Annotated in this window: 53 protein-coding genes (1 of these 53 cut by a window edge); 36 read left to right on the top strand and 17 right to left on the bottom strand. The window is 72.5% G+C overall.

All coding sequences use genetic code 11. The features are described from left to right. Nucleotides 1-198: 198 nt before the first annotated feature. Nucleotides 199-1,188, top strand: a complete 990-nt coding sequence (locus ABZ738_RS24445; RefSeq protein ID WP_131055956.1) for a winged helix-turn-helix domain-containing protein — start codon at nucleotides 199-201, stop codon at nucleotides 1,186-1,188. Between the two features lie 52 nt (nucleotides 1,189-1,240). On the opposite strand, the gene ABZ738_RS24440 is transcribed toward ABZ738_RS24445, so the two are convergent. Further along, nucleotides 1,241-2,329, bottom strand: a complete 1,089-nt coding sequence (locus ABZ738_RS24440; protein WP_176092707.1) for a coenzyme F420-0:L-glutamate ligase — start codon at nucleotides 2,327-2,329, stop codon at nucleotides 1,241-1,243. Further along, the gene (cofD, locus tag ABZ738_RS24435) at nucleotides 2,326-3,294 is read right to left on the bottom strand and encodes a 2-phospho-L-lactate transferase (RefSeq protein WP_131057637.1); all 969 of its coding nucleotides are present in this window, start codon (nucleotides 3,292-3,294) and stop codon (nucleotides 2,326-2,328) included. The genes ABZ738_RS24440 and cofD overlap by 4 nt, the downstream gene beginning before the upstream one ends. A 98-nt stretch (nucleotides 3,295-3,392) precedes the next feature. Between cofD and ABZ738_RS24430 the strand changes: the two genes are divergently transcribed. The 6 genes from ABZ738_RS24430 (at nucleotide 3,393) to ABZ738_RS24405 (ending at nucleotide 10,229) form a co-directional block, all read left to right on the top strand. Beyond that, a complete protein-coding gene (locus ABZ738_RS24430) occupies nucleotides 3,393-4,412 on the top strand; it encodes a hypothetical protein (RefSeq protein WP_176092709.1) in 1,020 nt (339 codons plus the stop codon). 83 nt (nucleotides 4,413-4,495) lie between these two features. Continuing rightward, complete coding sequence (locus ABZ738_RS24425) at nucleotides 4,496-7,030, top strand: bifunctional FO biosynthesis protein CofGH (protein WP_176092710.1); 2,535 nt, start codon at nucleotides 4,496-4,498, stop codon at nucleotides 7,028-7,030. A 157-nt stretch (nucleotides 7,031-7,187) separates the two neighbouring features. Continuing rightward, entirely contained in the window at nucleotides 7,188-7,475 is a 288-nt protein-coding gene (locus ABZ738_RS24420; RefSeq protein WP_131055616.1) for a hypothetical protein, read from the top strand. 179 nt (nucleotides 7,476-7,654) lie between these two features. Then, complete coding sequence (locus ABZ738_RS24415; RefSeq protein ID WP_131055614.1) at nucleotides 7,655-9,049, top strand: DUF4331 domain-containing protein; 1,395 nt, start codon at nucleotides 7,655-7,657, stop codon at nucleotides 9,047-9,049. A gap of 177 nt (nucleotides 9,050-9,226) precedes the next feature. After that, nucleotides 9,227-9,523: a phospholipase gene (locus tag ABZ738_RS24410; protein WP_357216703.1), complete on the top strand. Its 297-nt coding sequence runs from the start codon at nucleotides 9,227-9,229 to the stop codon at nucleotides 9,521-9,523. A gap of 448 nt (nucleotides 9,524-9,971) precedes the next feature. Next, nucleotides 9,972-10,229, top strand: a complete 258-nt coding sequence (locus tag ABZ738_RS24405; protein ID WP_013731688.1) for a WhiB family transcriptional regulator — start codon at nucleotides 9,972-9,974, stop codon at nucleotides 10,227-10,229. 76 nt (nucleotides 10,230-10,305) lie between these two features. Here ABZ738_RS24405 and ABZ738_RS24400 read toward each other — a convergent pair whose 3' ends face one another. Next, the gene (locus ABZ738_RS24400; RefSeq protein WP_117229420.1) at nucleotides 10,306-10,755 is read right to left on the bottom strand and encodes a metallopeptidase family protein; all 450 of its coding nucleotides are present in this window, start codon (nucleotides 10,753-10,755) and stop codon (nucleotides 10,306-10,308) included. 149 nt (nucleotides 10,756-10,904) lie between these two features. Between ABZ738_RS24400 and ABZ738_RS24395 the strand changes: the two genes are divergently transcribed. After that, entirely contained in the window at nucleotides 10,905-11,276 is a 372-nt protein-coding gene (locus tag ABZ738_RS24395) for a DUF3499 domain-containing protein (protein ID WP_176092711.1), read from the top strand. A gap of 221 nt (nucleotides 11,277-11,497) precedes the next feature. On the opposite strand, the gene ABZ738_RS24390 is transcribed toward ABZ738_RS24395, so the two are convergent. Continuing rightward, nucleotides 11,498-12,877 (bottom strand): FAD-dependent oxidoreductase, encoded by a 1,380-nt coding sequence (locus ABZ738_RS24390; RefSeq protein ID WP_131056639.1) that lies wholly within the window; start codon nucleotides 12,875-12,877, stop codon nucleotides 11,498-11,500. Between the two features lie 6 nt (nucleotides 12,878-12,883). Then, nucleotides 12,884-14,230: an aspartate aminotransferase family protein gene (locus ABZ738_RS24385; protein ID WP_131056637.1), complete on the bottom strand. Its 1,347-nt coding sequence runs from the start codon at nucleotides 14,228-14,230 to the stop codon at nucleotides 12,884-12,886. Nucleotides 14,231-14,956: 726 nt separating this feature from the next. Here ABZ738_RS24385 and ABZ738_RS24380 point away from each other — a divergent pair. Together ABZ738_RS24380 and ABZ738_RS24375 are read left to right on the top strand one after the other, a co-directional pair. Next, entirely contained in the window at nucleotides 14,957-15,727 is a 771-nt protein-coding gene (locus ABZ738_RS24380; RefSeq protein WP_357216696.1) for a helix-turn-helix transcriptional regulator, read from the top strand. Beyond that, a complete protein-coding gene (locus ABZ738_RS24375; protein ID WP_131056633.1) occupies nucleotides 15,718-15,903 on the top strand; it encodes a DUF397 domain-containing protein in 186 nt (61 codons plus the stop codon). The genes ABZ738_RS24380 and ABZ738_RS24375 overlap by 10 nt, the downstream gene beginning before the upstream one ends. 325 nt (nucleotides 15,904-16,228) lie before the next feature. On the opposite strand, the gene ABZ738_RS24370 is transcribed toward ABZ738_RS24375, so the two are convergent. Further along, on the bottom strand, nucleotides 16,229-16,741 hold the full coding sequence (locus ABZ738_RS24370; RefSeq protein WP_131055490.1) for an Lrp/AsnC family transcriptional regulator: 513 nt from the start codon (nucleotides 16,739-16,741) through the stop codon (nucleotides 16,229-16,231). Nucleotides 16,742-16,946: 205 nt separating this feature from the next. Here ABZ738_RS24370 and ABZ738_RS24365 point away from each other — a divergent pair, with 205 nt between their 5' ends. The 7 genes from ABZ738_RS24365 to speB are packed head-to-tail and all read left to right on the top strand — an operon-like array spanning nucleotide 16,947 to nucleotide 24,682. After that, nucleotides 16,947-18,131, top strand: coding sequence for a spermidine/putrescine ABC transporter substrate-binding protein (locus ABZ738_RS24365; RefSeq protein WP_131055488.1), 1,185 nt, complete (start codon nucleotides 16,947-16,949; stop codon nucleotides 18,129-18,131). 2 nt (nucleotides 18,132-18,133) lie between these two features. Continuing rightward, nucleotides 18,134-19,285, top strand: a complete 1,152-nt coding sequence (locus tag ABZ738_RS24360) for an ABC transporter ATP-binding protein (RefSeq protein WP_131055492.1) — start codon at nucleotides 18,134-18,136, stop codon at nucleotides 19,283-19,285. A gap of 22 nt (nucleotides 19,286-19,307) precedes the next feature. After that, on the top strand, nucleotides 19,308-20,222 hold the full coding sequence (locus ABZ738_RS24355; protein ID WP_131055486.1) for an ABC transporter permease: 915 nt from the start codon (nucleotides 19,308-19,310) through the stop codon (nucleotides 20,220-20,222). Next, complete coding sequence (locus ABZ738_RS24350; protein WP_131055484.1) at nucleotides 20,219-21,055, top strand: ABC transporter permease; 837 nt, start codon at nucleotides 20,219-20,221, stop codon at nucleotides 21,053-21,055. Before ABZ738_RS24355 ends, ABZ738_RS24350 begins: the two co-directional genes overlap by 4 nt. After that, nucleotides 21,052-22,470: an FAD-dependent oxidoreductase gene (locus ABZ738_RS24345; protein ID WP_131055482.1), complete on the top strand. Its 1,419-nt coding sequence runs from the start codon at nucleotides 21,052-21,054 to the stop codon at nucleotides 22,468-22,470. The genes ABZ738_RS24350 and ABZ738_RS24345 overlap by 4 nt, the downstream gene beginning before the upstream one ends. Continuing rightward, nucleotides 22,470-23,672, top strand: coding sequence for a saccharopine dehydrogenase C-terminal domain-containing protein (locus ABZ738_RS24340; RefSeq protein WP_357216723.1), 1,203 nt, complete (start codon nucleotides 22,470-22,472; stop codon nucleotides 23,670-23,672). The genes ABZ738_RS24345 and ABZ738_RS24340 overlap by 1 nt, the downstream gene beginning before the upstream one ends. Beyond that, nucleotides 23,669-24,682, top strand: a complete 1,014-nt coding sequence (gene speB / locus ABZ738_RS24335; RefSeq protein ID WP_131057183.1) for an agmatinase — start codon at nucleotides 23,669-23,671, stop codon at nucleotides 24,680-24,682. Before ABZ738_RS24340 ends, speB begins: the two co-directional genes overlap by 4 nt. Before the next feature lie 207 nt (nucleotides 24,683-24,889). Here the strand turns inward: speB and ABZ738_RS24330 are convergent, their stop codons facing one another. Further along, nucleotides 24,890-25,180: a DUF559 domain-containing protein gene (locus ABZ738_RS24330; RefSeq protein WP_236146019.1), complete on the bottom strand. Its 291-nt coding sequence runs from the start codon at nucleotides 25,178-25,180 to the stop codon at nucleotides 24,890-24,892. Between the two features lie 971 nt (nucleotides 25,181-26,151). Between ABZ738_RS24330 and ABZ738_RS24325 the strand changes: the two genes are divergently transcribed. The 7 genes from ABZ738_RS24325 (at nucleotide 26,152) to ABZ738_RS24295 (ending at nucleotide 32,692) form a co-directional block, all read left to right on the top strand. Then, entirely contained in the window at nucleotides 26,152-26,817 is a 666-nt protein-coding gene (locus tag ABZ738_RS24325; RefSeq protein WP_176092717.1) for a response regulator transcription factor, read from the top strand. After that, the gene (locus ABZ738_RS24320) at nucleotides 26,814-27,872 is read left to right on the top strand and encodes a HAMP domain-containing sensor histidine kinase (protein WP_131056883.1); all 1,059 of its coding nucleotides are present in this window, start codon (nucleotides 26,814-26,816) and stop codon (nucleotides 27,870-27,872) included. The genes ABZ738_RS24325 and ABZ738_RS24320 overlap by 4 nt, the downstream gene beginning before the upstream one ends. A gap of 106 nt (nucleotides 27,873-27,978) precedes the next feature. Beyond that, complete coding sequence (locus ABZ738_RS24315) at nucleotides 27,979-29,073, top strand: acyltransferase (RefSeq protein WP_357216684.1); 1,095 nt, start codon at nucleotides 27,979-27,981, stop codon at nucleotides 29,071-29,073. Continuing rightward, complete coding sequence (locus ABZ738_RS24310) at nucleotides 29,070-30,134, top strand: pyridoxal-phosphate dependent enzyme (RefSeq protein ID WP_357216681.1); 1,065 nt, start codon at nucleotides 29,070-29,072, stop codon at nucleotides 30,132-30,134. The genes ABZ738_RS24315 and ABZ738_RS24310 overlap by 4 nt, the downstream gene beginning before the upstream one ends. Next, nucleotides 30,131-31,258: a D-alanine--D-alanine ligase family protein gene (locus ABZ738_RS24305; protein WP_357216679.1), complete on the top strand. Its 1,128-nt coding sequence runs from the start codon at nucleotides 30,131-30,133 to the stop codon at nucleotides 31,256-31,258. The genes ABZ738_RS24310 and ABZ738_RS24305 overlap by 4 nt, the downstream gene beginning before the upstream one ends. Then, nucleotides 31,255-31,890 carry a M15 family metallopeptidase gene (locus tag ABZ738_RS24300; RefSeq protein WP_357216676.1) on the top strand — a complete coding sequence of 212 codons (636 nt, stop codon included), beginning with the start codon at nucleotides 31,255-31,257 and terminating at the stop codon, nucleotides 31,888-31,890. Before ABZ738_RS24305 ends, ABZ738_RS24300 begins: the two co-directional genes overlap by 4 nt. A gap of 121 nt (nucleotides 31,891-32,011) precedes the next feature. After that, nucleotides 32,012-32,692, top strand: a complete 681-nt coding sequence (locus ABZ738_RS24295) for a hypothetical protein (RefSeq protein WP_357216673.1) — start codon at nucleotides 32,012-32,014, stop codon at nucleotides 32,690-32,692. Between the two features lie 58 nt (nucleotides 32,693-32,750). Here ABZ738_RS24295 and gabT read toward each other — a convergent pair whose 3' ends face one another. After that, nucleotides 32,751-34,052, bottom strand: coding sequence for a 4-aminobutyrate--2-oxoglutarate transaminase (gabT, locus tag ABZ738_RS24290; RefSeq protein WP_357216670.1), 1,302 nt, complete (start codon nucleotides 34,050-34,052; stop codon nucleotides 32,751-32,753). A 4-nt stretch (nucleotides 34,053-34,056) separates the two neighbouring features. After that, nucleotides 34,057-35,493: a gamma-aminobutyraldehyde dehydrogenase gene (locus ABZ738_RS24285; RefSeq protein WP_131055769.1), complete on the bottom strand. Its 1,437-nt coding sequence runs from the start codon at nucleotides 35,491-35,493 to the stop codon at nucleotides 34,057-34,059. A 140-nt stretch (nucleotides 35,494-35,633) separates the two neighbouring features. On the opposite strand from ABZ738_RS24285, the gene ABZ738_RS24280 reads away from it, so the two are divergent. Beyond that, nucleotides 35,634-37,073, top strand: coding sequence for an aldehyde dehydrogenase family protein (locus ABZ738_RS24280; protein WP_357216667.1), 1,440 nt, complete (start codon nucleotides 35,634-35,636; stop codon nucleotides 37,071-37,073). 6 nt (nucleotides 37,074-37,079) lie between these two features. Here the strand turns inward: ABZ738_RS24280 and ABZ738_RS24275 are convergent, their stop codons facing one another. After that, on the bottom strand, nucleotides 37,080-38,189 hold the full coding sequence (locus ABZ738_RS24275; RefSeq protein WP_236146032.1) for a YwqJ-related putative deaminase: 1,110 nt from the start codon (nucleotides 38,187-38,189) through the stop codon (nucleotides 37,080-37,082). A 211-nt stretch (nucleotides 38,190-38,400) separates the two neighbouring features. On the opposite strand from ABZ738_RS24275, the gene ABZ738_RS24270 reads away from it, so the two are divergent. The 7 genes from ABZ738_RS24270 to ahcY all read left to right on the top strand — a co-directional run bounded on the left by ABZ738_RS24270 (nucleotide 38,401) and on the right by ahcY (nucleotide 46,230). After that, nucleotides 38,401-39,351, top strand: a complete 951-nt coding sequence (locus tag ABZ738_RS24270) for a hypothetical protein (RefSeq protein WP_357216664.1) — start codon at nucleotides 38,401-38,403, stop codon at nucleotides 39,349-39,351. 70 nt (nucleotides 39,352-39,421) lie between these two features. Next, entirely contained in the window at nucleotides 39,422-40,801 is a 1,380-nt protein-coding gene (locus tag ABZ738_RS24265) for a phosphomannomutase/phosphoglucomutase (RefSeq protein WP_357216661.1), read from the top strand. 62 nt (nucleotides 40,802-40,863) lie between these two features. Then, nucleotides 40,864-41,046 (top strand): Trm112 family protein, encoded by a 183-nt coding sequence (locus ABZ738_RS24260; protein WP_013731721.1) that lies wholly within the window; start codon nucleotides 40,864-40,866, stop codon nucleotides 41,044-41,046. Then, a complete protein-coding gene (locus ABZ738_RS24255) occupies nucleotides 41,043-42,239 on the top strand; it encodes an SIS domain-containing protein (protein WP_131053897.1) in 1,197 nt (398 codons plus the stop codon). The genes ABZ738_RS24260 and ABZ738_RS24255 overlap by 4 nt, the downstream gene beginning before the upstream one ends. A gap of 79 nt (nucleotides 42,240-42,318) precedes the next feature. Beyond that, complete coding sequence (locus ABZ738_RS24250) at nucleotides 42,319-43,272, top strand: cation diffusion facilitator family transporter (protein WP_131053896.1); 954 nt, start codon at nucleotides 42,319-42,321, stop codon at nucleotides 43,270-43,272. 3 nt (nucleotides 43,273-43,275) lie between these two features. Continuing rightward, the gene (gene manA / locus ABZ738_RS24245; protein ID WP_131053895.1) at nucleotides 43,276-44,439 is read left to right on the top strand and encodes a mannose-6-phosphate isomerase, class I; all 1,164 of its coding nucleotides are present in this window, start codon (nucleotides 43,276-43,278) and stop codon (nucleotides 44,437-44,439) included. Between the two features lie 291 nt (nucleotides 44,440-44,730). Then, the gene (gene ahcY / locus ABZ738_RS24240; RefSeq protein ID WP_176092724.1) at nucleotides 44,731-46,230 is read left to right on the top strand and encodes an adenosylhomocysteinase; all 1,500 of its coding nucleotides are present in this window, start codon (nucleotides 44,731-44,733) and stop codon (nucleotides 46,228-46,230) included. A 115-nt stretch (nucleotides 46,231-46,345) separates the two neighbouring features. Here the strand turns inward: ahcY and ABZ738_RS24235 are convergent, their stop codons facing one another. Beyond that, complete coding sequence (locus tag ABZ738_RS24235) at nucleotides 46,346-46,504, bottom strand: hypothetical protein (protein ID WP_162854366.1); 159 nt, start codon at nucleotides 46,502-46,504, stop codon at nucleotides 46,346-46,348. Beyond that, nucleotides 46,504-47,580 (bottom strand): RDD family protein, encoded by a 1,077-nt coding sequence (locus ABZ738_RS24230; RefSeq protein ID WP_357216654.1) that lies wholly within the window; start codon nucleotides 47,578-47,580, stop codon nucleotides 46,504-46,506. The genes ABZ738_RS24235 and ABZ738_RS24230 overlap by 1 nt, the downstream gene beginning before the upstream one ends. A gap of 41 nt (nucleotides 47,581-47,621) precedes the next feature. Here ABZ738_RS24230 and ABZ738_RS24225 point away from each other — a divergent pair, with 41 nt between their 5' ends. After that, entirely contained in the window at nucleotides 47,622-48,590 is a 969-nt protein-coding gene (locus tag ABZ738_RS24225; RefSeq protein ID WP_176092725.1) for a stage II sporulation protein M, read from the top strand. Between the two features lie 27 nt (nucleotides 48,591-48,617). Here ABZ738_RS24225 and ABZ738_RS24220 read toward each other — a convergent pair whose 3' ends face one another. Genes ABZ738_RS24220 through ABZ738_RS24200 form a run of 5 tightly spaced genes read right to left on the bottom strand, consistent with a single transcriptional unit; the run spans nucleotide 48,618 to nucleotide 53,704 of the window. Continuing rightward, nucleotides 48,618-49,928: a DUF58 domain-containing protein gene (locus ABZ738_RS24220; RefSeq protein ID WP_357216651.1), complete on the bottom strand. Its 1,311-nt coding sequence runs from the start codon at nucleotides 49,926-49,928 to the stop codon at nucleotides 48,618-48,620. After that, entirely contained in the window at nucleotides 49,925-50,911 is a 987-nt protein-coding gene (locus ABZ738_RS24215) for a MoxR family ATPase (RefSeq protein ID WP_176092727.1), read from the bottom strand. The genes ABZ738_RS24220 and ABZ738_RS24215 overlap by 4 nt, the downstream gene beginning before the upstream one ends. Beyond that, a complete protein-coding gene (locus ABZ738_RS24210) occupies nucleotides 50,908-52,287 on the bottom strand; it encodes a DUF4350 domain-containing protein (protein ID WP_357216647.1) in 1,380 nt (459 codons plus the stop codon). Before ABZ738_RS24210 ends, ABZ738_RS24215 begins: the two co-directional genes overlap by 4 nt. Further along, nucleotides 52,281-52,862: a DUF4129 domain-containing protein gene (locus ABZ738_RS24205; RefSeq protein WP_357216644.1), complete on the bottom strand. Its 582-nt coding sequence runs from the start codon at nucleotides 52,860-52,862 to the stop codon at nucleotides 52,281-52,283. Before ABZ738_RS24205 ends, ABZ738_RS24210 begins: the two co-directional genes overlap by 7 nt. Beyond that, the gene (locus tag ABZ738_RS24200; protein WP_357216641.1) at nucleotides 52,859-53,704 is read right to left on the bottom strand and encodes a hypothetical protein; all 846 of its coding nucleotides are present in this window, start codon (nucleotides 53,702-53,704) and stop codon (nucleotides 52,859-52,861) included. The genes ABZ738_RS24205 and ABZ738_RS24200 overlap by 4 nt, the downstream gene beginning before the upstream one ends. Nucleotides 53,705-53,912: 208 nt before the next feature. On the opposite strand from ABZ738_RS24200, the gene mtrA reads away from it, so the two are divergent. The 3 genes in view from mtrA to ABZ738_RS24185 are tightly spaced (at most 12 nt apart) and all read left to right on the top strand, a layout consistent with a single transcriptional unit that may run on beyond the window. Next, on the top strand, nucleotides 53,913-54,602 hold the full coding sequence (gene mtrA / locus ABZ738_RS24195; protein ID WP_131055354.1) for an MtrAB system response regulator MtrA: 690 nt from the start codon (nucleotides 53,913-53,915) through the stop codon (nucleotides 54,600-54,602). 12 nt (nucleotides 54,603-54,614) lie between these two features. Beyond that, the gene (gene mtrB / locus ABZ738_RS24190; protein ID WP_131055352.1) at nucleotides 54,615-56,390 is read left to right on the top strand and encodes an MtrAB system histidine kinase MtrB; all 1,776 of its coding nucleotides are present in this window, start codon (nucleotides 54,615-54,617) and stop codon (nucleotides 56,388-56,390) included. Then, on the top strand, nucleotides 56,387-56,507 hold the 5' end (the start) of the coding sequence (locus ABZ738_RS24185) for an LpqB family beta-propeller domain-containing protein (protein ID WP_357216637.1). It continues 1,676 nt past the right edge of the window; 121 of the gene's 1,797 nt are visible here — the first part of the coding sequence; the start codon lies at nucleotides 56,387-56,389; its stop codon lies off the right edge, out of view. Before mtrB ends, ABZ738_RS24185 begins: the two co-directional genes overlap by 4 nt.

The following is a 56,507-nucleotide window of genomic DNA, read 5'->3' as shown; positions in this document are numbered from 1 at the left end:
CGAGCCGTCCTGCGGCCCCCGGACTCCGCAGTGGCGGCACGCGATGCGTGCTATCCCTGCGGCACGCAGAGCATGGCGGACCCGGGCGGCGCGAGTCGAGGTCTTTTAGCCCACGCTTAACAGACCAAGGCGATGTGTCCCAGGTAAAGTGCCTAGCGTCGCCGGGCGTCCCTCGGTCGGGTGACGGGGAGCCGTTCCATGCTGAAGATCCACTTCTCCGGCGAGGACATCCTCCGGACCAGAGTCGCTCCGGCTGCGGACCCGATCTGGGAAGTGGTGCTGAGCCTGCACCTGCTGCCCGGACGCAGCCGGGACCCACTGCTCGCCGGTTGGCGACGTGAGGTCATGCGCGGCCTGCGCCGGCAGGATGACGCCGACGGGCTGCGGCTGCTGCTGGCGTTGAACCCGCCGCGTGGCTACTTCCCGGACTTCCTCACCCCGCACGAGAGCGTGGGCGGGTTCGAGGCCGGGATGGAGGCGCTGCGGCGTACCCCTGCCACCCTGCTGCACCGCGACCTGAGCCGGCTGGCCAGCGGTCGGAGCCTGCCCACCGGGGCCGACGCCGTGGCCCGGGGCGAGCCGCGGGCGCTGGACGACCTGACCGATGCCATGAGCCGGTACCGCGACCTGGCGCTCGGTCCCTACTGGGAGCGGGTGCAGGCGGCGGTGGACGCCGACCGGAACCGGCGGGCGCGGGCCATGCTCGACGGCGGGATCGAGGGTCTGCTGACCTCCCTGCGGCCCGGCGTGCGCTGGGAGTCCGGCGTGCTGCACATCCCCGACTATCCGAACAGCCGTGAACTGCACCTGCTGGGGCGGGGGCTGCTGCTGGTGCCGTCGTTCTTCTGCGCGAAGACACCGGTGGCGCTGGTCGACCCGGAGCTGCCGCCGGTGCTGGTCTATCCGGTGGACCGGCTGGGTGGACTCGTCGTCGACGGGGCCGACGGCGCCGGCACCGGCCGTACGGCGCTGGCGGCGCTGCTCGGCCGGACCCGGGCGGCGGTCCTGGCCGCCACCGACGGCGGGTGCAGCACGGGCGAGCTGGCCCGCCGGTTGCGGATCTCGGCGGCGGCGGCCAGCCAGCACACCACCGTGCTGCGCAACGCCGGCCTGCTGGTGAGCCACCGCGACCGCAACACCGTCCTGCACACCCCCACCCCGCTGGGCCGCGCCCTGCTCAACCCCTGACCGACCGGCACCGGCGGTCGGCTCTCGACCGGGCGGGCCCGGTGGCGGGTCCTCAGAGGGCCAGGGAGGCGGCGGCGGTGGTGGCCGGCGGTGGGGGGAGGAGTTGGGAGGGGACGTGGTGGGCCGCGAGGGCGGTCCGCAGCTTCTGCACGTCGGTGCCGAACCGGACCAGCTGCACCGGGCCGACCGGGGTGGGCGGGGAGCACAGCACCAGTCCGGTGGCGCGGCCCGGCCAGCCGGGCACGGTGTTGACCAGTCCGGCGCGTACGTCGTCGTCGACGACCTGGGTGAACACGGTGCCGGGGGCGACGACGTCGATGACCGAGGCGATCGCCGCGGCGACCACCGCCGGATCGGGGCGGGACTCGCCGGGGCGGTCCGGCAGGTGTGCGGCGTCGGCCAGCCCGGCCGCCCGGGCCTCGGCGGTGCCGAGCGAGAAGAGGTCCATCGAGGCGTCCCGCACCAGCACCCGGGCGCCGTCGCCGTCGTCGTCCTGCCCCGCGGTGAGGTAGCCCCGGACCACCGCGACCGGCATCTGGTCGCACTTGCCCTTGATCAGTTCGCCCGCGCCGGCCAACTCGTCGACCACGGCCATCTGGGTCAGCACCAGCTCGTTGCCGTACGGGTCGACCTCGCCCCGGTGGTCCCGGATCGCGTCCATCCCGGCCACGCCGAGGGCCACGTCGGTGAGCCCGTTGCGCCACGGCCGACCCATGGTGTCGCTGATGATCACGGCGACGTTCACGCCGCTGTGGGCCCGCAGGCCGGCGCGGAGTGCGCGGGCCGAGGCGTCCGGGTCCTCCGGGAGCAGCACCAGCCGGGTCTTGTCGACGTTCGAGGCGTCGATGCCGGCCGCCGCCATCACGAAGCCGTGCCGGGTCTGCACGATCCGGGTCGGGCCGCGTGACGCCACCACCCGGACCGTCTCCGAGGCCAGCACCTCGTCGCGGGCGGCCTGCCGGTCCGGGCCGTCGGCGGGTACGTCCACCAGCCGCCCCTCCGCCTTCGAGACGATCTTGCTGGTCACCACCAGCACGTCGCCGTCGCGCAGCCAGGGTGCCGCGCCTCCGATCAGCGCCGCCAGGTCGTCGCCCTCGGTCACGTGGCCGATGCCCGGCACCGGCAGGATCTCCAGTCTCACGTCAACTCCACCGCGGCGCGGACCATCGCCGCCGTCGCCGCCTCGTCGGTCATCCGTAGCGGCACCGCGCGTACCGTCACGTCCGGCACCACCGTGTCCGCATCCTCCTCGGCGACCAGCCATCCGTCGAGCAGGCCGTCGCCGGCCCGGCTCCCGTACAGCCCGCCGACCCCGGCGGCGGTGCACGGCACACCGACCACCGAGAGGCACCGGTCCGCCATGCCGCGTACCGGCGCGCCACCGATGATCGGCGACACCCCGACCACCGGGGCCGGACCGCCGGTCAGCGCCGCCCGCACGCCCGGTACGGCGAGGATCGGCGCGATGCTGACCACCGGGTTGCTCGGTGCCACCAGCACCACGTCGGCGTCGGCGATCGCCTCCGTCACGCCGGGCGCCGGCTTCGCGGCCTCCGCACCGACGAAGACGAACCGGTGCGTCGGCACCTGGGCGCGGTACCGGATCCACCACTCCTGGAAGTGGATCGCCCGCTGCCCGTCGGTGCCGTCGCCGGCCTCGTCGGGCGGGGTCACCACGACGTGCGTCTCCAGGCGGTCGTCGGTCGCCGGCAGCAGGCGTACGCCGGGCTGCCAGCGGGTCGCCAACGCGTCGGTCACCTGGTGCAGCGGGTACCCGGCGTCGAGCATGGTGGTGCGTACCAGATGGGTGGCCAGGTCCTTGTCGCCGAGCCCGAACCAGCTCGGCTCGGCACCGTACGCGGCCAACTCGGTCTTGACCGTCCAGCTCTCGCCGGTACGACCCCAGCCGCGCTCGGGGTCCGCCCCGCCGCCGAGGGTGTACATGACGCTGTCCAGGTCCGGGCAGACCCGGAGCCCGTGCAGGCGAAGATCGTCGCCGACGTTGACCACGGCGGTCACCTCGGCACCCACCTCACGGGCGTACGCACGCACCCCGAGCAGGAACCGGGCACCCCCGATTCCGCCGGTCAGAACCACGACACGCATCAGCCCATCCTCGCCTACGTGACGCCTCCGTCGGCCAGTCGTCCGGGGAGACTAGGCTCACGTCGGCACCTGTCCGCTTTCGCCCCCAGGGAGAGTCCGTGACCAGCCCCGTGGAGCAACCGCCCACCGAACCGACCCCGGCCCGTCAGGTGACCGGGCCGCTTCGGGAACTCGTCGCCCTCGTGCTCCTGGGCGCGAACGCCGTCTTCCTCTTCGTCGCGCTGATCCGGTTGGTCACCCCGCAGGGTGCCTACAGCACGGTGACCGGCCGGGCGGGCAGCGCGTTCTTCGCCTTCGTCGGGCTGGAGGCGATCGTCCTGCCGCTGCTGGCGGTGTTGCTCGCCACCCACCTCGCCCCGGTGGTCGGCAAGGCGAAGCTGATCACGCAGGTGGCCCTGGTCGAGTACGCGGTCAGCGTCGTGCTCGGCGGCCTGACGCTGCTGATCTGGACGGTCGGCCGGCTGGCCGAGGCACAGATCTTCGACGCCCTGACCGGCGTCCTCGTCCGGGCGGCCTGGGTGGCGTTGTTCGGCGCGGCGGCGTACGTGGTCTGGACCGTCTGGCGGCGGCTCTACCACGTGCCCAAGCCCAAGCAGGAGCCCGGACTGTACGGCAGCCCGCAGCAGGGCTGGGCCCCGCAGGGCAACCCGGGGCAGCCCGGTGGCTACCCGGGTGGGTGGCAGCAGCAGCCCGGTCCGGGTGGCGGTTGGTCCGGTGGCGAGCAGTCCGGCGGATACCCCGGCCAGGTCGGCTACCCGGGCGCGGGTCAGCCCGGCGGTTACCCCGGCCAGCCGGGGGGTTACCCCGGTTCTCAGCCGGGCGGATTCCCCGGTGGTCAGCCGGGCGGGGACCAGCCGCAGCCGGGTTGGCCGGTGGCGGGCCAGGCGCCCGGCGGGCCGCCGTCCGCCCCGCACACCTGGCCGCCGCACGGCCAGCCGGTCGTGCCGCCGCAGCCGCCGGCGCCGACCTCTCCGGCGGCACCGCCCTTCGGGCAGCCCCCGTCGGCCGACCCGACCCAGACCATCCCCCGGCAGAGCACCGAGCCGGGCCAGGCGACGCCGCCTCCGGGTGAGGGCGACCGCACCCAGCGGATCGACCCGGGCGACAAGTCGGCCTGACCGGCGTGACACCCGGCCGGGCGGCCGGGTGCGGTTGCCCACGTGGGGGGTGTGCCGCCCGTGCCAGCGCCTAGGCTGGGCGGATGGTTGATCGCAGCGAGCCTGGGCCTGCGGAGGCGGCCGTCCGCCGGGCCCTGCGTCGGGCCGCCGCCGGCCGGGCGCTCGACGTCGACGAGGCGTCCGCACTGCTGAGTGCGCGCGGCACCGCCCTCACCGAACTGCTCGACGTCGCCGGCGCGATCCGCGACGCCGGCCTGCGGGACGCCGGGCGGCCGGGTGTGGTCACGTACTCGAAGAAGGTCTTCGTGCCGTTGACCCGGCTCTGCCGGGACCGCTGCCACTACTGCACCTTCGCCACGGTGCCGCACAGGCTGCCGGCGGCGTTCCTCGACCGCGACGAGGTGCTCGCCATCGCCCGCGCCGGTGCGGCCCAGGGCTGCAAGGAGGCGCTGTTCACCCTCGGCGACCGGCCGGAGGAGCGCTGGCCGGCGGCCCGGCAGTGGCTGGACGAGCGGGGTTACGAATCCACGCTGGACTACGTGCGGGCCTGCGCGGTGGCGGTGCTGGAGGAGACCGGCCTGCTGCCGCACCTGAATCCGGGCGTGCTCTCCTGGTCGGAGTTGCAACGGCTCAAGCCGGTCGCGCCCAGCATGGGGATGATGCTGGAGACCACCGCGACGCGGCTCTGGTCGGAGCCGGGCGGCCCGCACTACGGCTCGCCCGACAAGGAACCGGCGGTCCGGTTGCGGGTGCTCGACGACGCCGGTCGGGTCGGCGTCCCCTTCACCACCGGCATCCTGATCGGCATCGGCGAGACGCCCGCCGAACGGGTGGACGCGATCTTCGCCATCCGGCGGGCGCACCGGGAGTACGGCCACCTCCAGGAGGTGATCGTGCAGAACTTCCGCGCCAAGCCGGACACCGCGATGCGCGGCATGCCAGACGCGGAACTGCACGACCTGGCGGCCACCGTCGCGGTGGCCCGGCTGTTGCTCGGCCCGAAGGCCCGCATCCAGGCGCCGCCGAACCTCATCGCCGGCGAGTACGACCTGTTGCTGCGGGCCGGCATCGACGACTGGGGCGGCGTCTCGCCGGTGACCCCGGACCACGTCAACCCGGAACGCCCGTGGCCGCAGCTCGACGAGTTGGCGGCGCGTACCGCCGCCGCCGGGTTCACGCTGCGCGAGCGGCTGACCGTCTACCCGGAGTACGTCCGGGCCGGTGAGCCGTGGCTGGATCCGCGCCTGCTGCCGCACGTCACCGCGTTGGCCGAGCCGGCGACCGGGCTCGCCGTGGAGTCGGCCCGGCCGGTCGGCCGTCCCTGGCAGGAGCCGGACGAGACCTTCGGCGGGCGGACCGACCTGCACGTCGACATCGACCGCACGGGACGGACCGAGGACCGGCGGGGCGACTTCGACCACGTCTACGGGGACTGGTCGGAGGTGGCGGCCAAGGTCGCCGTACCGCCCGCCGGTCCGGCCGGTCGGTCGGTCGCCGCCGGTGCCGGTGACGCCGACCTGCGGGCGGGGCTGCGGCTGGCCGCCGACAACCCGGCGGCGCTACTCGAACCCCGGCACGCCGACGCCGCGATGGCGCTGTTCGGCGCGGACGGCCCGGCCCTGGACGAACTCTGCCGCCGCGCCGACGACCTGCGCCGGGACACGGTCGGCGACGACGTCACGTACGTCGTCAACCGCAACATCAACTTCAGCAACGTCTGCTACGTGGGTTGCCGGTTCTGTGCCTTCGCGCAGCGGGAGCGGGACGCCGACGCGTACCGCCTGTCGGTGGAGCAGGTCGCCGACCGGGCACAGGAGGCCTGGGACGCCGGTGCCGGCGAGGTCTGCATCCAGGGCGGTATCGACCCGAAGTTGCCGGTCACCGTCTATGCCGACCTGGTCCGCGCGATCAAGGCGCGGGTGCCCCGGATGCACGTGCACGCCTTCTCCCCGATGGAGATCGCCACCGCCGCCGCGAAGGCCGGGGTGTCGGTGAAGGAGTGGCTGACCGGGTTGCGCGAGGCGGGGCTGGACACCATCCCCGGGACGGCGGCGGAGATCCTCGACGACGAGGTGCGCTGGGTGCTGACCAAGGGCAAACTGCCGACCGCCGCCTGGGTCGAGGTGGTCAGCACCGCCCACGAGCTGGGCCTCCGGTCCAGCTCCACGATGATGTACGGCCACGTGGACCATCCCGGGCAGTGGCTGGCGCACTTCCGGGTGCTGGCCGGTGTGCAGGACCGCACCGGCGGGTTCACCGAGTTCGTGGCGCTGCCCTTCGTGCACACCAACGCCCCGATCTACCTGGCCGGCATCGCCCGGCCGGGGCCGACCTGGCGGGAGAACCGGGTGGTGCACGCGATGGCCCGGGTGCTCCTGCACGGTCGGATCGACAACATCCAGTGCTCCTGGGTGAAGCTGGGCGACGAGGGCACGGTCGAGATGCTCCGCAGCGGCTGCAACGACCTGGGCGGCACGTTGATGGAGGAGACCATCTCGCGGATGGCCGGTTCGGGCAACGGTTCCGCGCGGACCGAGGAGCAGCTACGGGCGATCGCGACGGCGGCCGGTCGTCCGGCGCGTAGGCGTACGACTTCGTACGGTCACCTCAGCGCCTAGCGTCGAACCTTCGCGCGTCCCCGGCCGTACCTGTCGATGCCGGCGGCGGGATCGGCGAGGACCGCCGCCGGCACCCGAGATTCGGGGGCCTTCGCGGTCCGTGCGGCGACCCCCGTCCGTCCTTGCGGGCGCCTGCGCGCCGCCGGAAAGGTTGGCCATGATCACTGAGAGAAGGCGGACGCGGCAGTGGCCGCGACTGACCCGCCGGCAGACGTTGACGGCTGCGGCCAGCGCCACGCTCGGCGCCGCCGCCCTGGCGGTGCCGGGCCTCTCGGCCGCCGGGGACGACGACAAGGGGGTCGCGGCCGGCGCGGACGAGACGATCGTGGTGCACCTGCGCGACGCCCGCTCCGGCACGATGGACGTCTTCGTGGGCCAGTCCCGCATCGAGGTGCGGGACCGTGGTCTGGCGGACCGGCTGCGCAAGGCCGCCGCCCGGCGCTGACCGTGCCCACCCGACCTCCGCCCGCCACGCCGGGCGTTGCCGACCGCGGCGCCCGTCACCGGCGCTGAGCGGTCACCCGCCGCCGCCGTACGGGCGGCCGCGTACTCCGGTCCGGCGCGGGCTCTCGGCGCCCGGCCGTCCGTCCAATGCACACTTTTGCCCCGTGAGGTGGGTTCGTCATGTCGTCACACCGCGAAGCGCCGGAGATCGCCAAGGACCCGGTCGCCGATTCGTCGGACCTGTACGCCTTCGTCACGCCGGACCGTCCGGACACGGTGACGCTGATCGCCAACTACGTACCGTTGCAACTGCCCTCGGGCGGCCCGAACTTCTTCGAGTTCGGCGACGACGTGCGCTACGAGATCCACATCGACAACAACGGTGACGGGCAGCCGGACGTCACCTACCGTTTCGAATTCACCACCGAAATCACGAACCCGAATAGTTTTCTCTACAACACCGGGCCGATCGATTCCCTGGACAGCGAGAACTGGAACCGACGGCAGTTCTACAGCCTGACCCGGATCGCCGGTGGACGGGAAGAGCGGCTGGCGCGCAAGCTGCCCTGCCCGCCGTGCAACGTCGGCCCGCTTTCCACCCCGAAGTACGGCGAGTTGGTCCGCCAGGCCACCTTCTCGCTCTCCACCGGCGAGAAGGTCTTCGCCGGGCAGCGCGCCGACGGCTTCTTCGTCGACCTCGGGGCGATCTTCGACCTCGGTACGCTGCGCCCGTTCCAGCAGTTGCACGTGGCCGGCAAGAAGATCTTCCGGGAGCCCGGCACGCCGGTGAACACCACCGACCGGCTCAACGTGCACAGCATCGCCCTTCAGGTGCCGCTGGACCGGGCGCGCCGCAAGGCGAACCGGTATCACTGGCAGGAACCCGCCTCGGTGATCGGCGTCTGGACCTCGGCGTCCCGCCGCCAGGTGCGGGTGCTCGGCGACAGGGTGGCCGCCGACACGAGCACCGGGCCGTTCACCCAGGTGTCCAGGTTGGGCAACCCACTGTTCAACGAGGTCATCGTGCCGATGGCACAGAAGGACCTGTGGAACACCCTGCCGCCGTCGGAGGACAAGCGGTTCGCGAAGTTCGTCGAGCGACCCGAGTTGGCCGCCCTGCTGCCGGTGCTCTACCCGGGCGTCTTCCCCAACCTGGAGAAGCTGAACAAGTCCGAGAAGGCGCGGGCGGACCTGGTCGCGATCCTGCTCACCGGTGTCCCGGAGGGACTGATCGACGGCTTCACCAACGCCACCGGCGACGTGCAGGCCGACATGCTGCGCCTGAACACCGCGATCCCGCCGGCCCGCCGCCCGAACGCCATCGGCGTACTCGCCGGTGACCTGGCCGGTTTCCCGAACGGTCGGCGGGTCACCGACGACGTGGTGACGATCGCGCTGCGGGCCATCGCGGGTCTGACGGTGCCGCTGGTGGACCGGAAGTTCCAGCCGGACGAGGCGGCCGCCGCGGTCACCCCGGGGTTGAGCGCCGCCGACGTGACCGCGCCGTTCCTGCGCAACTTCCCCTTCCTCGGTACGCCCTACGACGGCTTCAACAACCCGGGAGCGGCGGCATGAGCGAGCGGAGCGAGCGAGTCATCGATTCAGGGGTGTGCCGGCGCGGAGCGCAGTGGAGGACGGCATGAGCGAGCGAATCATCGGTGCGGTCGGCCCTCGTGCCGGCGCGGAGCGTAGCGGAGGGTCGGCATGAGCGGGCATGTGCACACATACGGTCCGACGGGGAGCGCGACTGTTGTGCTTGACCTGGGCGGGGAGACCGGTGCCCTGATCGTGCACACCGGACGTCACCTGCTCGGTCGGGAAATCGAGGTCAGCCGCCCGGACCACGACGACGAGCCGCGGACCCACTCCGCCGTACGCGAGCGGCAGGTCCTGGACGGTACCTTCCACAGTGCGGTCTACCCGGACCTGCCGGCAGGTACCTATACCGTCTGGTGGGACGACGATACGCCCGCCGGAACGGTCCGGGTGGCCGGTGGTGTGGTCTCCGAATTCACGTGGCCCACCAGCCTTTCCGCGACTTCCGACTGACCGCGCCGACTGTCTCACGACCGCGCCCCGTCCACGATGTGGACGGGGCGCGGTCGTCGTATGCCCGGTGGACGGGCGGTCCCGACGAAGTCGGGCTAATCTTGCGGGTCAAGATCAACCGATCTTGTCGGGTGGCCTTCCGGAGGCCGGCGCGGGGTGTGATCACCGCTGTCCCGGGCCGTGCGCCACGGGAGAAAACTCGGGCAACTCGCCGGAGAGGGCGTTACTCGGCCGGGGTCTGAATCGATAGGGCAGGGCGAGACCGGGTGCGTGTCGGGAGGGCGACTCCATTATCAAGTTTGGCTTGACGCCGCACGCATTACACGCGTGTAATTTGAATGGGGTTGTTCGCACGAACCGCATCATAACGGGACCGGACGGACAAGCACGCCTTTCGCGTGGGGGGTTGCAGCGGCGATGGCGCCGGTGCGCGACAAGGAGGCAATTGATGGACGGCCAGCTCGAGGCGGCCGACCTGCTCGGAAACGCGCCGGAGTGGCAGGAGCGAGCGCTGTGCTCGCAGACCGACCCGGAGGCGTTCTTTCCCGAGAAGGGCGGCTCGACCCGCGAAGCGAAGCGCATCTGCTCGCGGTGCGAGGTCAAGACCGAATGCCTCGAATACGCTCTCGGCCACGACGAGCGGTTCGGGATCTGGGGTGGGCTCTCCGAGCGTGAGCGGCGCAAGCTCAAGCGGCGAGCAGCCTGAGTCGTCGGGAAGGGACGGTCGGGGGACGTCCCGCCCCGGGGGTGACGATGTGCCGTGGGGGGTCACGGCGGCCGGGTCAGGCCAACTCGTCCGGGTCGACGCCGAGCAGGTTCGCCACCTGCTCGATGATCACGTCGTGCACCAGGTCGGCGAGATCCTCGCGGTCCATGGCCCGGAACTCCAGCGGGCGGCGGTACAGCACGATGCGAGGTGGCACCTCCTGACGTCCCGGCCGACCCGGCAGCAGCCGGGCCAACGGCACCTCGCCGTCCTCCAGCACGTCGGTGTCATAGACGTTGAGATCCGGCGGGACGTCCTCGACGGCGAACTCCACCCCGGCGAGTTCCTTGGCGAAGCGACGCTCCAGCGTCTCGACGGTGTCCAGCACCAGGTCGTCGAAGATCTCCGCCTTGGTGCGCGCCAACGGCACAGTCGCCGGCACCAGCCGCCCACGCAGACCGCGCCCGTGCCGGTCGCGGTGCGCCCGCCGGCCGGGGCCGGGGCGGCGGTTCTCCGGACTCGTCATGAGCCAAAGGGTAGCCGCCACCGCGCCCCCGCCCGCATCAGCGCCGCCACCTGGCGCGCCGCGCCCCGGGCCGAAATGTGATCACCAAGACGGGCGTGTCGTAACGCGAACCGGTGCGCCGGACCCGGTAATGGGGATACCCTGCGCCCGTGAGGTCACCACGGCGCTGCTCCCGTAACGGCTGCCCCCGGCAAGCGGTCGCCACGCTGACCTATGTCTACAACGAGTCGACGGCCGTGGTGGGTCCGCTCGCCGCCTTCGCCGAGCCGCACACGTACGACCTGTGCGAGCCGCACGCCCGGAGCCTGACCGCACCGCGCGGCTGGGAGGTGGTCCGGCACGAGGGCGAGTTCGAGCCCCCGCCGCCCACCACCGACGACCTGGTCGCGCTCGCCGAGGCGGTCCGCGAAGCCGCCCGCCCGGCGCCCCGCCCTCCGCAGGACGACCAGACCCAGCAGGCCGCACCCCCCACCACCTCCTCGCGGCGCGGCCACCTCCGCGTAATCCCCCCCACGCACTGACCCCCGCACCTCGCACCCACCCCCCACGCTGCGCTCTCCCCCGCGCCCGGCGGCGCCCGCCCGCGCCCGGCGGCGCCCGCCCGCGCCCGGCGGCGTTGATCAAGAAGTTTGCGCCGATTTTTTGGCGCCTGGGCCGACCAAACTTCTTGATCAACGCGTCAAGGCGACGCGTCAAGGCGGGGCGGGAGGCGGAGCGGGGAGGGAGGGGGCGGGGGAGGGGGTCAGTGGCCTAGGAGGCGGGAGAAGGTGGCGGCGCGGCGGGAGGCCCGCCCGGTGCGGGACTCGCGTTCGTCGGCGGAGTGCATCAGGCGCAGGCCGGCGTTGACCGCCAGCCAGCGCAGAGGTTCCGGCTCCCAGCGGGGCGAGCGGTGGTTGACCCAGGGGAGGCGGGTCAGGGCGGTCGGTTCGTTCCGGATCAGGTCGGCCAGCGTACGACCGGCGAGGTTGCTGGTGCCCACCCCGTCGCCGACGTACCCGCCGGCCCAGCCCAGCCCGTCGGCCCGGTGGTAGCCGACCGAGGCCGCCCAGTCCCGGGCCACCCCGAGCGGACCGCCCCAGGTGTGCGTGACGGGCACGTCGGGGCCGAGCGTCGGGAAGAGGTCGCCGAGCGTACGGCGGAGGGCGGCGAAGACCCGTGGCTCCCGGTCGTAGTCGGACCGGACCCGCGAGCCGAAGTGGTACGGGGCACCCCGCCCGCCGAAGGCGAGTCGGCCGTCGACCGTGCGTTGGCCGTAGATGATGACGTGCCGGTGGTCGGAGAACGTCTCCCGCTCGGCCAGCCCGATCTCGGCCCAGGTCTCGTCGGGCAGCGGCTCGGTGGCGATCATCAGTGAGTAGACCGGGGCGAGGGCCCGCCGGTGCCCGGTCAGCGCCGGCGTGTAGCCCTCGGTCGCCCGGATCACCACCGGGGCGCGTACGGTGCCGGCCGGGGTGACCGCCGCGCGGGGCCGGATCTCGGTGACCGGGGTGCGCTCGTGGATCGTGACGCCCCGGCGTTCGACGGCACGTGCCAGGCCACGGACCAGCCGCGCCGGGTGCACGGCCGCGCAGTGCGGCGTGTAGGTGGCGGCGCGGACCCCGGTGGCACCGCACCGGGCGACGGCCTCCGCCGGACCGAGCAGGTCCAGGTCCTCCGGGCCGAAACCGAACTGCCGCGCCTCGGCCACCGCCGCCCGGGCGCGCTGCACCTGCGGCGCGCTCCGGGCCAACACCACGGTGCCGCCGTACGACCAGTGGCAGTCGATGCCCTCGGCGGCGACCACCCGGCCGACCTCGCGGACCGTGTCGTGCATGGCGTGCTGCATGGCGATCGCGGCGTCCCGGCCGTGCCGCCGGGCCAACGCGGTCAGCGAGGTGGGCAGCAGCGCGGAGCACCAGCCGCCGTTACGCCCGGACGCGCCGAAGCCGGCCACCTGGCGTTCCAGGACCACGATCCGCAGGGCGGGCTCGGCCTCGGCGAGGTAGTACGCCGTCCACAGTCCGGTGTAGCCCGCGCCCACGATGACCACGTCGGCGACGGTGTCACCGGCCAGCGGCGGGCGTGGCGTCAACGGCTCGTCCACGGTGGACAGCCAGTACGACAGGTCCTGGTAGGCCACCACCGCCTCCTAGAGTCTGGTCCAGGCCTCGGTGAGTACGCCGCGCAGGATCTGTTCGATCTCGTCGAACTGCTGCTGCCCGGCGATCAGCGGTGGGGCGAGCTGCACCACCGGGTCCCCCCGGTCGTCGGCCCGGCAGTAGAGCCCGGCGGAGAACAACGCGCTGGACAGGAAGCCGCGCAGCAGCCGTTCCGACTCGGCCTCGTCGAAGGTCTCCCGGGTGGTCTTGTCCTTGACCAGCTCGATGCCGTAGAAGTAGCCGTCGCCCCGGACGTCGCCGACGATCGGCAGGTCGTGCAACTTCTCCAGGGTCGACCGGAAGGCCGCCTCGTTGGCGCGTACGTGCCCGACGAGGTCCTCACGGGCGAAGACCTCCAGGTTGGCCAGGGCCACCGCGCAGGAGACCGGGTGCCCGCCGAAGGTCACCCCGTGGGCGAACATGCCGGTCTCGGTGAGGAACGGCTCCATCAGCCGGTCGCTGGCGATCATCGCGCCGAGCGGGGCGTACCCCGAGGTGATGCCCTTGGCGGTGGTGATGATGTCCGGCTGGTATCCGTAACGGGTCGCGCCGAAGTACTCGCCGAGCCGACCCCACGAGCAGATCACCTCGTCGCTGACCAGCAGCACGTCGTACGCGTCGCAGATCTCGCGGACCCGCTCGAAGTAGCCGGGCGGCGGTGGGAAGCAGCCGCCCGAGTTCTGCACCGGCTCCAGGAAGACCGCCGCGACGGTGTCCGGCCCCTCCCGCTCGATGGCCCGTCCGATCTCCTCGGCGGCCCAGCGACCGAACGCCACCGGGTCGTCACCGTGCTCCGGAGCCCGGTAGAAGTTGGTGTTCGGCACCTTGATCCCGCCCGGCACCAGCGGCTCGAAGTCCGTCTTGATGCCCGGCAGCCCGGTGATCGACAGGGCGCCCATGGAGGTGCCGTGATAGGCGATGTACCGGCTGACCACCTTGTGCTTGGTGGGCTTGCCGACGCGCTTGAAGTACGCCCGGGCCAGTTTCCAGGCCGCCTCGACCGCCTCCGACCCGCCGGTGGTGAAGAAGACCCGGTTCAGGTCGCCCGGGGCCAGCTCCGAGATCCGCTCGGCCAGCTCCACGGCGGTCGGGTGGGCGTACGACCAGAGCGGGAAGTACGCCAGCTCCCCGGCCTGCTTGGCGCCGGCCTCGGCCAGCTCGGTGCGACCGTGGCCGGCGTTGACGACGAAGAGCCCGGCGAGGCCGTCCAGGTAGCGGCGACCCTGCGAGTCCCAGACGTACGCGCCCTCGCCGCGCACGATCGTCGGTACCTCGCCTGCGGAGTAGCTCGCCATCCGGGTGAAGTGCATCCAGAGGTGGTCGGTGGCGTTCGCCATGTCAGCCCCATCGGGTCTCGGGCCGGTCAGGGGTTCACCGGCCGCTCTGCTCACGGTTATCCCACAGCCCGCCGCCGCGAGGCAAGTGCAATCGGTTGAACTTACGCCTCGATGCAACGGATTTAGCGAGCTTATCCGACTTAGTGCAACGGATTCCGCATCGCCACTGCCCTGCGGCGTCCTCCTGCGGGTCCGGCTCGTCAGCTCGTCGGGTCCCACTGATCTTCGCGCGCGCCAGTTCGCGATCAGCGTTGTCCGGCTCGCGGGGTGACCTCTCGGTCGCCTTTGCTCTGCTTCAACCACCGCAACGGTTTTCGTTCGACGGCAGTGCGCTGGTTGAAGCAGAGCAAAGGCGGCTGGTGGGAGGTCAGGTGCCTCGCTGTCGATCAGTCGAGATCTTGGACAGTTTCCGTTATCTACTAACGGAAACTTTCCAAGGTCCATGTTCGCGATGTGATGGCCGAACCGGCGCCGGCCGGCGACCTCCGCGTCGGCGGGCCTGCCCCGCCCGCTCCCGCCACCGGACCCGCCTCGCCCGCAGGTGGGTGGTGGAGGTGAATGGTGGGCGTCGGGTAGTGCGTCCTGTCCAGGGCATTCGAGGGGCATCTCGGTCGCACCTCAGATGCGCGAAACAGTCCCGCCCGCAACACGCCGAGACCGGGCGGACAGCGCCACCCAGAGTGTCTAGCGTGCGGCGCAACGTGACGCGTGGACGGAGGTCGGCAGATGAACGAGACACTGCGGTTGGCGATGGCTGACAAGGGCGAGACGGCTCAGTCGTTGGCCGGGAAGGTCGGCGTCGACCCGAAGACGGCGGGCCGTTGGGTGGCCGACGGGCGTACCCCGCATCCCGGCACCCGGGCCGCCGTCGCCGCCGTCCTCGGATGCCAGTCGAAGGAACTCTGGCCGGAGCCCCACCGTCGCCGGGACATGCCCTGGTTCCAGGAGTGGGCCCAACTGGAGCAGATCGCCAGCTCGCTGCGGTCGTACCAGCCGCTGCTCGTGCCGGGCCTGCTCCAGACCGAGGCGTACGCCCGAGCGGTGCTGGCGACCGGCGGCCTGGTGGCGCCGACGCAGGTGGAGGAGATCGTGGCGGCGCGACTGGCCCGGCAGCGGGTGCTGGAGCGCGAGGTGCCGCTGCAACTGGTGGCGGTGATCGACGAGGTGGTGCTGCGTCGGCGGGTGGGCGGCGACCGGGCGGTGATGGCCGGGCAACTGCTCCACCTGGCCGAGTGGGGCGAGCGGGAGCACGTGCAGGTCCGGGTGATCCCGGCGGAGAATCCGTGGCACACCGGCCTGGCCGGGCCGTTCGTGCTGGCCCGGACGCCGGACGGCGGTGAGGCGGCCTATCTGGACAATCAGTTGCGCGGTCAGGTGGTGACCGAGCGTGCCGACCTTGCTAGCCTGGGCGCGAGATGGGAGAGCGTCACCGGTGAGGCGCTGCCCCGCCGCCGGTCCATCGAGCTGATCAGGGAAGTGGCGACGACATGGACATGACCGACGCCCGCTGGCGCACCGCCACCCGCAGCAGCAACAACGGCGGCGACTGCGTCGAGGTGGCCGACAACCTGCCCGGCCGGGTCCTGGTGCGCGACAGCAAGGATCGAGCCGGCGGCACCCTGACCTTCGCTCCCGACGCCTGGCGCGCGTTCCTCACCACACTCCCGCGCTGACCTCCCGCACGGCCTTCCCACACCGCACCCGCGCCTCACGCACGGCCCTCCCCGCACGGCCCTCCCCGCGCGGCACCGCGCCTCACGCGCGGCCCTCCCCGCACGGCGATCATGGAGTTGTGGCAGCGACAAACCAGGGCGATCGGCGCGTTTCCGCGACCACAACTCCATGATCGCCGCGAGGGCGCGAGGGCGCGAGGCCGCGAGGGCGCGAGGCCGCGAGGGTGGGGGCGGGCGGTGGGGCGGGGGCGCGCGGGGCCGGGGCGGGTGGGGCGCGGGCGGGTGGGGCGAGGGCGCACGGGGCGGAGGCGCGCGCGGCGCATGATCAGGCGGTGCCCCAGCTGTAGGTCTGCTTGCGGAGTTTGAGGTAGACGAACGCCTCGGTGGAGAGCACGCCGGAGACCGCGCGCAGGCGTTGCAGGATCTCCAGCAGGTGCTCGTCGTTGCGGCAGACCACCTCGGCCAGCAGGTCGAAGGAGCCGGCGGTGATCACCACGTAGTCGACCTCGTCGAGTTCGGCGATCCGGTCCGCGACGCTCTCCAGGTCGCCGTCGGTACGCAGGCCGATCATGGCCTGGCGGGGGAAGCCGAGTTGGAGCGGATCGGTCACCGCGACGATCTGCATTACCCCGGCGTCGAGCAGCCGTTGTACGCGTTGACGTACCGCAGCCTCGGAGAGCCCGACCGCCTTGCCGATGGTCGCGTACGGGCGACGGCCGTCCTGCTGGAGCTGTTCGATGATCTGCTTGGCCACGTCGTCGAGCAGCACGTGGCTGGCGCCCTCCCGCACGCTGACCCGGCGTCCGCCGGTGCCGTTGTCCTGCTGCCGGTTCGTCATCGAGCGCTCCCCATGTCCATCACGGCGCTGAGCCTAGTGCCACCGCGCAGTCTGGCGTAATTCGTCGTCCACGGCTATTGCGGCTACGGAATCCCTTGTGAGCGAGGTTTCCTCATGTCAGGATCAGTCGTCCATCGCCATTGACCCTCCCGTCGGCGCGCCCACCCCCGTCCCGCCGCCGACGATGACCTGTAGGAGTCGTCACATGCGAAACGCTTACCGGCCCCTCACTCGGCGTGGTCTGCTCACCGGCACCCTCGGCTCGGCCGCGCTGCTCGCGGCGGGTGGCACTCTCGCCGGTTGCGGCACCCCCGGCGCGCAGCAGACCGAGGCCGGTTGTGTCAGCGAGGACCTGTCCGGCACGGAGAAGACTGTCGCCTTCTCCAACTGGCCGCAATACATGGACGTCGATGACGACGACGCGTCGAAGCGTCCCAGCCTCGACAAGTTCGTCACCGACACCGGCATCCAGGTGACCTATACCGAGGACGTCAACGACAACAACGAGTTCTTCGGCAAGGTGCAGAACCAGCTCGCCGCCTGTCAGGGCACCGGGCGGGACGTCATGGTGCTCACCGACTGGATGGCCGCCCGGATGATCCGGCTCGGCTGGATCCAGCGGCTCGACAAGTCGAAGCTGCCGAACGTCGAGGCGAACCTGCTGCCGTCGTTGCGGAACCGTCCCTTCGACGTGGACAACCACCTCGCCGTCCCGTGGCAGTCCGGCCTGGCCGGACTGGCGTACAACGGTCGGGTCACCCGGGAGATCCGGACCGTCGACGAGCTGCTCACCCGCGCCGACCTCAAGGGCAAGGTGACCGCGCTGACCGAGATGCGCGACACCATGGGCCTGCTGCTGATGTCGAACGGCCACAACCCGGCCGACTTCACCGCCAGCCAGTTCGACGACGCCCTGAACAAGCTCAAGAAGGCGGTCGACTCCGGGCAGATCCGCCGCTTCACCGGCAACGACTACGCCCCCGACCTGGCCAAGGGCGACATCGCGGCGTGCATCGGCTGGTCCGGCGACATCATCCAGCTCGGCTTCGACGACGAGCAGATCAAGTTCGTGGTGCCCGACTCCGGTGTGACGCTCTGGTCGGACAACATGCTCGTGCCGAACAAGGCCACCCACAAGGGCAACGCCGAGGCCCTGATCAACCACTACTACGAGCCGGCCATCGCCGCGCAGCTCGCCGCGTACGTCAACTACATCTGTCCGGTGCAGGGCGCGCAGGAGGAGATGGAGAAGATCGACCCGGAGTTGGCCGCCAACCCGCTGATCTTCCCGGACGAGGCGATCCTCTCCAAGGCCCGCGTCTTCATGGCCCTGGACGAGCAGCAGGAACGCGAGTACGAGACCAAGTTCCAGCAGGTTATCGGAGCGTGACGATGGCGCGGGACACTCCGGCCGGTGACCTGAGGCTGGCCGACCTCACCAAGACGTTCGGCCCGTTCACCGCCGTCGACGACCTGAGCCTGACCATTCCGCAGGGCTCGTTCTTCGCCCTGCTGGGTGCGTCCGGCTGCGGCAAGACCACCACGCTGCGCATGATCGCCGGGCTGGAGGAGCCGACCAGCGGGCAGGTGCTGCTCGGTGACCGGGACATCGCCCGGCTGCGTCCGTACAAGCGGCCGGTCAACACCGTGTTCCAGAGCTACGCCCTCTTCCCGCACCTGGACATCTTCGAGAACGTGGCCTTCGGCCTGCGGCGGCGCGGCATCCGCTCGGTCGACGGGCAGGTCCGCGAGATGCTGTCGCTGGTGCAGCTCGACGGGTACGAACGGCGTCGCCCGGCCCAGCTCTCCGGCGGGCAGCAGCAGCGGGTCGCGCTGGCCCGCGCGCTGATCAACCACCCGCAGGTGCTGCTGCTGGACGAGCCGCTCGGCGCGCTCGACCTCAAGCTGCGTCGGCAGATGCAGATCGAGCTCAAGCGCATCCAGACCGAGGTCGGCATCACCTTCGTACACGTCACCCACGACCAGGAGGAGGCCATGACGATGGCCGACACGGTCGCGGTGATGAACGCCGGGCGGATCGAGCAGCTCGGCCCACCCGCCGAGATCTACGAGTTCCCGGCCACCGCGTTCGTGGCCAACTTTCTCGGCCAGTCCAACCTGATCGCGGGCGAGGTCTCCGGCATCGACGGCGGCGACCTCCTGGTCACCGCGCACGGCGCGCGGTTCTCCGTGCCGTCGGCGCGGGCCCGCACCGACCAGGGTCCGGTCTTCCTGGGCGTACGCCCAGAGAAGCTGCACCTGGTTGGCGCCGCCGTGCAGGTGCCGGCCGGTAACCAGCACCTCGAAGGCACCGTCACCGACGCCTCCTACGTCGGGGTGAGCACGCAGTACCTGCTGCGCACCGGCTGGGGCACCGAGCTGAGCGTCTTCGTCGCCAACAGCGGGGCGCAGCAGCGCTTCGCCGTCGGCGAGCGGGCCGTGGCGTACTGGGATCCGCAGCACGCCTTCCTGCTCGGGCGCCGCGCCGACGAGGAGGACCGGACCACTCCGGTCCTGGACGAGCCGGTCGGTGCGTCCTCATGAGCCAGCGACGCGAGGGCACGGCGTGAGCGCGCTGGCTCACGTACCCACCGGCTCCGGGCAGCCGGCGTCGCCGCCGCCGGCTGCCCGATCAGGGCGGTACCGCCTCCTGCCGTACCTGTTGCTGCTGCCGGGCGCGGCCTGGCTGTTCCTCTTCTTCGCCCTGCCGTTGCTGCAACTCGCGGCGGCCAGCCTCTACGACCCGAACGGCACGCTCTCCACCGGGTACGCGATGACCTGGGCTTTCGGGAACTACCCGGCGGCGTTGCAGGCGTACTGGCCCCAGTTCAGCCGCTCGTTCCTGTACGCGGGCATCGCGTTGGTGCTGGCGCTGCTGATGGGCTACCCGTTGGCGTACGCGATCGCGCAGAAGGCCGGCCGGTGGAAGAACCTGCTGCTGGTCTGCGTGATCGCGCCGATGTTCACCAGTTTCCTGGTGCGCACGCTGGCCTGGAAGACCATCCTGTCGGACAACGGCTGGTTGGTCGGGCTGCTGCGGGACGTCCACCTGCTCGGTCCGGACGGACGGCTGCTGGCCACCCCGATCGCGGTGGTGCTCGGCCTGACGTACAACTTCCTGCCGTTCCTGGTGCTGCCGCTGTACGCGAGCCTGGAGCGGCTCGACCACCGGCTGCTGGAGGCGTCCAGCGACCTGTACGCGAGCCCGCTGAAGACGTTCCGCCGGGTCACCCTGCCGTTGTCGATGCCGGGCCTGATCGCCGGGACGCTGCTCTTCTTCATCCCGGCCACCGGCGACTACATCAACGCCGAACTGCTCGGTACGCCCAACCAGTACATGATCGGCAACGTCATCGACTCGGCGTTCCTGGTCCGGCTGGACTATCCGCAGGGCGCGGCGCTGTCGTTCCTGCTGATGTCGGCGATCCTCGCGGTGGTCTTCGTCTATCTGCGTCGGGCCGGCACGGAGGAGGTCCTATGACCAGGTTCTCCCGGTGGTGGGCGCAGCACTGGGTGATGGGCGTGGCCCTGCTGGTGCTCGGCTACCTGTTCCTGCCGATCGCCGTGGTGGGCGCGTTGTCGTTCAACCGCCCCTCCAACCGGCTCTCGTACGACTTCCACGCGTTCACGCTCGACAACTGGCGTAACCCGTGCGCCACCTCCGACATGTGCGACGCGGTGGTCCGCAGCGTGCAGATCGGCTTCATCGCCACCGTCGCCGCCACCGCGCTCGGCACGCTGATGGCGTTCGCGCTGGTCCGGCACCGGTTCCGGGGACGCTCCGGGCTCAACGTGCTGATCTTCCTGCCGATGGCCACGCCGGAACTGGTGATGGGCACCTCGCTGCTGGCCCTCTTCGTCGCCGGCGGGGTGCCGCTGGGGTTCTGGACCATCGTCATCGCGCACGTGATGTTCTGCATGTCGTTCGTGGTGGTGACGGTCAAGGCGCGGCTGGCCGGGATGGACCGGCGGCTGGAGGAGGCCGCGATGGACCTCTACGCCAGCGAGTGGCAGACGTTCCGCCGCATCACGTTGCCGTTGGTGCTGCCCGGCATCGTGGCCGCCGCACTGCTGGCGTTCTCGCTCAGCTTCGACGACTTCATCATCACCAACTTCAACTCCGGCACCACCGTCACGTTCCCGATGTACGTCTGGGGTGCCGCCCAGCGGGGCATCCCGCCGCAGGTCAACGTCATCGGTACGGCCATGTTCGCGATCGCGTTGCTGCTGGTGCTGGCCAGCATGCTGCGGGGCCGACGGGCCCGCCGGGCGGCGTTCGCGGTGCCGGCTCCCCGGGCGACAAGCCGGTCATGACCGGGCCATCCGCCGGCCGGGCGCTCGCCGACGCGGTCCGCGCACCGTACTGGCTCGACCGGCCGGAGCGGCCCGACCCGCTGCCGCCGCTGCCCGGCCCGACCACCGCCGACCTGGTGGTGATCGGGGGCGGCTACAGCGGGCTGTGGGCGGCGCTGCTGGCCAAGCAGGCCGACCCGGCGCGGGACGTGCTGCTGGTGGAGGCGGGGACCTGCGGCTGGGCGGCCTCCGGACGCAACGGCGGGTTCTGTGCCGCCTCGCTGACGCACGGGCTGGCCAACGGGGTGCAGCGGTTCCCGGACGAGATCCAGACGCTGGAACGGCTCGGCCGGGAGAACCTCGACGCCATCGCCGACACCGTTGCGGAGCACCGGATCGACTGCGACTTCGCGCGGACCGGCGAACTGTCGGTGGCGGTCGAGCCGTACCAGCTCGACGGGTTGGCCGCCGACGCCGCGCTGGCCGGACGGTACGGGCACGACGTGCGCCTGCTCGACGCCGACGAGGTGCGCGCCGAGGTCGACTCGCCGACGTACCTCGGCGGACTGTGGGACCGTGACCGGGTGGCGATGCTCGACCCGGCGCGGTTGGCCTGGGGACTGCGCCGGGCCTGCGTGGACCTCGGCGTACGGGTGCACGAGCACACCCGGGTCACCGGCCTGCACCGGGACACCAACGCGTTGCTGGCCCGCACCGTCGCCGCCGACGGCAGCCCCGGGGCGGTCCGCGCCGCCAAGGTGGTGCTGGCCACCAACGCGTTCCCGCCGCTGCTGCGCCGCCTGCGCACCTGGATCGTGCCGGTGTACGACTACGCGCTGACGACCGAGCCGTTGACGCCCGCGCAGCGGGACGCCGTCGGCTGGCGTAACCGGCAGGGACTGGCCGACACCGGCAACCAGTTCCACTACTACCGGCTCACCGACGACGGGCGGATCCTGTTCGGCGGCTACGACGCGATCTACCACTACGGCAACCGGATGACGCCGGCACTGGACCAGCGCGACGCCACCTTCACCGCCCTCGCCCGTCACTTCTTCACCACCTTCCCGCAGCTCGCCGACGTCCGGTTCAGCCACCGCTGGGGCGGGGTGATCGACACCAGCACCCGGTTCTGCGCCTTCTTCGGCACGGCGTACTCCGGTCGGCTCGCGTACGCGGCCGGGTACACCGGGCTCGGCGTCGGGGCGACCCGGTTCGGTGCCCGGGTGATGCTCGACCTGCTCGACGGCGTGGACAGCCCGCTGACCCGGCTCGACCTGGTCCGCAGTCGGCCGCTGCCGTTCCCGCCCGAACCGGCCCGCGCGGTCGGCATCGGGCTCACCCGCTGGTCCATGGCCCGGGCCGACGCTCGACAGGGGCGGCGCAACCTGTGGCTCCGTACGCTCGATCGCTTCGGTCTGGGGTTCGACTCGTGATGCGCGTGCTGCTGATCGGGGCCGGAGGCGTCGGTTCCGCCGTCGTCGCCATCGCGGCCCGACGTGCCTTCTTCGACACGATGGTGGTCGCCGACCACGACGAGACCCGCGCCGCGCGGGCCGTCGCCGGCCGCGACGACCGCTTCGTCGCCGCCGGGGTCGACGCCGCCTCGGCGGAGGCGGTCGCGGCACTCTGCCGTGAACACCGGATCACCCACGTGCTCAACGCGGTCGACCCACGCTTCGTCATGCCGATCTTCGACGGGGCGTACGCGGCCGGCGCCGACTACCTCGACATGGCGATGTCGTTGTCCCGCCCGCACCCGACCCGGCCCTATCAGGAGACCGGCGTGATGCTCGGCGACGCGCAGTTCGCGGCGGCCGACCGCTGGACGGAGGCCGGGCGGCTGGCGCTCTGCGGCATCGGTGTCGAGCCCGGCCTCTCCGACGTCTTCGCCCGGTACGCCGCCGACGAGTTGTTCCGCGAGATCGACGAGATCGGGGTACGCGACGGCGCGAACCTGACCGTCGACGGCTACGACTTCGCCCCGTCGTTCTCCATCTGGACCACCATCGAGGAGTGCCTGAACCCGCCGGTGATCTGGGAGGCCGACCGGGGCTGGTTCACCACCGAGCCGTTCAGTGAGCCGGAGGTCTTCGAGTTCCCCGACGGGATCGGGCCGGTCGAGTGCGTCAACGTGGAGCACGAGGAGGTGCTGCTGATCCCGCGCTGGGTGCCGGCCAAGCGGGTCACCTTCAAGTACGGCCTCGGCGCGGAGTTCATCGAGGTGCTCAGGACGCTGCACAAACTCGGTCTCTCCTCGACCGCGCCGGTGCGGGTCGGCCCGGTCTCCGTGTCGCCGCGCGACGTGGTGGCCGCCTGCCTGCCCGACCCGGCCACCCTCGGCGACCGGATGCGCGGCAAGACCTGCGCCGGCACGTACGTCACCGGTATCGGCACCGACGGCGAGCCGCGCCGGGTCTACCTCTACCACGTGGTCGACAACGAGTGGTCGATGCGCGAGTACGGCCACCAGGCGGTGGTCTGGCAGACCGCGGTGAACCCGGTGGTCGCCCTGGAACTGCTGGCCGACGGCGTGTGGTCGGGCAGCGGGGTGCTCGGACCGGAGGCGTTGCCGCCCAAGCCCTTCCTCGACCTGCTCACCGCCTACGGCTCGCCGTGGGGAATGGCGGAACGATGACCCGGTACGGCCCGATGTACGGCCCCGACGTGACGTTCCTCGGCGTACCGCCCTGCACGATCGAGGAGCCCGTCACGTACGCCGACGCCGACGTCGTGATCATCGGCGCGCCCTTCGACGGCGGCACCTCGCACCGCCCCGGCACCCGGTTCGGCCCGTCCGCCATCCGGCAGGCGTGCTATCTGCCGCACGACGGCTCCCGCCCCTCCCTGGCGCTGCGCGTCGACGCGCTGCGCGACCTGTGCGTCTACGACGCCGGTGACGTCGAGATGTTCTCCGGCGACATCGAACGGTCGCTGTCCGCGCTGGAAACCGCCGTGTACGCGGTCGCCTCGGCCGGTGCGATCCCGGTGGTCCTCGGCGGCGACCACTCCATCGCCCAGCCCGACGCCACCGGGGTGGCCCGCCACCACGGGCTGGGCCGGGTGTCGCTGGTGCACTTCGACGCGCACGCCGACACCGGCGACATCGAGTTCGGCTCGCTGCACGGTCACGGCCAGCCGATGCGTCGACTCATCGAGTCCGGCGCGGTACGCGGCGACCGGTTCCTCCAGATCGGCCTGCGCGGCTACTGGCCGGGCCCGTCGACCCTGTCCTGGATGGCCGAGCAGCGCATGCGCTCGTACGAGATGACCGAGATCGTGGCCCGTGGCCTGGACGACTGCCTCACCGAGGCGTTCGACATCGCGACCGACGAGTGCGAGGGCGTCTTCCTCTCCGTCGACGTGGACGTGGTGGACCCGGGTATGGCCCCCGGCACCGGCACCCCCGAACCGGGCGGCTTCACCAGTCGGCAGCTGCTCGACGCGGTCCGCCGGGTCTGCTACGAACTCCCCGTGGTCGGGGTGGACGTGGTGGAGGTCGCCCCGCCGTACGACCACGCCGACATCACCGCCTACCTCGGCAACCGGGTCGTGCTGGAAGCGTTGTCGGCCATCGCCCGCCGCCGTCGCGACGCCGCCGGTGGCCCACCCTGGAACCCCACCCAACCCCTCCTGGACAGCCGCTGACCCTCCCACCCGTCTCCCTGCCCGTCGATCCCGCCCTCTCCTGCCCGTCGATCATGGAGTTGAGGCTGCGATCCTGGGGTATTCGCCCCTTTTCGGAGTGCCGCAACTCCATGATCGCGGCTGCCGGTGCGGCTGCGTGCGGGGCCGTTGCGGAGTGGGGAGGGTGGGGGAAGGCGTTGGGGTGCCCAGGGCAGGGGGTTCGGGAGTTCAGGGGGCGAGGAGGTGGTGGATGGTGGTGACGATGTGGGTGGGGCGGCGGTAGAGGTCGTCGGCGGTGAAGTAACGCATCCGCCAACCCTGACCGGCCAGCCAGTTCGACCGGGAACGGTCGTAGTGCAGGAGCTCCGGGGTCAGGTGGGACTGTCCGTCGTACTCGATGCCGATCCGACGCTTGCGGTAGGCCAGGTCGATCCGGTGCAGCGGTATGCCGTACCGGTCGTGCACCCAGAGCTGAGGCTCCGGGGCCGGTAGTCCAGCGTCCACGAGAATCAGTCTCAACTGACTCTCCTGCCGGCATTCCGACCGGGGATCCGCCAGGCCGATCAGGTCCCGTGCCTGGCGGGCGTTACGCAGGCCCCGATGGCGCCCGAGCTCGTCATGGAGATCGTCGCGCCGGCAGGCTGTCGCCCGCAGACAGAGGTCCAGCACCGGAAGGGCTTCTGTCCGCCGGAGTGATCTCGCCAGATCGACGGCACATCGCGCGGCCGGAGCGCAGGGCAGTCCGCGGATCCGGACGGGATCGCGGACCGGCACGACGGACTCATGCGCCACGACCCCACGGATCTGCGGCACGACCGAACCCGCCGGCACGATGACGTGGCACCTGGTCGACCGGGCATCCCCGAAGCCGTGCAGCATCGCACCGGTGTGGAACCCCGCCACCGCGCCGTCGGGCAGACGTTCGAAGATCGCCCTGAGGTGGTCGTCGGCGGCGGCGGGAGGCCCGTAGACACCTCGGGTCAGCCGAAGCAGTGCCCCCTGTGCGATCTGCCCCCGCACCTGACCTCGACTCCACCCGGTCGCCAACAACTCGGAGTAACGAATCAGTCGCTCTGTCATCTCGCCACTGTCCCGGCCCACCCCGGCTGCCGTCCGCCCCTGTGGACGACGTACCGGGACGCTGTGGATAACTCGCGGCCCCACGGCTGTCCGCGTCGATCATGGAATCGTGGCGATCGCAAATAAGGATAAAAGCTTCCATAAGTGCAGCCCCAACTCCATGATCGACGCGGCGACGACGACGGCGACCGACGGCGACGACGACGGCGACGCGACGACGGGGGCGGGTGGGGGAGGGTGGGGGAAAGTGGGACGTACGTGCTGTTCAGGCGCGTGGTGACCGGCTGTGCCCGTGCTGATTTGTGGTGACGTCGTGGACGTGGAGTATTGCTGCGGCGGGCGCTTACGAAACCCTTATCTTCCGCCTGCGAACGTATGCCCGGCAACGACGGATCACGGGGGCGAAGAGCGTGCGGGTGTTGGTGGCGGACGACGAGCGGCTGCTGGCGGACATGGTCGCCGAGGGCCTCAGGCGGCTCTCGATGGCGGTGGACGTCTGCTACGACGGTGACGGCGCGTTGGAGCGGATCGGGGTGAACCGCTACGACGTGGCGGTGCTGGACCGGGACATGCCGGGGCACACCGGTGACGAGGTGTGCCGCAGTCTCGCCGGGTCCGGTTCGGGTACGCGGGTGCTGCTGCTCACCGCCGCCGCCGGCATCCGCGACCGGGTGGAGGGTCTCGGACTCGGGGCCGACGACTATCTCACCAAGCCGTTCGCCTTCGCCGAACTCGTCGCCCGGGTGCACGCGCTCGGTCGGCGGTCGGCGGCGGCGGTGCCGCCGGTGCTGGAGCAGCACGGGGTGGCGCTGGACGTGGCCCGGCACTCGGTCACCCGGGACGGCCGGGCGGTCGGCCTGAGCCCGAAGGAGTTCGCCGTACTGCACGTGTTGATGCGTGCGGACGGGCGGGTGGTCAGCTCGGAGGAGCTGCTGGAGCAGGCGTGGGACGAGTTCGCCGACCCGTTCACCAACACCGTGCGGGTGACCGTGATGACCTTGCGGAAGAAGCTCGGTACGCCTCAGGTGATCCACACCGTGCCTCGGGCCGGTTACCGGATCGGTCCGGCGTCGTGACCCCGCGTCGCAGGATCGTGCTGGTCGGCGTGGTCGCCCTGATCGCCGGGTACGCCCTGCCGGGACTGACCGTGTCGGTCACGAGCGAGTTGTGGTGGCGGGTCCGGGGTCTCTGCGACAGCGGGCTGTCCGGCAGCGGGCTGGTGTGCGAGCCGGCGCGGGGCCTCGGCGGGGTCGCGCTGTCGCTGCTGGGGCTGGTGGTGTTCCTGCTCGCGGTGGCGGCGGTCTGGGTCGCTGCGGGCTGGTGTCTGCGACCGGTCCGGGACCTCGCCGGCCCGATCTCGCACGCCGGGCCGCAGAACCTCGGTCACCGGATCCGGATGCGCGGCAACGACGAGGTGGCCCGGCTGGCCCGGTCGATCGACGAGATGATGGAGCGCATCGCCGCCGGGTACGAGGGGCAACGGCGGTTCGCCGCGAACGCCTCGCACGAGTTGCGGACGCCGTTGGCCGTGCAGCGCACGCTGATCGAGGTCGGCCTGTCCCGGTCGCTCAGCGGCGAGCAGATGGAGCTGGTGGCCGACCAGCTCTTGGAGACCAACGAGCGCAACGAACGGTTGATCGAGGGGTTGCTCGCGCTCAGCGAGAGCGACCAGGGGCTCCGTTCCCGCCTGCCGCAGCGCCTCGACGAGATCGTCACGGAGGTGCTGGCCGCGTACCAGGACCGGATCACCGAGGCCGGGGTGACCGTCAGCACCCACCTGGAGCCCCGGACCGTGATGGGTGAGCGCGTGCTGCTGGAGCGCCTGGTGACCAACCTGCTGGAGAACGCGATCAAGTACAACCGCCAGGGTGGCGCGATCAGCGTCACCGTCGGCCGCAACCCGGCGCTGACGGTGGTCAACACCGGTCAGGTGGTGCCGGCCGAGGCGGTGGCCGGGCTCTTCGAGCCGTTCCGCCGGCTGGCGCGGGACCGCACCAACCAGAGCGGTGGTGCCGGTCTCGGTCTGGCCATCGCCCGCTCGATCACCCAGGCGCACGACGGACTGATCGCCGCCCGCCCCGCCGAGTACGGCGGACTGCGGGTCGACGTCCAGCTTCCGCACGTGCCCTGAGCCCTTCCGGTCACCACGACCCGATCCACGGGGTCGCACATTCCGCGACGTCCCGTCCCTCGGCATGCCCGAAAACGTCACCACCGCGTGGGAGAGGAGCACCCCGGTGCGTACCCGTGACCACCTCGCGCCCGTCACCGGCGCCCGCCCGGCCGGCGAACGGTGGGACTGGGCGGACGTCGCCAAGGGCGGCTGCATCCTGCTGGTCCTGCTCTGGCACGTGATCATGAAGGACTACCTCCAGATCGACTGGCGGCTGGACGTGCCGGTGGCGGGGGCCTGGGGGACGTTCGGCGAACTGCTGCTGCCGATGCGGATGCCGCTGTTCTTCACCATCTCCGGGATGTTCGCGGCCACCGCGGTGCAACGGCCGTGGCGGGCCGTCGGCCGTCCGCGCATCGCCAGGTTCCTCTACCTGTACGCGGTCTGGCTGCTGATCCACACCGCCCTGCTGGCCCTCGCGCCGGACTTCCCGACCGACCGGGCGACCGGCCCGGGGGAACTGCTGGCACAGCTGACGGTCAGCCCGTCCAACCTCTGGTACCTGTACGCGCTGGCGCTCTACTTCGTACTCGCCAAGGCGTTGCGCCGGGTCCACCCGGCGCTGCTGCTGGCCGCGGCGGGCGCGCTGAGCGCGGTCGCCGCGGTGGGGCTGCTCGACACCCCCGGCAACCGGGGCGGGCTCTACCAGAACCTGGTGTTCTTCCTCGCCGGCCTGCACCTGCGTCGCCATGTGCGGCGGTGGTCGGCGGCGGTGACCGGTCGACGTCTGCTGCTGGCGGTCGGCGGATACCTCGCCGTGCTGGCCGCCGTGCGGGTGACCGGTGCCGGGCGGCTGCCGGGGGTGACGCCGCTGGTCTCGGTCGTCGCGGTGCTGGCCGGCATCGCCCTGGCGGTGCAACTGGCCCGGTGGCCGCTGGTCCGCGAGCCGCTGGCCGCGCTGGGCCGGCAGACGCTGCCGATCTATGTGATCCACATGCCGGTGCTGGCACTCCTGCACCGAATGATCGCCGAGCCCATCGCCGACCTGGGTGACTCCGCCCGGCTCGCGTTGGCCTTCGGCTACCCGTTCTCGCTCACCGTCCTGGTGCTGGCGCTCAGCCTCGGCCTGCACCGGGCGCTGCTGGCGGCACGTGCGACCTGGCTGTTCGACCTGCCGGCTCGCCGATCGCCGATCGAATCGACAAGGGAGACGACATGATCCACACCGATCCGCCCGAACCCGCCGATCCCGGTCGGCCCTCGGTCGACGTGACGGCGGCGGCGCGGTGGCTCGACGGCCAGGTGCTGCGTACCCCGCTGCTGCGGTCCCCGGTGATCGACCGCCTGGTCGGGGCGCGGGTGCTGCTCAAGGCGGAGAACCTGCAGACCGGTGGCTCGTACAAGATGCGGGGCGGGTTGTACGCGGTGGGGCGGCTCGCCGCCGCCGGGCACACCGGTGTGGTCGCGCAGAGCACCGGCAACCACGCGGTCGCGGTCGCGCTGGCGGCGCGCCGGCACGACATGGCCGCCACGGTGGTGTTGCCGGTCGACGCGACGCCGTCGAAGGTGGCGCGGGCCCGGGGGGCCGGTGCCCGGGTGGTCCTGGTCGGCTCCACCGTGGAGGAACGGCTGGCGGTCGCGCGCCGGATCAGCGACGAGACCGGTCATCCGATCGTCGACGCGTACGACCACCCGGACGTGATCTCCGGGCAGGGCAGCGCAAGTCTCGAACTGATCGAGGACGCCGAGCGGGCGGGCACGCCGCTGGACACCCTGATCGTGCCGGTCGGTGGGGGCGGCGGCGTCGCCGGTGCCTGCCTGGCCGCGTCCGACCGGCCCATCGACGTGTACGGCGTGGAGCCGGTCGGCTGCGACTCCCTGGCGCACAGCCTGGTCGCCGGTCGACCGACGCCGGTCCGGCCGGCGCCGACGATCGCCGACGGGCTGCGGCCGTCCTGCGTCGGCGAACTGCCCTTCGACATCCTGCGCACCCGCCTGCGCGGGGTGGTCCGGGTGGACGACGAGGAGATCGCGGCGGCGTTCCGGCTGCTCCTGATGGAGCTGAAGGTGCTGGCCGAGCCCTCCGGAGCGGCCGGTCTGGCCGGTGCCCTCTGTCTCGCCGCCGACGGCGCGACGCGGGTGGTCGCCGGCACCGCCGCACCGGGCAGCGGCTCTCGACCGCGCACGGTCGGCGTGGTGCTGACCGGCGGAAACGTGGAAGCGGACCTGGTCGCCCGGCTGGCGACCCCGGTCCTGCCCAGACAAGGAGTGGCGGTATGAGCGCGGAAGTGCGGATCGGGGTCCTGTTCGGTGGGCCGTCGGCGGAGCACGACGTCTCCTGCGCCTCGGCGCTCGGGGTGGCGCGGGCGCTGTCCGGCGGCGGGTACCGGGTCGTCGCCATCGGGGTGACCCGCAGCGGTCGGTTCCGGCTGATGCCGGACGACGTGCTGCGTCAGTTCCTGGACGGCACCGGCGGGGAACGGGCCATCGACGACCGGTTCACGGTGACCGGCCCGGCCGTGGAGTTGCGGGCGGGGTGGCGGCGTGGCACGGCACTGGTCACCGCGGCGGACCCGCCGGGTGCGGTGCAGGCCGAACTGGACGTGGTCTTCCCGGTGCTGCACGGCCCGTTCGGCGAGGACGGTGTGGTGCAGGGGCTGCTCGAATCGCTCGGTGTGCCGTACGCGGGCTGCGGCATCCTCGCCTCGGCGGTCGGCATGGACAAGGTGGCCATGAAGCGGGCGCTGCGTGCCGAGGGGGTGCCGGTCACGCCGTACGTCTCCTTCGACGCGTCGACCTACCGGGCCGCCGAGGACCCGGAGAAGCTGGTGGTCGAGCTGCGCCGGCCGCTGTTCGTCAAGCCGGCCCGGATGGGTTCCTCGATCGGGATCTCCCGGGTGGGTGACGGCGACGACCTGGCGGCGGCGGTGGAGGAGGCGCTGCGGCACGACAACCTGGTCATCGTGGAGCAGGGGGTCACCGCGCGGGAACTGGAGTGCGGCGTACTCGGTGGGAGCCACCCGGAGGCGTCGGCGGTCGGTGAGGTCACGGTCAGCGGCGGCTGGTTCGACTACCGGCAGAAGTACTTCGGCGACAGCGACCCGATGGTGGTCCCCGCCTCGCTGCCGGACGAGGTGACCGAGCGGATCCGGGAGTTGTCGCTGCGCGCGTTCGCCGCGATCGGCGGCTGGGGGTTGGCCCGGGTCGACTTCCTCTATGACGAGGAGGCCGGCGAGCTGTACGTGAACGAGCTGAACACCATGCCCGGCTTCACCGCGCACTCGATGTATCCGAAGGTGTGGGCGGAGAGCGGCGTCGGTTACCGGGAGATCGTGGACCGGCTGGTCGCGTTGGCGGTCAGCCGGCACGCGGAGCGTCCCGGCGGCACGGGGGAGGTGCCGTGATCCTGCTCTGCGATCCGCGTGTCGCGGCGGTGCCCGGTGCCGACGACGGCGAGCCTCTCGTCGACCTGCGCGGGATCCCGGAACTGCGGTTGGACGGGCGGGCGGCCGACCCCGACGGTGCGTACGCGCGACTGCGCAAGGGGGTGGCGGAGCGGTTGCTGGCCGCGCAGGACGCCCTGCCAGACGGGCTCCGCCTGCTGGTGATCGAGGGGTACCGGCCGTACCGGTCGCAGTGGGAGATCTTCACCGGCTACCGCGACGAGCTGCGGCGGGCGCATCCCGACTGGTCGCCGGAGCGGGTGTACGAGGAGACCACGAAGTTCGTCTCACCGGTCGAGGTGGCGCCGCACAGCACCGGTGGTGCGGTGGACCTGACGCTCTGCACCGCCGACGGGGTGGAGGTCGACATGGGCACGGCGGTCGACGCCACCCCGGAGGCGAGCGGGAACGCCTGCTTCACCGCCGCGCCGACGATCGGTGCTCTGGCCCGCCGGAACCGTCGCATCCTGGTCGACGCGTTGACCGGCGTGGGCCTGGTCAACTATCCGACCGAGTGGTGGCACTGGTCGTACGGCGACCGCTACTGGGCACTGCTGACCGGAGCGCCGCACACCTGCTACGGACCGGTGTGACCGGTCTGCCGCAGGGTTCACCCGAAACTTTGTTTTCGATACGCGTCACGCCGGTGAACTGGGTAGCGCTCCCAGCCCGTACCGACCCCTGAACGCAGGCGGGGAGTAACGGGAGGCGACAGTGAGGCTGCAACGGAAGCACGTGTTGGCGGCGGGGGTGGCGGTGGTCGCCGCGGCGACCGTGGCGGTGGGCACCGGGCTCGGGTTCGCCGACAGCGGCCCGGCCGGGCAGAGCGCCTGCTCCGGCTCGATCACATTCTCGGCGGAGGGCGGCGAACCGGGCGCCACCAGCGACCGGTTCCCGGTCGGCACCCGGTTGCGGGTGACCAACCTGGACAACGAAAGGTCGGCGGAGGTGACCGTGGTCGGCCCCTCCGGCAGCTGTGTGCTGCTCAACTCCGCCGCGATGGAGCTGGTCCGCGAGCCGGGTCGGAACGTCATCCGGCGCAACCTCGTCGAGCGGCTGGACGGCCCGGCGGCACGGCCGGACACCGTAGCGCCGAGCGGGCCCGCCGACCGGCCCGGCTCGTTCTCCCCGCCGGCCGCCCGACCCGGTACGGCGTCGGCCTGCCCGGGCCCGATCACCTTCTTCGAGGAGGCGGCCGGACCGGGCGCCACCAGCGACCGGTTCCCGGTCGGCACCCGGTTGCGGGTCACCAACCTGGACAACGACCGGGCGACCACGGTGACGGTGACCGGCCCGTCGGCGAGCTGCGTGCTGCTCAACTCCGCCGCGATGGAGCAGATCCGCGAGCCGGGCAAGAACCTCGTCCGCAACAACGTCGTCGAAGTGTTGCGCTGAGCTGAGATGTAAGGAGGGGTCCCCTGCTATACACGAGGCGTTAGCAGGGGACCCCTCCTTACACGAAGGCGGCGTCGAGGATGTCGAGCCCACGGGTGAGGTCGGCGTCGGAGATCACCAGCGGGGGCAGGAAACGCAGCACGTTGCCGTAGGTGCCGCAGGTCAGGGTGAGCAGACCGGCGGCGTGGCAGGCGGCCGAGATCGCCGACGCGGCGGCCGGGTCCGGGGTCAGGGTGCCCGGCTGCACCAGTTCGACGGCGAGCATCGCGCCCCGACCGCGTACCTCGGCGATCCGGGGATCGCGTGCGGCGATGCTCCGCAGCCGGTCCGTCATGGTCGCGCCGATCCGCCGGGCGGCGGCGGCCAGGTCCAGCTCGTGCAGGGTCTCGATGGTGGCCAGCGCGGCGGCGCAGGCGATCGGGTTGCCGCCGTACGTGCCGCCGAGGCCGCCCACGTGCACCGCGTCCATCAGCTCCGCCCGCCCGGTCACGGCGGCCAGCGGCAGCCCACCGGCGATGCCCTTGGCGAGCGTGACCAGGTCCGGTTCGACGCCCTCGTGCTGGCAGGCGAACCAGTCGCCGGTGCGGCAGAAGCCGGTCTGGATCTCGTCGGCCACGAAGACCACCCCGGCCGCCGTCGCCCAGGTGCGCAGCGCGGGCAGAAACCCGTCCGCGGGTACGACGAATCCGCCCTCGCCCTGGATCGGCTCGATCAGCAGCGCGGCGACGTTCTCGCCGCCGACCTGTTTCTCCACCATCTCGATCGCCCGGGCGGCGGCGGTGGCGCCGTCGAGCCCGCCGTCGCGCAGCGGGTACGACATCGGCACCCGGTACACCTCACCGGCGAACGGCCCGAACCGGTGCTTGTACGGCATGTTCTTCGCGGTCAACGCCATGGTCAGGTTGGTCCGGCCGTGGTAGGCGTGGTCGAAGACCACCACCGCCGGCCGCCCGGTGGCGTGCCGGGCGATCTTCACGGCGTTCTCCACCGCCTCGGCACCGGAGTTGAACAGTGCCGACCGCTTCTCGAAGGCACCCGGGGTCACTGCGTTGAGGCGCTCGCAGACCGCCACGTACGACTCGTACGGGGCGACCATGAAACAGGTGTGGGTGAAGCGTTCGACCTGGGCGCGTACCGCCTCGACCACCCGGGGCGCGGAGTTGCCGACGTTGGTGACGGCGATGCCGGCGGCGAAGTCGATCCACTCCCGACCGTCGACGTCGGTGAGCAGGCCACCCGAGGCACTGTCGACGTAGGAGGAGATCACGCTGCCCACACCCCGGGCCACGGCGGCGCCCCGCCGCACGTGCAGTGCGTGCGAGGCCGGTGCCGGTGGCACCGGCCCACTTCCGACGCTCACCGGCTCAGCCCTCGATGTTGTGCATGACGTGCTTGAGCCGGGTGTAGTCCTCCAGGCTGTAGACCGAGAGGTCCTTGCCGTGCCCGGAGTGCTTGAACCCGCCGTGCGGCATCTCGGAGACGAACGGGATGTGGGTGTTCACCCAGACGCAGCCGAAGTCCAGCCGTCGGGTCATCCGCATGGCCCGGCCGTGGTCCCGGGTCCAGACCGAGGCGGACAGGCCGTAGTCGACGCCGTTGGCCCAGCGCACCGCCTCGTCCTCGTCGGAGAAGCGCTGCACGGTGATGACCGGCCCGAACACCTCGTCCTGGATGATCTCGTCCTGCTGGCGCAGGCCGGAGACGACGGTGGGCGCATAGAAGTAGCCGCGCTCACCCACCTGCGTACCACCGGTCTGCACGGCGGCGTGGTCGGGCAGGCGGTCGACGAAACCGCGTACCCGGGCGAGCTGGTTGGCGTTGTTCAGCGGGCCGTAGAGCACGTCCTCGTCGTCCGGCGCGCCGGTGCGGGTGTTGCGGGCCTGCTCGGTCAGGGCGGCGACGAAGTCGTCGTGCACGCCGGGGCCGGTGAGCACCCGGGTCGCGGCGGTGCAGTCCTGGCCGGCGTTGAAGTAGCCGCCGGTCGCGATGGCCTCGGCAGCCGCCGCGACGTCCGCGTCGTCGAAGACCACCACCGGTGCCTTGCCGCCCAGTTCCAGGTGGGTGCGCTTGAGGTCGGGGGCGGCGGCTGCGGCCACCTCCATGCCGGCCCGGGTGGAGCCGGTGATCGACACCAGTTGCGGGGTGGGGTGCGCGACGAGGGCCCGCCCGGTGTCGCGGTCGCCGCAGACCACGTTGAACACACCCGGCGGCAGGTACTCGGCGGCGATCTCCGCCAGCAGCAGCGTCGACACCGGCGTGGTGTCCGACGGCTTGAGCACCACCGTGTTGCCGGCGGCGAGCGCCGGGGCGATCTTCCAGACCGCCATCATCAGCGGGTAGTTCCAGGGCGTGACCTGGGCGCAGACCCCGATCGGCTCGCGCCGCACGTACGAGGTGTGCCCGGCCATGTACTCGCCGGCCGACCGTCCCTCCAACAGCCGGGCCGCCCCGGCGAAGAAGCGGAACTCGTCCACGGCCGGCGGCAGTTCCTCGTCGGCGGTGAGCTGCCGGGGCTTGCCGGTGTTGCGGACCTCGGCGTCGACCAGGTCGGCGGCCCGCGCCTCGACCGCGTCGGCGAGCTTGAGCAGGGCCTTCTGTCGCTCGGCCGGAGTGCTGTCCCGCCAGCTCTCGAAGGCGGTCGCGGCGGCCTTCATGGCCGCGTCGACGTCGGCGGCGCCGGAGACCGGGGCCTGGGCGAACGCCTCCCCGGTGCAGGGATCGATCAGGTCGGCGTAGCCGCCGTCGGCCGGCTCGACGTACTCGCCGTCGACGAAGTTGCGCAGCTTCTGCTTGTCACTCATGGCTGGATCACTCCGAGGGGTCCGGGGTCGCGCTGCGGCGGTTATCGCAATCTTCGTGCCATCTTCGCTACTGAATTCGCGGCAGACAAGGTCTAGCGCGACCGTTTCCGTGGGCGGCTGCCGGAGTTACGCTGCGATACGTGGAACCCACCCCGTTCTTCGTCGCCGGCCGTCCCGCCCACGGTGCCGGCGAACTGACCGTGCACCACCCGTACGACGGCCGGGCGGTGGGACGTACCACCCTCGCCACCGCCGAGCAGGTCGAGGCTGCGGTGGCGGCGGCGGCCGAGGTGGCCGCGACCGCCGCCGAACTGCCCGCGCACGCCCGCGCCACGGCGCTGGACCACGTCTCACGTCGGCTCGCCGAGCGGGCCGAGGAGGTGGCCGCGCTGATCACCGCCGAGAACGGCAAGCCGGTCAAGTGGGCCCGGGCCGAGGTGGGCCGGGCGGTCTCCACCTTCCGGTGGGCGGCCGAGGAGGCCCGGCGCTTCTCCGGCGAGCTGCAACGGCTCGACACCGACCCGGCCGCCACCGGCCGCATCGCCCTGGTGCGACGGGTGCCGAAGGGCCCGGTGCTGGGCATCACCCCGTTCAACTTCCCGCTGAACCTGGTGGCGCACAAGGTCGCCCCGGCCGTCGCGGTCGGCGCGCCGGTGCTCGTCAAACCGGCCCCGGCCACGCCGCTGACCGCCCTGCTGCTCGGCGAGATCCTGGCCGAGACCGACCTGCCGGCCGGGATGTTCTCGGTGCTGCCGCTGCCCAACGACCGGGCCGCCGAGCTGGTCACCGACCCCCGGCTGCCGGTCGTCTCGTTCACCGGCTCGGGTCCGGTCGGCGCGGCGATCCGCCGGGCGGTGCCCGACAAGCACGTCACGCTGGAACTGGGTGGCAACGCGGCGGTGCTGATCTGCGCGGACTGGGCCGAGGACGCCGACCTCACCGTCGCCGCGCAGCGGATCGCCACCTTCTCCAACTACCAGGCCGGGCAGTCCTGCATCGCGGTGCAGCGGGTCTTCGTCCACGAGTGGCTCTACGACGGCTTCCTGCCCCGCCTGGTCGCGGCCGTGCGGGAACTGCGGACCGGTGACCCCGCCGACCCGGCCACCGACGTGGGCCCGCTGGTCTCCGAGGAGGCGGCGCAACGGGTGGAGGCGTGGGTGGACGAGGCGGTGACCGCCGGGGCCGCCGTCGAGACCGGGGGCCGACGGTCCGGGGCGACGTACCCGCCGACGGTGCTGAGCGGGGTGCCCCACACGGCGAGGGTCCGCGCCGAGGAGGTGTTCGGGCCGGTGCTCGTGGTGGACCGGGTCACCGACGACGAGGCCGGCTTCGCGGCGGTCAACGACTCGGCGTACGGGCTCCAGGCCGGTGTCTTCACCCGACGGTTGGACGTCGCCTTCGCGGCGGCGCGGACGCTGGAGGTGGGCGGGGTGATCGTCGGTGACGTGCCGTCGTACCGGGCCGACCAGATGCCGTACGGCGGAGTGAAGGGGAGCGGGGTGGGACGGGAGGGGTTGCGCAGCGCCATGGACGACTACACCGACCCCCGGGTCACCGTCCTCACCGGTCTCCGGCTGTAGCGCGCCTCACCAGGAGCCGTCGTCGCGTACCCGCGCCGGGGCGCGACCGGACAGCAGGGTGACCAGGGCGGCGTCCAGGTCCGCGCCGAGGAACCACTCGCCGGCCTGGTCCAGCGCGAAGACCCGGCCCCGCTCGTCCACCGCGAGGATGCTGTGCTGCTCCTCGGTGCCGATCGGAACCAGCCGTGCCCCGATCACCGCCCCGAAGTCGGCGAGCGAGTCGGCGGAGTGCGCGACCTGACGCGCCCGCAGGTCGAACGGGGAGATCCAGACCTGCTGACCCGGTCCGCGTCGGGTGCTGGACAGGTGAGGCGAGTCGGTGAGGTCGGTGTCGACGACCTCCGGCGGAGACCGGCCCGGGACGGGATCCGGTGCCTCGCCGGGCGGCCGGGGCGCGAGCTGGTCCCGGGCGGTGCCCGGCAGGACGCCGAAGTCCACCAGCAGGGCCAGACACGAGTCGCAGGGCCTCTCGGCCGGACCGGCGTGCGGATCCGTCGGCTCACGGACCCGGAACACCTCGACGCGGGCCGACGCCAGCAGGCCCTTGGCGTCGCCCAGGCACATCGGGGCGATGCCCTCGGCGGCACGGAGGTGGTCGTGGTGGTGCAGCACGTCGGAGACGACCACGACCTCCGCGTGCCGTTCGGCACCACGGACCAGGTGCCCGGCCGGCAGCCCGTCCAGGTACTCGTCGAGCAGCGGATGGAGGTGCAGCGGCAGGTCGCCCTTCGCGCCCCGGGCGGTGAAGATCCGTCCCTCGACGGTGAGGTGCGCGGTGACGGTCGGCGTGGGCGACCGGTGCACCTCCCGCATGAGCTGACCGGCCGGGTCCACCGTGCGCGGCACCGGTGGCCCGCTCGGGCGGCTGCGTCGGTAGAGCCGCTGGACCACCTCGGTCGCCACCCGGGGCCAGGTGCTGACCTCGCCGGTGTGCTTGTCGACCACGGTCGCCGGCAGGTCGCCGGGGAGCGCTCCGGCCGGTGTCGGGACGGTGGAGGTGATCACGTAGCCGAGGTCGAACTCGGTGACCGATGGACGACACTCGTGCCCGAGTCGTACCGAGTCGCGACGGGCCCACACCGCAGCGATCTGCTCGGCCTGCTCGCGGTCGATCACACGGGGAATTTACCGGAGAAGCACACTTTCGTGGCACTCCGTACGGTTGTTGCGACCCAGAGTGAGTCGCGTCGTGCCCTCGGTGACGGCTCGGCGTACCGGCGTCGGCGTGATGCGCCCCACCTGCGGGGTGCTCGCCGACCGGCCGGGGTCGTGCCCCGGTAGTAGCCTGACCGCGGTCCCCCGTCAGGGGGAAGAACGGTGGGTGATCATGTCGGTACGTCGCCTCGCGACGCTCTGCGTGCCCCTGGGTGGCCTGGTGGTGATCGGTGGCGCGCCGGCTCGCGCCGACGCGGACGGGGTGCGCTCCGTCCAGGCCGTCGAGCAGTCCTCCGGCGGATCGCCGGTGATGTACTTCGGCGTCGGCATGGTCGTCCTCGGCGTCCTGCTCATCGCGCTCTTGATCGTCCGGTCCCGGAAGGACCGGCGGCAGCGTCAGGACAGGGTCGAGATCCCGCTGCCGCGCAACCCGGGCGGCACCACCTACCGCTCCGGCGCGAGTCACGGCGCCGCGTCCGTGCCGCCAGGTCCGGGTGCCGCGCCGCCGATGCCGCCGGGCACGGTCGTCGCGCCGCCGATGCCACCGGGTGGGGTCGTGCCACCGCCGGTGCCGCCGGGCCGGGGTGTTCCGCCGGTGCCGCCCGGTCCGGTGCCGCCGGCGTCTCCCGGGCACGTGTACGGCACCGCACGGCCCGCCGCGCCCCGGGTCTACGGCGCCCCGGCGTCGCCGCGCCCGTCCGGCGGTCTGTACGGCGCCCGGCCGGAGCCTGGTGACCAGCCCCACACGTCACCACCGGCCGCCACCGGCTCCGCGATTCCGCCGGTGTCGGCTCCGCCCGTGTCGGGCTACCCGGTGGTCTCGCCGGTGTCGGCCCCGCCCGTGGTCCCGCCCGTCTCGGCCCCGCCTGTGTCCGGCTACCCGCCGGTGATCCCGCCGGTGTCGGCTCCGCCCGTGTCGGGATACCCGCCGGTGTCGGGCTACCCGGTGGTCTCGCCGGTATCGGCCCCGCCGGTGATCCCCCCGGTGTCGGCGCCGCCGACGGCCCCGCCGGTCTCGGCGCCCCCGGTGGCGTCGACCTCGGGCCAGACCGGGTCTGTGGCGGTGCCGGGACGGCCGGAGGGTGGGGACGAAGACGAACCGGGGCGCGGGCTCTCCGGCTGAGCCGGGACGGGGCCCGGCGCTCCGTTACGCTCAGGTGCGTTGACCGACCTGCGGCCGAGGAGTGGAACCGGTGTCTGATCTGTCCCAGATCGTGAAGGCTTACGACGTCCGTGGGACGGTGCCGGACCAGTGGGACGAGCGGGTGGCAGGTGCTCTGGGCACCGCCTTCGCGCAGATGCTCGACGAGGCCGGCCCGCCCGGCGAGGCCGTCCTGATCGGGCACGACATGCGGGCCTCCGGGCCGAAGCTGGCCGAGGCCTTCGCCACCGGCGTACGCGCCGAGGGGCGCCCGGTCATCGAGATCGGACTCGCCTCGACGGACATGGTCTACTACGCCTCCGGCGCGCTCGGGCTGCCCGGCGCGATGTTCACCGCCAGTCACAACCCGGCGCAGTACAACGGCATCAAGATGTGCCACGCGGGTGCCCGTCCGGTCGGACAGGACAGCGGGCTGGCCGAGGTCCGGGACCGGGCACAGGCCCTGCTCGACAAGGACGAGCCGCTCGGTGAGCCGAGCGCCCCGGTCGAGCGCCGGGATCTGCTCGCCGCGTACGCCGCGCACCTGCGCACGCTGGTGGACCTCTCCGGCATCCGGCCGCTGACCGTGGTGGTCGACGCGGGCAACGGCATGGGCGGGCACACCGTGCCGAGCGTGCTCGGTGACGCCGCGTTGTCGGCGCTGCCGCTGCGGATCGTGCCGCTCTACTTCGACCTCGACGGCACCTTCCCGAACCACGAGGCCAACCCGCTCGACCCGGCCAACCTGGTCGACCTGCAACGCGCCGTGGTGGCGCACGGCGCCGACATCGGGCTGGCGTTCGACGGTGACGCGGACCGCTGTTTCGTCGTCGACGAGCGCGGCGAGCCGGTCTCGCCCTCGGCGATCACCGCGCTGGTCGCGGCCCGGGAACTGGCCCGGCACCCCGGTTCCACGGTGATCCACAACCTGATCACCTCGCGCGCCGTACCGGAGATCATCCGGGAGCACGGGGGTGAACCGGTGGTGGCCCGGGTCGGGCACTCGTTCATCAAGGCCGAGATGGCCCGCACCAACGCCGTCTTCGGTGGCGAGCACTCGGCGCACTACTACTTCCGGGACTTCTGGTTCGCCGACACCGGGATGCTGGCCGCGATGCACACCCTGGCGGCGCTCGGTGAGCAGCCGCTGCCGCTGTCCACGCTGGCCGCCGAGTACGAGCGGTACGTTGCCTCGGGGGAGATCAACTCCACCGTACGGGACCAGGCCGCGAAGGTGGACGAGGTGCGGGCCGCGTACCCGGACGCCGAGGTCGACGAGTTGGACGGCCTCACGCTGCGCTTCCCCGACGGGGCGTGGCTCAACCTGCGTGCCTCCAACACCGAGCCGTTGCTGCGGCTCAACGTGGAGGCACCGACCGCCGAGCGGATGACCGCCCTGCGCGACGACGTGCTGGCCGTGGTTCGCCGATAGGATCGCTCGCGCCGGTCGGCACCGTCGATCGGTGAAGCCGCATACGTGGAAGGAGCCGCGCAGTGGCCCTCGACCCGCAGTTGCTGGAAATCCTCGCCTGCCCGGACACACACCATGCACCGCTCGACTACGACGCGCAGGCCCAGACGCTGACCTGCACGGAGTGCGGCCGGATCTTCGAGGTCCGTGACGACGTGCCGGTGCTGCTGCTGGACGAGGCGCGCGGCCCCGCGGAGCGGTCGTGATCGACGGAACGGCCGGCGTCAGCGGCCACCGCCATGCCGACGACCGGCTCCTCGACGACCCGCAGGCGCTGGCCGAGCGGGATCCGGGCGGGATGCTGCGGCACACCGCCTCGGCCGGCGCACAGGTCCGCGAGTCGGCGGCCCTGGCCGCCGAGGCCAACCTCGGCGTCCTCGGCGACGACGGACGACCCCGGGCGGTCGTCATCGCCGGCATCGGCACGGCCGGGCGGACCGGTGACGTGCTGGCCACCGTGGCCGGGCCACGGTGTCCGGTGCCCGTCATCGCGCACCGCAGCGCGGGCGTACCCGGCTGGGTCGGCGCGGCCGACGTGGTGATCGCGATCAGCGCCTCCGGGCGCAGCCCCGAGGCGCTCGGCGCGGCCGAGGCCGCCCACCGTCGCGGGGCCCGACTGGTCGCGGTGGCCCCACCGGACTCGCCCCTGCACTCGGTGGCCGAGCGGGCCCGTTCCCCGTTCATCCCGGTGCCGAGGCGGGCCCCGGCCCGGGCCAGCCTCTGGGGACTCACCGTGCCGGTCCTGATGGCCGCGCGGGCCCTCGGCCTGGTCAAGGTGAACGAGGCGGACCTGGCCGAGACGGCGGCCCGGCTGGACGCCGACGCCGACCGATGCCGGCCGACCGCCGAGTCCTTCGTCAACCCGGCGAAGTCGCTGGCGCTCGGCCTGGCCGGGTCGATCCCGATCGTCTGGGGATCGTCGCCGCTGGCGTCGGTCGCCGCCCGCCGTTTCGGCGACACGCTCTCCGCCAACGCCCGGTACCCGGTGGTCACCGGCGCGCTCGGCGAGGCGGGCCGGGGACGCGTCGGTCTGCTCGACGGCGTGTTCGGCGGCCTCGCGGAGGGGGACCGGGACATCTTCGCCGACCCGGACGACGCCGAGGACGGGGACACCCGGCTGCGGTTGGTCCTGCTGCGCGACGGGGGTCTGAACGCCGAGGACGACACCGACGAGCCGCACGCGGTCGAGGAACGACGCGCGGAGGCGGTGCAGACCCTCGCCGAGCGACGTGGCGTACGGTGCGACGTGGTCACCGCCGAGGGCGGCTCGGCGCTGGAACGACTGGCCTCCCTGGTGGCGGTGCCCGACTTCGCGTCGATCTATCTGGCGCTGGCGCACGGCCTGGACCCGATGGCGGTGCCGGCGATCACCGAGATGAAGGAGCTGTCCAACCAGTGAGCGAGCGCAGCGAGCGAGCCGGCCGGCCCGGTGACCCGGCTCCTCGCACCGGCTGCTCACGTCGCGGGAGATCCGGGGCGTGAGCAGCCAGGGTGGCACACGGGCGATCGTCGCGGCGCTGCTGGCCAACCTCGGCATCGCGGTGACGAAGTTCGTCGCGTACCTGCTGACCAGTTCGTCGTCGATGCTGGCCGAGTCGATCCACTCGGTCGCCGACACCGGCAACCAGGCGCTGCTCCTGCTCGGCGGCAAGCGGGCCCGCCGGGCGGCCACGCCGCAGCACCCCTTCGGCTACGGCCGGGAGCGCTACGTCTACGCCTTCCTGGTCTCGATCGTGCTGTTCAGCCTCGGTGGTCTCTTCGCGCTCTACGAGGCCTGGCACAAGTGGTCCGACCCACACGGCATCACCAGTTGGCAGTGGGTGCCGGTGACGGTGCTGCTGGTCGCCATCGTGCTGGAGTCCTTCTCCTTCCGCACCGCCATCGTCGAGTCGAACCTGGTCCGGGGACGGGAGTCGTGGACCAGGTTCATCCGCCGCTCCAAGGCGCCCGAGCTGCCGGTGGTGCTGCTGGAGGACTTCGGCGCGCTGGTCGGTCTGGTCTTCGCCCTGTTCGGGGTGGGTATGACGCTGGCGACCGGGGACGGCCGGTGGGACGCGGCCGGCACCGCGATGATCGGGTTGCTGCTGGTGACCATCGCGGTGGTGCTGGCGATCGAGACCAAGAGCCTGCTGCTCGGCGAGGGAGCGGAACCGAGCGAGGTGGCCGCCATCGAGCAGGCGGTCACCGCCGGTCCGGAGGTGGAGCGGATCATCCACATGAAGACCCTCTACCTCGGTCCCGAGGAGTTGTTGGTGGCCGCGAAGGTCGCGGTGGCGCGCTGCGAGACCGCCGAGGAGGTGGCTCGGAACATCGACGCGGTGGAGGCCCGGATCCGGGCCGCCGTGCCGGTGGCCCGGGTGATCTATCTGGAGCCGGACGTGTATCACGCGGATGCGGGGCCGGCGGAGGCGTCCGGTCGACGGGAGAGCTGACCGGTGGAACTGCTGCACGGACCGATCAAGGACTACGCCTGGGGCTCCCGCTCGGCGATCGCCGCACTCCAGGGGCGGCCGGTGCCCAGCGACGGGCCGGAGGCAGAGCTGTGGCTGGGCGCGCATCCGGGCGCGCCGGCCACCGTGTCGCGGGCGGACGGTCCGGCGACGTTGATCGACGTGCTCACCGTCGACCCGGGCCGGTGGCTCGGCCAGCCGGCGATCGACCGGTTCGGCGTACGCCTGCCGTTCCTGCTCAAGGTGCTGGCGGCGGAGGCACCGCTCAGCCTTCAGGCGCACCCGGACGCGGAGCAGGCCCGGGCCGGTTATGCCGCCGAGTACGCCCAGGCCGATGGGGTGCGCAACTACGTCGACCCGTTCCACAAGCCGGAGTTGCTGGTGGCGCTCGGGCCGATGGAGGCGTTGTGCGGGTTCCGGGACCCGGCGGTCTCGGCGAAGGTGCTGGCCGGGTTGGGCGTACCGGAGCTGCGGCCGGTGCTGGACGCGTTGAGTGCCGGGCCGGCGGGCCTGGCCGAGGCGGTCCGCACGCTGTTGACCTGGCCGGAGGCGGAGCGGGAGGCGCTGGTGACGGCGGCCCGGACGGCGGCGGTGACTGGCCCCGACGCCGACCTGGTGGCGATGCTGGCGCAGACCTATCCGGCCGACCCGGGGGTGCTGGTCGCGCTGCTGCTGAACCGGGTACGCCTGGCCGAGGGCGAGGCGATCTGGATGCCGGCCGGCAATCTGCACGCCTACCTGCGGGGCACCGGCGTGGAGGTGATGGCGGCCAGTGACAACGTGCTGCGTGGTGGTCTCACCCGCAAGCACGTCGACGTGGCCGAACTGCTGCGGGTGCTCCGGTTCGAGGTGCTGGACGAGCCGGTGGTGCCGTCACGACCGGTCTCCGACGGGGTGGTGACCTGGCCGGTGCCGGTGCCGGACTTCGCGTTGCACCGGGTGACCGTGCGGGGCGACCGGCCCGGGGTGACGCTCACCGTGCCGGGGCCGCGCGTCTTGCTCTGCACCATCGGGGAGGTCACCGTGGCCGACGCCGTCGCGCCGGTGACGCTGGGTCGTGGGCGGGCCGCGGTGGGGCCGGCCGACGGTGGTGCGCTGACGGTGCGCGGCGCGGGCGAGGTCTACGTCGCCTCGACCGGCTCACTCTGATCTCGGCAGTCCAGGATCCGCGCATCCCGCTGAAACGGCAAGTCCGACTTTCCCGAAATCGCTTGACTCGCGTCTAGCGCAGTGTGACTCTATGGGTGCGCAGCGTTATCGCGACGAAGGTCCGAGAACGCGCGGGGGAACCAAACCGGGGGGATGCACGGGGCGGGCGGGACTGGGCGGCACACGTCCACGACCGACCGCCCCGTGTGCTGTCCGCAACCAGGCCGTCCCGCAGCGGACAGCGCGCGTAAGGTTGGTGGTTGCGCAGCACATCGTCCGACAGGAGCATTCATGACCAGCACCCTCCCGGCGTCCGGCAGCGGAACGTCGTCCGAGGCCCGCCCGCGTACCCTCGCCGAGGGCGACTACAAGGTGGCAGACCTGTCGCTCGCCGAGTTCGGGCGCAAGGAGATCCGTCTCGCGGAGCACGAGATGCCCGGCCTGATGGCGATCCGTCGTGAGTTCGCCGAGGCGCAGCCGCTCGCGGGCGCCCGGATCACCGGCTCGCTGCACATGACGATCCAGACCGCCGTCCTCATCGAGACCCTGGTCGCGCTCGGCGCGCAGGTCCGCTGGGCGTCCTGCAACATCTTCTCCACCCAGGACCACGCCGCCGCCGCGATCGTGGTCGGCCCGGACGGCACCCCCGACGCACCCTCCGGTGTCCCGGTCTACGCCTGGAAGGGCGAGACGCTGGAGGAGTACTGGTGGTGCACCGAGCAGGTGCTGGCCTGGCCGGACGGGCACGGGCCCAACATGATCCTCGACGACGGCGGCGACGCCACCCTGCTGGTGCACAAGGGTGCCGAGTTCTCCAAGGCCGGCGCGGTGCCGCCGGTCGAGTCCGCCGACTCCGAGGAGTACGCGGTCATCCTCGGCCTGCTGCACCGGACGATCGCCGAGGACGGCGGACGCTGGACCCGGATCGCGGCCGACATCAAGGGCGTGACCGAGGAGACCACCACCGGTGTGCACCGGCTCTACGAGATGCACCGCAACGGCACGCTGCTCTTCCCGGCCATCAACGTCAACGACTCGGTGACCAAGAGCAAGTTCGACAACAAGTACGGCTGCCGCCACTCGCTCATCGACGGCATCAACCGCGCCACCGACGTGCTGATCGGCGGCAAGATGGCGGTCGTGCTCGGCTACGGCGACGTGGGCAAGGGCTGCGCCGAGTCGCTGCGCGGCCAGGGCGCCCGGGTCGTGGTGACCGAGGTCGACCCGATCTGCGCGCTCCAGGCGGCGATGGACGGCTACCAGGTCGCCACCCTGGAGGACGTCGTCGAGCAGGCGGACATCTTCATCACCGCCACCGGTTGCTTCGACGTGATCACCAACGAGCACATGGCCCGGATGAAGCACCAGGCCATCGTCGGCAACATCGGTCACTTCGACAACGAGATCGACATGGCCGGTCTGGCCAAGCGCTCGGACGTCACCCGGGAGAACATCAAGCCGCAGGTCGACCTCTGGACGTTCGACGACGGGCACTCGATCATCGTGCTCTCCGAGGGTCGTCTGCTGAACCTGGGCAACGCCACCGGTCACCCGAGCTTCGTGATGTCGAACTCGTTCGCCAACCAGACGATCGCCCAGATCGAGCTGTTCACCAAGACCGACGAGTACCCGATCGGCGTGTACGTGCTGCCCAAGCACCTGGACGAGAAGGTCGCGCGGCTGCACCTGGGCGCGCTCGGCGCCAAGCTGACCACGCTCACCAAGGTGCAGGCCGAGTACCTCGGCATCAGCCAGGAGGGCCCGTTCAAGCCGGACCACTACCGCTACTGACCGACGCGTACCGGGCCGGATCGACCTCAGGTCGGCCCGGCCCGGTCGTTCGTCTCCAGGCCGGGTCAACGGGGCCGGCGGCCCCACGGCCAGCCGAGTCGGCGCGGCACGTGGGTCAGCGGGGCGGGTTCTGGCGGCGGGTGGGCCGGACCCAGGTCCAGACGCACCAGGCCAACCAGGTCAGCGAGACCACCGCTGCCAGGCTGCGCAGACGCAGTGCGCTGAGCAGCAGCACCAGCCCGAGCACGGCCAGCCACGGCAACAGACCCCTCATCAGGTCCTCCCGGGTGTGCCCTGGACACCGGGCACCGGCGTCTGGTCGGACTCGACGAGCGTGGACGGTCGTACCGCCGGCCGGTTCTGGGTCGGCACCGGCGCTCGCGGCGGTTCCGGCGGGACGGCGCCCGGATGCCCGGGGACGGCGGGCCGTGGCCACGGTACGCCGAGCGGCGCGCTCACCGGGCCGTCCGGCCGGTCGGCGTGCGGCAGCAGGCCGAGCCGGGGCCAGAGTGCGGCGGTGAGCACCCGTTCCTCGGCCAGCCGGTGCCGGGCCCGCCGGTGCCGTTCACCGAGCACGGCGGCCAGGTAGACCGCCGCCGGCAATCCGCCCGGTGGCGGCGGGGCGATCACCGTGGCGACCTCCCGCCACAGCCGCGACGCCAGGTCGTCGGAGGCCGCACCGGTGAACAGGTGGGCCCGGGCCAGGTACTGCCGGGTGGCCAGCGCCAGCTTCGGATCGAGCCGGCTCAGGTCCAGGGTGTACGTCCACTCCCGCAACGCCGGCACGGTGGCCGGGACCGGACGCCAGGACGTCGCGGTGCGGGTGTGCACGACCAGGGTGCCCGCCACCAGGTCACCGAGACGCCGCCCCCGGGTGTCGCTGAGCATCACCGTGACCCCGGCCACCCAGGACAGCAGCGGCAGCACCAGACCGGGCCACTCGACGGCCACCCCGACCAGCGCCCGGGCCAACGACTGGCGCAGCCCGACCGGGGCGCCGTCGACGCTCACCACCCGCAACCCCACCGCCGCCTTGCCGGGGGTCCGGCCGTGGTGGAGCTGCTCGAACAGCACCGGGTAGCCCACCAGCAGCAGCACCACCCCGATGGTGAGCAGCGCCCGTTCGGTGGCCGCGTCGATCGCGCCGTGCGGCAGGGCGGCCAGACCCAATCCGACGATGGCGGCCAGCAGCAGGCCGAACAGCAGTTGGATCAGCACGTCGAGCAGCAGCGCGAGCACCCGCGAGCCGATCCGGGCGGCCCGTACGTCCAGCTCCACCGCCTCACCGCTGACCAGCTCGGCGTCGCCCCAGGCCGGGGCGTTCCACGGTCGCGATGCTGCTGTGCTCACCCGCACAGTGAACACTATGATCGCGCGGACGGGGGTGGACGGTGGATCTCGACGCGTACGTCGCCGAGCACGGCGGGGAGTGGCGCCGGCTGGACCAGCTCTCCGGCCGCCGACGACTGACCGTCGACGAGGTCGACGAACTGGTCGCGCTCTACCAGCGGGCCACCACCCAGCTCTCCATGCTGCGCAGTCGCTCGCCCGATCCGGCCCTGGTCGGTCAGCTCTCCCAGGTGGTGCTCCGGGCGCGGGCGCGCCTCACCGACCGGCCGCGTCCCTCGTGGGCGATCGTCCGGCGGTTCGTGCTGGTGGACTTCCCCGGTGCGGTCTGGCGCGCGGCACCCTGGTGGTGCGCGGTGGCGACCGCCTTCACGCTGCTCACCTTCACCCTGATCGGGTTCGTGGCGGACAATCCGGAGACGGCGGCGGCGTTCGTCGGCGAGGCGGAGGCCGCCCACCTGGTCGAGTCCGGCTTCGCCGGCTACTACACCGAGTTCTCCGCGCCGACCTTCGCCTTCCACCTCTGGACGCACAACGCCTGGCTGGCCGCCAAGTGCCTGGCGGCGGGTGTGCTGGTCGTCCCGGTGGTGTATCTGCTGTGGCAGAACGTGGTGAACATCGGCGTGGTCGGCGGCGTCATGGTCGGGTACGGCCGGGGGGACGTCTTCTTCGGCCTGATCACCCCGCACGGGCTGCTGGAACTGACCGGGGTGTTCGTGGCCGCCGGAGTCGGGTTGCGTCTCGGGTGGGCGTGGATCGCGCCGCCGGAGCAGCTCACCCGGGGACAGGCGGTGGCCCGGGCGGGTCGCGACGGCGTCGTGGTCGCCCTCGGCCTGGTGGTGGTCTTCGCGATCTCGGCGCTGATCGAAGCCTTCGTCACCCCCGCCCCGGTGCCGACGGCTCTGCGTATCGCCGTCGGCGCCACCGCCTGGCTCGCCTTCCTCACGTACGTCTTCGTGCTCGGCTCCCGGACCAGGGGCGCCGCTGGCGATTCTCCTGCCGTGCAGCACTGAGGCGCTCGTCGGCGGTTGCCGGGCGGATCAGAGTTGGCCGGTGAACTTGAGCCGCAGGTAGGCGTCGGTCAGCGCGGCGGCGAGCTGTGGCGCGGGAGCGTCGATGACGGTGACGTCGTGGCCGGTCAGGGCGGCCGTGAGTCGGTCACGTTCGGCGAGCGTGCGCCAGGCGGCGGCGGCCGTGTAGGCGTCCTCGACCTGCCGGGGCGGCCCGGTGGTGAGCGTGGCGAGCACCGGGTCCTGGGCTGCTGCCACCACCACCCGGTGCCGGGCGGCCAGCCGGGGCAGCACCGGCAGCAGACCCTCGCCGAGGGCGCCGGGCTCCAGCGCGGTGAGCAGGACGACCAGGCTGCGTGGACGGTGCCGGCGCAGCAGCTCGCCCGCGATCAGACGGAAGTCGGTCTCCACCAGGGCGGGTTGCAGCGGCGCCAGCGCGTGCGCCAGTCGGCTCCACTGCGCCGGTCGTTCGGCGCCGCTGACCGACGCCCGGGGCACGGCGTCGGCGGCGAACACGTCGACCCGGTCACCGGCCCGGGTGGCCAGTGCGGCGAGCAGCAGCGCCGCCTCGATCGAGGTGTCCAGCCGAGGCTCGTCCCCGAGGCGCACCGCCGACGTCCGTCCGGTGTCCAGCACGCAGACCACCCGTCGGTCCCGCTCGGGGCGCCAGGTCCGGACCAGCACCTCGCCCCGGCGGGCGGTGGCCCGCCAGTCGACGGACCGCACGTCGTCGCCGGGCACGTACTCGCGCAGCGTGTCGAACTCGGTGCCCGCGCCGCGTCCCCGGCCGACCTGGCGGCCGTCGATGACCCGCAGCCGGGCCAGCTTCTCGGGCAGGTGCCGCCGCGAGTCGAAGCGGGGCAGCACCCGCAGGGTCCACGGCGGTGTCACCGGTCGACCGCTCCACTGCCGGAACGCCAGCCCGAGCGGCCCGAGCGAGCGGACCGTGAGCGTCACGGCGGGCCGGTCACCCCGGCGGGTCGGGGTCAGCCGGCTGGGCAGCGCCACCACCGTGCCGGGGGCGACCTGCACCACCCGGTTCGACGGCACGTCGGGCCGGGCCCCGGCCGACGGCACCCAGGCGTCGCGGACCTGGGCGCGCAGCGGCCGACCGGAGGGATTGCCCAGGTGCAGGACGACGGTGGCGGTCCCGCCGAGTCGGACGGACCGTTCGCCCTCCCGCGAGGCGGTGAGCGACCGTAGCGGCGCGGCGAGCGCGAGATCCACGACGAGCAGCAGCAGGACCGCACCGACCATCACCGCCACCCCGACGAAGGGAGCCGGCCACAGCGGCAGGGTCAGCGCGCCCACCGCGAGCAGCGCCGCCGCCCGCCAGGTCATCGCGGGGTCGGCACGGTGGCCAGCACCGTGTCCAGTACGGCGTCGACCGCGACACCCTCCAGTTCCGCCTCGGGGCGCAGCCGGAGCCGGTGCCGCAGGGTGGGCCGGGCCATCGCCTTGACGTCGTCGGGCACCACGTGGTCGCGGCCGCTGAGCCAGGCCCACGCCTTGGCGGCGCCGAGCAGACCGGTGGCGCCACGGGGCGAGGCGCCCAGTTCCAGCGCGGGTACGGCCCGGGTGGCCCGGCACAGGTCGACGATGTACCCGAGCAGCGGCTCGGCGACGTGCACCCGGCTCACCGCCGCGCGGGCCGTGGCGAGGTCGGCGGCACCGGCCACCGGGCCCACACCGACGCCGGCCAGGTCGCCCGGGTCGAAGCCGGCATGGTGGGCGCGGAGCACCCCCAACTCCTCGTCCCGGTTGGGCAGCGGCACGGTCAGCTTGAGCAGGAAACGGTCCAGCTGGGCTTCCGGCAGCGGATAGGTGCCCTCGTACTCCACCGGGTTCTGGGTGGCGACGACGATGAACGGGTCGGGTAGGCCACGGCGCTCGCCCTCGACGGTGACCTGCCGTTCCTCCATCACTTCGAGCAGCGCGGACTGGGTCTTCGGCGGGGTCCGGTTGATCTCGTCGGCGAGCAGCAGGTTGGTGAAGACCGGTCCTTCGCGGAAGGTGAACGCCGCGGTCCGCGAGTCGAAGACCATCGAGCCGGTGACGTCGCCGGGCATCAGGTCCGGGGTGAACTGCACCCGCCGGGCCGTGAGGTCCAACGCGGCGGCCAGCGTACGCACCAGCAGCGTCTTGGCCACCCCCGGTACGCCCTCCAGCAGGACGTGGCCCCGGCAGAGCAGCGCGACGACGAGGCCGGCGACGACGGCGTCCTGCCCGACGACCGCCTTGGCCACCTCGGCGCGCAACCGGTGCAGCGCGGCCCGGGCGGGGTCGGCGGCGAGCGGGTCGGCGGTGGTGGCGGGTCGGGTCACCGGGGGTCTCCTTCGGATCGGGGCTGCGGTACGGGGGGTGACGGTCGAGGCCGGGCCGGATCGGCGTCGTCGGTGCGGGCCGCCCGGTCCAGGCCGGTGGCCAGGTCCAGCAGGTCCTGGTCGGTGGTGGGCGGCGGACCGTGCAGCAGGCGGTCGACGATCTCCCGGGGAGCGCCGGTACGGGCCGACACGGCGGCGGCCACGCCCTCGTGCCCGGTGTCGGCGGGCAGGTGCAGCCGGCGGGCCAACCGGGTCCGGGCGGCGGCCCGCAGCGTCTCGGCGGCGCTCTCGTGAGCCTGCGCCCGCTGATAGAGGCGGGCTCGTCCGCGCACCGTCTCGGCGGCGGGGACGGTCACCGGCAACGGCTCCGGCGTCGGCGGTCCGAGTCGCCGGGCTCGCCAGACACCGACGAGCAGGGCGGCCAGGAGCAGTTGCAGCAGCAGCGCCCAGAACCAGGGCGGGAAGGCGGACCAGAGCGGGTTGGTCGAGTCGTCCTGGCCGGAGCGGCCCGGTCCGGAGGCGTCCCGCCCGGACCGGTCACCGGAGGCGTTCCCCTCGCCGTCGGCGGTGCCCACGTCCGCGTCGCCCTCGGGCTCGCCGTACCCGGAGTCGGTCGGGTCCGGTGGCGGGGAGGCCGGGCCCGGCGGCGGCTCGGGCGGTGGTGGCGCGGGACCGTCCAGGTCGAGCCAGACCACCCGGCCGGTGCCGGCGAGCAGGCCGGTGGCGAAGGCGTGGTTGTCCCACTCGTCGATGCGGCTGTTGCGGAACGGGTCGCTGGCACCCACCACCAGGCTCTCGCTGGGGCCCGGCAACCGGGCCAGGCCGGCGGAGAAGCAGAGCTCGACGGGTTCCACGGCCCCGGTGGGCGCGTACCGCGCCCGGGTGACGGCGGCGGTGCCGACGCCGGCCATCGCGGCCAGCGGGCAGGGCCGCCCGTCGTGGTGCGGGGCGACCGCCCGCGCCGCCCACCGCCGGGCGGCGGGCCGGATCGGCAGCCCGGCGGCGTCCAGCACCCGCCGGGGCGGGTCGACCAGCACCAGGCGGGTGCCGGCGGGCAGCAGGCCGAGGTCGTCGACGGTACGCGGGTGCAGCAGCTCGGGTGCCGGGACGAACAGGGTGGCCGGCGTGCCCCGGGTGGCCCGTAGTGCCTGCACGGTCTCGGTCTCCCGCTGCACCACCACGCCGTTGCGGGTCAGGCTGGCCGCGAGCCGGCTGCCGCCGTCGTCCGCGGTGGACACCGGCGAGAGGAAGCCCGGGTCGGTCTGGTCGGGCTGGTCGAACTCGCGACTGACCAGGGTGACGGTGAACAGCAGCGCGGCGAGGACGACCGGGATCACCACCCGGTGCCGGCGACGGGTGGCCCGGGGCGTCACCACGTGACCTCCGCCGACTCGTCGGTGGCGAGCACGTGGCGCAGCCGGTCGGCGTGCTCGCGCATCCGGTGGTCGTGGTCGACGGTGGCGCCGCGTTGGGCGTACCAGAGTTCGGAGAAGATGTCCGCCGCGGCGGCGAGCGGCGGGCCGACGGGCGGGCGGTTGGCGCTGGCGGCGGTGACGACCTCGCCGACGGTCATGCCCGGCCGGATCCAGATCACGCGCCGGTCGGTGAGGTCGTGGAGCATGGCCCGCAGTCGTTCCCGGACGGCCTCGGCGTAGCGGCCGTCGGCGGAGAGCCGGTCGGCCAGGTCGGACGCGGCCACCGGCGACACGGCCGAGGGCGGCACGTCGACGACGGCGGGCGCGGGTGCCGCACTCACGGTCTCGACGCGCTCCGGCCGGTTGCGGGTACGGCGACGCAGTCGGGGAATCCGCCGGGGCACCCAGCGCGGGAAGGTGTACCAGCCGGCCGCGACCAGGGCCGTGACCAGTGCCAGCGCCAGTGCGGCCAGCGGCAGCGGGACAAGGTCGCCGAGTGCCGCCGTGGTCTCGGTCCACCATCGGCTCGGGTTCATCCGCGCACCGCCAGGGCTGCCGGTGCCGCGTCGGCCGGTACCCGGGACAGGTGGATGTCCAGCCCCTCGGTGCGGATCCGGGTCTCCAGGTGGAGGACGGCGTCCAGACACGCCAGTGCGGCGTACGCGACGGTGTTGACCGCGGCCCAGAGCAGGGTCGCGGCGACGACCAGGGCGCCCTCACCCTCGATCAGGCCGAGGGAGGAGAGCCCGAGGAACATGCCCCAGCCGAGACCGACCCGGAGTATCCACCAGACCAGGTAGCCGAGGGTCCGCAGGGCGGCGGCGCGACCCTCGATCCGCAGGGCGAGCGAGGCGGAGCGGGTGAGGGCACGCGGTGGTGTGACCCGGTCGAGCACGAGGGCGGGGGCCACCGCGCCGAGCAGGGCCCATCCGACGAACCACGCCGGGCCGAGCAGGGCCAGGAACAGCATCGCGGCGCCCACCAGCAGGGCGAGCGGCAGGGTCGCGCCCCACCGGCCACCGGTCGGGCGTACCAGGTGCCGGGCGGTGCGGCGGTGACCGAGCAGCGCGCCGCCGGCGGCCCGGGCGGCCGGGTTGCCGAGCAGCACGACGATCATCGCCTCGGTCGCCGCGCCGAGCGCGAGCAGCAGCCAGAACCCGCCGAGATTGTTGAGGTTCGGCAGCCACCACAGTGGTGGGCCGACACCGAGGGCGGTACGCAGGGGCAGCAGGAGGAACTGCTCGCCGACGGCGAGTACGGCGGCGAGGGGGAGCAGCGTCGGGGCGTGGTGGCGTAGCAGGAGCACGGCGGAGTCGAGGAGTTCACCGACGGTGAGCGGGCGGCCGGGGAGCACGGCGATGGGGCCTGCTTCGGGCACGCGTACTCCTGGGAGGCGTGGATGGTGGCGCGCGGCGGCGCACCCGGGGATCATGTTGACACGCGCGGTCCGCCCGGGTGCAGGCCCGGCCCGGGGTGGCTCGCGCGAGCGGTGCAACCGGCCGGTGCTGGGCACTGCGTGTACTCCGGCAGTAGCGTGCCGGGTGACGCCGAGTCCACCGAACTGACGGGATGGAAACATTAACCCCATGAGAGCCCGGGTACTGGTGGTCGACGACGATCCTGCGCTCGCCGAGATGCTCGGCATCGTGCTGCGCAGTGAAGGCTTCATGCCGTCCTTCGTGGCGGACGGGGAACGGGCGTTGGCCGCGTTCCGCGACAACCGGCCCGATATCGTCCTGCTCGACCTCATGTTGCCCGGAATGAGCGGAATCGACGTGGCGCGGGCCATCCGGGCCGAATCCGGCGTACCGATCGTCATGCTCACCGCCAAGAGCGACACGGTCGACGTCGTGCTCGGCCTGGAGTCCGGGGCGGACGACTACGTGGTGAAGCCGTTCAAGCCCAAGGAGCTTGTCGCCCGGATGCGGGCGCGGCTGCGGCGGGGCGAGGACGCGGCGCCGGAGATGCTCACCATCGGTCCGCCCGGCAACCAGATCTCCATCGACGTGCCGGCGCACACCGTCAGCCGCAACGACGAGGAGGTGAAGCTGACGCCGCTGGAGTTCGACCTGCTGGTCGCGCTCGCCCGCAAGCCGCGCCAGGTCTTCACCCGCGAGGTGCTGCTGGAGCAGGTGTGGGGATACCGGCACGCGGCGGACACCAGGTTGGTGAACGTGCACGTGCAGCGGCTGCGTGCCAAGATCGAACCGGATCCGGAGCGCCCGGAAATCATCCTCACCGTGCGCGGCGTGGGTTACAAGGCGGGTACCGGATAGCCTGGTCGCACTGTGACCAACTCCCCGCTACCGGATCTTGACACGACGTCCCACCGGCGAGGTGCCGCGTGGGAGTTGTGGCGTGGGCTCAGCGGCCGGGCGGCCCGGCTCGTCGCCGGGCTGCACCAGACCTGGCGGCGCTCGTTGCAGGTCCGGGTGGTGACCATCACCCTGGTGGTCTCCAGCCTGCTGGTGGGCGGGTTCGCGTTCCTCATCGCCGACAAGATCACCAACATCCTGCTGGACAACGCCAAGACCGACGTCCAGCTCCGGCTGACGAACGGCGCCGAGTACGCGGCCAAGCAGTTCAGTCTCTACGGTCAGCCGCAGGAGGCCCAGCTCCAGGAGACCATCGACGGCACGGTCAACTACCTGGCCGGCGGTGACCCCCAGCAGAACAGCGGCGTCGTGGTGGCCCTCACCGCGGACAGCTACCCCGGGGTGATCGAGCCCCGCACGTCGCCGTCGGTGAACGTCCGGCCGCTGATCAGCCCCGAGCTGCGGGCCGCGGTCACCGATGGCAACGTGGCCAACCAGATCGTCACCGGGCGGCTCACCAGCGACGACAACACGAAGTACCTGGTCTACGGCACGCCGGTGCCGACCCAGTTCGGCCAGGTGGAGCTCTACTACTTCGTGCCGCTGACGGTGCAGGACGTGACGTCCGGTCAGGCCCGGGCCACCGTGGTCGCCACCGGGGTCGCCCTGGTGCTGCTGCTCGGCGTGCTCGCCGCGCTGGTGACCCGGCTCGTGGTGCTGCCGGTGCGGGTCGCCGCCCGGACCGCCCAGCGGCTCTCCGCCGGCCTGCTCGACCAGCGGATGGCGGTCAACGGCGAGGACGACCTGGCCCTGCTCGCCGCCTCGTTCAACCAGATGGCCACCAACCTGCAACGACAGATCCTGCGGCTGGAGGAGATGTCCCGGCTGCAACGCCGGTTCACCTCGGACGTCTCGCACGAGCTGCGGACGCCGCTGACCACGGTCCGGATGGCCGCCGACCTGATCTTCGCCGAGCGCGACGAGTTCGACCCGGCGGTGGCCCGCAGCGCCGAGCTGCTCCAGGCCGAGCTGGACCGGTTCGAGGAGCTGCTGACCGACCTGCTGGAGATCAGCCGGTTCGACGCCGGTTTCGCGGTGCTCGACTCCGAGCCGACCGACCTGGTGCCGGTGGTGCACCGGGTGGTGGACCGGCTCTCCGGGCTGGCCGAGCGGGTCGGGGTGACGATCGAGTTGGACGTGCCGTCCGCCCCGGTGATCGCCGAGATCGACCCGCGCCGGGTCGAGCGGGTGCTGCGCAACCTGGTCGGCAACGCCGTGGAGCACGGTGAGGGCCGGCCGGTGCGGATCACGCTGGGGATGGACGAGACCGCCGTGGCGCTCACCGTCCGGGACCACGGCGTCGGGCTCAAGCCCGGCGAGGAGAAGCTGGTGTTCAACCGGTTCTGGCGGGCCGACCCGTCGCGGGCCCGGCAGACCGGTGGCACCGGGCTGGGGCTGTCGATCAGCCTGGAGGACGCCCGGCTGCACGGCGGCTGGCTGGAGGCGTGGGGCGCACCCGGGCAGGGTGCCCAGTTCCGGCTCACCCTGCCGGCGCGGGCCGGTGACCGGCTGACCACCTCGCCGCTGCGCCTGGTGCCGGCCGACGCGACGCTGCCGTTCGGCGGTGCCCCCGCCGGAAGCCTGCTGGCCATCGGCCCGGGGCCGGCCGGTGGGCTCACCGTCACACCGGCGGCCGGTGGCGGTGCCACCCCGACCGTGCCCGAGCAGCGCGCGGAGGTGGGGTCGTGAGGCGTCGGGTCAGCGGTGCCGTGTTCGGCGTCGTCCTGGCGCTGGCCCTCACCGCGGGTTGCGGCATCCCGGATCACTCCGAGGTGCAGGTCGAGCAGCGTGGGCCGGCGGCCGAGG

It is taken from the genome of Micromonospora sp. NPDC047793 (assembly GCF_040642635.1).
Classification (GTDB): Bacteria; Actinomycetota; Actinomycetes; order Mycobacteriales; family Micromonosporaceae; genus Micromonospora.
This window is presented reverse-complemented; position numbering and strand designations above follow the sequence as displayed.

What these genes read in the sequence shown, in the direction of transcription:
- ABZ738_RS24425 (WP_176092710.1), top strand. Translation starts at nt 4,496, where the DNA reads ATGGTTGATCGCAGCGAGCCTGGGCCTGCGGAGGCGGCCGTCCGCCGG.
- ABZ738_RS24350 (WP_131055484.1), top strand. Translation starts at nt 20,219, where the DNA reads ATGACCAGGTTCTCCCGGTGGTGGGCGCAGCACTGGGTGATGGGCGTG.
- ABZ738_RS24270 (WP_357216664.1), top strand. Translation starts at nt 38,401, where the DNA reads ATGTCGGTACGTCGCCTCGCGACGCTCTGCGTGCCCCTGGGTGGCCTG.
- ABZ738_RS24310 (WP_357216681.1), top strand. Translation starts at nt 29,070, where the DNA reads ATGATCCACACCGATCCGCCCGAACCCGCCGATCCCGGTCGGCCCTCG.
- ABZ738_RS24340 (WP_357216723.1), top strand. Translation starts at nt 22,470, where the DNA reads ATGCGCGTGCTGCTGATCGGGGCCGGAGGCGTCGGTTCCGCCGTCGTC.
- ABZ738_RS24415 (WP_131055614.1), top strand. Translation starts at nt 7,655, where the DNA reads ATGTCGTCACACCGCGAAGCGCCGGAGATCGCCAAGGACCCGGTCGCC.
- ABZ738_RS24220 (WP_357216651.1), bottom strand. Translation starts at nt 49,928, where the DNA reads ATGACCTGGCGGGCGGCGGCGCTGCTCGCGGTGGGCGCGCTGACCCTG.
- ABZ738_RS24205 (WP_357216644.1), bottom strand. Translation starts at nt 52,862, where the DNA reads ATGAACCCGAGCCGATGGTGGACCGAGACCACGGCGGCACTCGGCGAC.
- speB (WP_131057183.1), top strand. Translation starts at nt 23,669, where the DNA reads ATGACCCGGTACGGCCCGATGTACGGCCCCGACGTGACGTTCCTCGGC.
- ABZ738_RS24380 (WP_357216696.1), top strand. Translation starts at nt 14,957, where the DNA reads ATGAACGAGACACTGCGGTTGGCGATGGCTGACAAGGGCGAGACGGCT.
- ABZ738_RS24405 (WP_013731688.1), top strand. Translation starts at nt 9,972, where the DNA reads ATGGACGGCCAGCTCGAGGCGGCCGACCTGCTCGGAAACGCGCCGGAG.
- ABZ738_RS24365 (WP_131055488.1), top strand. Translation starts at nt 16,947, where the DNA reads ATGCGAAACGCTTACCGGCCCCTCACTCGGCGTGGTCTGCTCACCGGC.
- ABZ738_RS24285 (WP_131055769.1), bottom strand. Translation starts at nt 35,493, where the DNA reads ATGAGTGACAAGCAGAAGCTGCGCAACTTCGTCGACGGCGAGTACGTC.
- ABZ738_RS24375 (WP_131056633.1), top strand. Translation starts at nt 15,718, where the DNA reads ATGGACATGACCGACGCCCGCTGGCGCACCGCCACCCGCAGCAGCAAC.
- ABZ738_RS24370 (WP_131055490.1), bottom strand. Translation starts at nt 16,741, where the DNA reads ATGACGAACCGGCAGCAGGACAACGGCACCGGCGGACGCCGGGTCAGC.
- ABZ738_RS24445 (WP_131055956.1), top strand. Translation starts at nt 199, where the DNA reads ATGCTGAAGATCCACTTCTCCGGCGAGGACATCCTCCGGACCAGAGTC.
- ABZ738_RS24400 (WP_117229420.1), bottom strand. Translation starts at nt 10,755, where the DNA reads ATGACGAGTCCGGAGAACCGCCGCCCCGGCCCCGGCCGGCGGGCGCAC.
- ahcY (WP_176092724.1), top strand. Translation starts at nt 44,731, where the DNA reads ATGACCAGCACCCTCCCGGCGTCCGGCAGCGGAACGTCGTCCGAGGCC.
- mtrA (WP_131055354.1), top strand. Translation starts at nt 53,913, where the DNA reads ATGAGAGCCCGGGTACTGGTGGTCGACGACGATCCTGCGCTCGCCGAG.
- ABZ738_RS24345 (WP_131055482.1), top strand. Translation starts at nt 21,052, where the DNA reads ATGACCGGGCCATCCGCCGGCCGGGCGCTCGCCGACGCGGTCCGCGCA.
- ABZ738_RS24360 (WP_131055492.1), top strand. Translation starts at nt 18,134, where the DNA reads ATGGCGCGGGACACTCCGGCCGGTGACCTGAGGCTGGCCGACCTCACC.
- ABZ738_RS24305 (WP_357216679.1), top strand. Translation starts at nt 30,131, where the DNA reads ATGAGCGCGGAAGTGCGGATCGGGGTCCTGTTCGGTGGGCCGTCGGCG.
- cofD (WP_131057637.1), bottom strand. Translation starts at nt 3,294, where the DNA reads ATGCGTGTCGTGGTTCTGACCGGCGGAATCGGGGGTGCCCGGTTCCTG.
- ABZ738_RS24385 (WP_131056637.1), bottom strand. Translation starts at nt 14,230, where the DNA reads ATGGCGAACGCCACCGACCACCTCTGGATGCACTTCACCCGGATGGCG.
- ABZ738_RS24420 (WP_131055616.1), top strand. Translation starts at nt 7,188, where the DNA reads ATGATCACTGAGAGAAGGCGGACGCGGCAGTGGCCGCGACTGACCCGC.
- ABZ738_RS24235 (WP_162854366.1), bottom strand. Translation starts at nt 46,504, where the DNA reads ATGAGGGGTCTGTTGCCGTGGCTGGCCGTGCTCGGGCTGGTGCTGCTG.